This is a genomic window from Methylobacterium sp. Leaf469, assembly GCF_001424745.1.
Classification (GTDB): Bacteria; Pseudomonadota; Alphaproteobacteria; order Rhizobiales; family Beijerinckiaceae; genus Methylobacterium.
Genome location: NZ_LMRE01000003.1, coordinates 1 through 57671, shown reverse-complemented (window position 1 = coordinate 57671; position 57671 = coordinate 1). Strand labels below are relative to the sequence as shown.

General features: G+C 67.3%; 48 protein-coding genes and 3 pseudogenes (1 of these 51 running past the window's edge). 32 read left to right on the top strand and 19 right to left on the bottom strand.

Translation table 11 applies throughout. The features are described from left to right. From ASG60_RS04775 to ASG60_RS04760, 4 genes are all read left to right on the top strand, one after another. On the top strand, window positions 1-941 hold the 3' portion of the coding sequence (locus ASG60_RS04775; protein ID WP_244472916.1) for an MlaE family lipid ABC transporter permease subunit. The gene continues 184 nt to the left of window position 1, outside the view; the window shows 941 of its 1125 coding nt (coding positions 185-1125); the start codon falls outside the window, past its left edge; the stop codon is at window positions 939-941. 121 nt (window positions 942-1062) lie between these two features. Then, window positions 1063-1785 carry an ABC transporter ATP-binding protein gene (locus ASG60_RS04770; protein WP_244474187.1) on the top strand — a complete coding sequence of 241 codons (723 nt, stop codon included), beginning with the start codon at window positions 1063-1065 and terminating at the stop codon, window positions 1783-1785. A 62-nt stretch (window positions 1786-1847) separates the two neighbouring features. Then, complete coding sequence (locus ASG60_RS04765; RefSeq protein ID WP_056167491.1) at window positions 1848-2930, top strand: MlaD family protein; 1083 nt, start codon at window positions 1848-1850, stop codon at window positions 2928-2930. A gap of 103 nt (window positions 2931-3033) precedes the next feature. After that, the gene (locus ASG60_RS04760) at window positions 3034-3618 is read left to right on the top strand and encodes an ABC-type transport auxiliary lipoprotein family protein (protein WP_056167489.1); all 585 of its coding nucleotides are present in this window, start codon (window positions 3034-3036) and stop codon (window positions 3616-3618) included. A gap of 68 nt (window positions 3619-3686) precedes the next feature. Here the strand turns inward: ASG60_RS04760 and ASG60_RS04755 are convergent, their stop codons facing one another. The 3 genes from ASG60_RS04755 to thiE all read right to left on the bottom strand — a co-directional run bounded on the left by ASG60_RS04755 (window position 3687) and on the right by thiE (window position 5954). Then, a complete protein-coding gene (locus ASG60_RS04755; RefSeq protein ID WP_056167485.1) occupies window positions 3687-4316 on the bottom strand; it encodes an XRE family transcriptional regulator in 630 nt (209 codons plus the stop codon). A 93-nt stretch (window positions 4317-4409) separates the two neighbouring features. Then, a complete protein-coding gene (gene thiD / locus ASG60_RS04750) occupies window positions 4410-5216 on the bottom strand; it encodes a bifunctional hydroxymethylpyrimidine kinase/phosphomethylpyrimidine kinase (RefSeq protein WP_056261127.1) in 807 nt (268 codons plus the stop codon). A gap of 27 nt (window positions 5217-5243) precedes the next feature. After that, window positions 5244-5954 (bottom strand): thiamine phosphate synthase, encoded by a 711-nt coding sequence (gene thiE, locus ASG60_RS04745; RefSeq protein WP_056384379.1) that lies wholly within the window; start codon window positions 5952-5954, stop codon window positions 5244-5246. Window positions 5955-6090: 136 nt separating this feature from the next. Between thiE and ASG60_RS04740 the strand changes: the two genes are divergently transcribed. The 6 genes from ASG60_RS04740 to ASG60_RS04715 all read left to right on the top strand — a co-directional run bounded on the left by ASG60_RS04740 (window position 6091) and on the right by ASG60_RS04715 (window position 12207). After that, window positions 6091-6657, top strand: coding sequence for a sugar O-acetyltransferase (locus ASG60_RS04740; RefSeq protein ID WP_056384378.1), 567 nt, complete (start codon window positions 6091-6093; stop codon window positions 6655-6657). A gap of 104 nt (window positions 6658-6761) precedes the next feature. Beyond that, window positions 6762-7760: a hypothetical protein gene (locus tag ASG60_RS04735; RefSeq protein WP_056261270.1), complete on the top strand. Its 999-nt coding sequence runs from the start codon at window positions 6762-6764 to the stop codon at window positions 7758-7760. A 132-nt stretch (window positions 7761-7892) separates the two neighbouring features. Next, the gene (gene nadA, locus ASG60_RS04730; protein WP_056167472.1) at window positions 7893-8915 is read left to right on the top strand and encodes a quinolinate synthase NadA; all 1023 of its coding nucleotides are present in this window, start codon (window positions 7893-7895) and stop codon (window positions 8913-8915) included. After that, window positions 8912-10438 (top strand): L-aspartate oxidase, encoded by a 1527-nt coding sequence (locus ASG60_RS04725; RefSeq protein WP_056384377.1) that lies wholly within the window; start codon window positions 8912-8914, stop codon window positions 10436-10438. The genes nadA and ASG60_RS04725 overlap by 4 nt, the downstream gene beginning before the upstream one ends. A 37-nt stretch (window positions 10439-10475) precedes the next feature. Then, entirely contained in the window at window positions 10476-11339 is an 864-nt protein-coding gene (nadC, locus tag ASG60_RS04720; protein ID WP_056384376.1) for a carboxylating nicotinate-nucleotide diphosphorylase, read from the top strand. Window positions 11340-11538: 199 nt separating this feature from the next. After that, window positions 11539-12207, top strand: coding sequence for a L,D-transpeptidase (locus ASG60_RS04715; protein ID WP_056167464.1), 669 nt, complete (start codon window positions 11539-11541; stop codon window positions 12205-12207). A gap of 68 nt (window positions 12208-12275) precedes the next feature. Here the strand turns inward: ASG60_RS04715 and ASG60_RS04710 are convergent, their stop codons facing one another. Next, on the bottom strand, window positions 12276-12620 hold the full coding sequence (locus tag ASG60_RS04710; RefSeq protein WP_056167460.1) for a DUF6460 domain-containing protein: 345 nt from the start codon (window positions 12618-12620) through the stop codon (window positions 12276-12278). 205 nt (window positions 12621-12825) lie between these two features. Between ASG60_RS04710 and ASG60_RS04705 the strand changes: the two genes are divergently transcribed. From ASG60_RS04705 to pdeM, 3 genes are read left to right on the top strand one after another with little or no spacing between them, the layout of a single operon-like run. Further along, window positions 12826-13788 carry an alpha/beta hydrolase gene (locus tag ASG60_RS04705; RefSeq protein ID WP_056167456.1) on the top strand — a complete coding sequence of 321 codons (963 nt, stop codon included), beginning with the start codon at window positions 12826-12828 and terminating at the stop codon, window positions 13786-13788. 23 nt (window positions 13789-13811) lie between these two features. Next, entirely contained in the window at window positions 13812-16382 is a 2571-nt protein-coding gene (locus ASG60_RS04700) for a ligase-associated DNA damage response DEXH box helicase (RefSeq protein ID WP_056384404.1), read from the top strand. 37 nt (window positions 16383-16419) lie between these two features. Continuing rightward, complete coding sequence (gene pdeM, locus ASG60_RS04695) at window positions 16420-17133, top strand: ligase-associated DNA damage response endonuclease PdeM (RefSeq protein ID WP_056167453.1); 714 nt, start codon at window positions 16420-16422, stop codon at window positions 17131-17133. Between the two features lie 76 nt (window positions 17134-17209). Here the strand turns inward: pdeM and ASG60_RS04690 are convergent, their stop codons facing one another. Both ASG60_RS04690 and ASG60_RS04685 read right to left on the bottom strand, forming a co-directional pair. Next, window positions 17210-17662, bottom strand: a complete 453-nt coding sequence (locus tag ASG60_RS04690; protein WP_056167449.1) for a DUF3429 domain-containing protein — start codon at window positions 17660-17662, stop codon at window positions 17210-17212. Between the two features lie 129 nt (window positions 17663-17791). Continuing rightward, the gene (locus tag ASG60_RS04685) at window positions 17792-21067 is read right to left on the bottom strand and encodes a tetratricopeptide repeat protein (protein WP_056384375.1); all 3276 of its coding nucleotides are present in this window, start codon (window positions 21065-21067) and stop codon (window positions 17792-17794) included. A 291-nt stretch (window positions 21068-21358) separates the two neighbouring features. On the opposite strand from ASG60_RS04685, the gene ASG60_RS04680 reads away from it, so the two are divergent. The 3 genes from ASG60_RS04680 to ASG60_RS04670 all read left to right on the top strand — a co-directional run bounded on the left by ASG60_RS04680 (window position 21359) and on the right by ASG60_RS04670 (window position 25114). Continuing rightward, complete coding sequence (locus ASG60_RS04680) at window positions 21359-23146, top strand: acyl-CoA dehydrogenase C-terminal domain-containing protein (RefSeq protein ID WP_056384374.1); 1788 nt, start codon at window positions 21359-21361, stop codon at window positions 23144-23146. 163 nt (window positions 23147-23309) lie between these two features. After that, window positions 23310-24518, top strand: coding sequence for an acetyl-CoA C-acetyltransferase (locus ASG60_RS04675; protein WP_056384373.1), 1209 nt, complete (start codon window positions 23310-23312; stop codon window positions 24516-24518). A gap of 113 nt (window positions 24519-24631) precedes the next feature. Beyond that, on the top strand, window positions 24632-25114 hold the full coding sequence (locus ASG60_RS04670) for a hypothetical protein (RefSeq protein ID WP_056167438.1): 483 nt from the start codon (window positions 24632-24634) through the stop codon (window positions 25112-25114). A gap of 93 nt (window positions 25115-25207) precedes the next feature. Here ASG60_RS04670 and ASG60_RS04665 read toward each other — a convergent pair whose 3' ends face one another. Then, a complete protein-coding gene (locus ASG60_RS04665; RefSeq protein ID WP_056261153.1) occupies window positions 25208-26032 on the bottom strand; it encodes an EAL domain-containing protein in 825 nt (274 codons plus the stop codon). Window positions 26033-26144: 112 nt separating this feature from the next. Here ASG60_RS04665 and ASG60_RS04660 point away from each other — a divergent pair, with 112 nt between their 5' ends. Beyond that, window positions 26145-28349, top strand: a complete 2205-nt coding sequence (locus ASG60_RS04660) for a 3-hydroxyacyl-CoA dehydrogenase NAD-binding domain-containing protein (RefSeq protein ID WP_056384372.1) — start codon at window positions 26145-26147, stop codon at window positions 28347-28349. A 51-nt stretch (window positions 28350-28400) separates the two neighbouring features. On the opposite strand, the gene moaB is transcribed toward ASG60_RS04660, so the two are convergent. The 3 genes from moaB to ASG60_RS04645 form a co-directional block, all read right to left on the bottom strand. Continuing rightward, window positions 28401-28958, bottom strand: coding sequence for a molybdenum cofactor biosynthesis protein B (moaB, locus tag ASG60_RS04655; RefSeq protein WP_056167739.1), 558 nt, complete (start codon window positions 28956-28958; stop codon window positions 28401-28403). A 24-nt stretch (window positions 28959-28982) separates the two neighbouring features. Then, window positions 28983-29888, bottom strand: a complete 906-nt coding sequence (locus tag ASG60_RS04650; RefSeq protein WP_056167429.1) for a neutral zinc metallopeptidase — start codon at window positions 29886-29888, stop codon at window positions 28983-28985. A gap of 99 nt (window positions 29889-29987) precedes the next feature. After that, window positions 29988-30878, bottom strand: a complete 891-nt coding sequence (locus ASG60_RS04645) for a uracil-DNA glycosylase (RefSeq protein ID WP_056358498.1) — start codon at window positions 30876-30878, stop codon at window positions 29988-29990. 211 nt (window positions 30879-31089) lie between these two features. Here ASG60_RS04645 and ASG60_RS04640 point away from each other — a divergent pair, with 211 nt between their 5' ends. The 4 genes from ASG60_RS04640 (at window position 31090) to ASG60_RS04625 (ending at window position 37439) form a co-directional block, all read left to right on the top strand. Continuing rightward, complete coding sequence (locus ASG60_RS04640) at window positions 31090-32751, top strand: electron transfer flavoprotein-ubiquinone oxidoreductase (protein ID WP_056384371.1); 1662 nt, start codon at window positions 31090-31092, stop codon at window positions 32749-32751. 159 nt (window positions 32752-32910) lie between these two features. Then, complete coding sequence (locus ASG60_RS04635; protein WP_056384370.1) at window positions 32911-34752, top strand: tetratricopeptide repeat protein; 1842 nt, start codon at window positions 32911-32913, stop codon at window positions 34750-34752. Window positions 34753-34840: 88 nt separating this feature from the next. Further along, complete coding sequence (locus ASG60_RS04630) at window positions 34841-35716, top strand: 4-(cytidine 5'-diphospho)-2-C-methyl-D-erythritol kinase (protein ID WP_056384369.1); 876 nt, start codon at window positions 34841-34843, stop codon at window positions 35714-35716. Window positions 35717-35837: 121 nt separating this feature from the next. Next, window positions 35838-37439 carry an EAL domain-containing protein gene (locus ASG60_RS04625; protein WP_056384368.1) on the top strand — a complete coding sequence of 534 codons (1602 nt, stop codon included), beginning with the start codon at window positions 35838-35840 and terminating at the stop codon, window positions 37437-37439. Between the two features lie 22 nt (window positions 37440-37461). On the opposite strand, the gene ASG60_RS04620 is transcribed toward ASG60_RS04625, so the two are convergent. Next, entirely contained in the window at window positions 37462-38481 is a 1020-nt protein-coding gene (locus ASG60_RS04620) for a polyprenyl synthetase family protein (RefSeq protein WP_056167409.1), read from the bottom strand. A 195-nt stretch (window positions 38482-38676) separates the two neighbouring features. Here ASG60_RS04620 and ASG60_RS04615 point away from each other — a divergent pair, with 195 nt between their 5' ends. The 3 genes from ASG60_RS04615 (at window position 38677) to ASG60_RS04605 (ending at window position 40656) form a co-directional block, all read left to right on the top strand. Then, complete coding sequence (locus ASG60_RS04615; protein WP_056261169.1) at window positions 38677-38901, top strand: DUF2007 domain-containing protein; 225 nt, start codon at window positions 38677-38679, stop codon at window positions 38899-38901. Then, window positions 38882-39667, top strand: a complete 786-nt coding sequence (locus ASG60_RS04610; RefSeq protein ID WP_056261171.1) for a methyltransferase — start codon at window positions 38882-38884, stop codon at window positions 39665-39667. Before ASG60_RS04615 ends, ASG60_RS04610 begins: the two co-directional genes overlap by 20 nt. A gap of 113 nt (window positions 39668-39780) precedes the next feature. Then, window positions 39781-40656, top strand: a complete 876-nt coding sequence (locus ASG60_RS04605) for a S49 family peptidase (protein ID WP_056384367.1) — start codon at window positions 39781-39783, stop codon at window positions 40654-40656. Window positions 40657-40674: 18 nt separating this feature from the next. Here ASG60_RS04605 and ASG60_RS04600 read toward each other — a convergent pair whose 3' ends face one another. After that, a complete protein-coding gene (locus ASG60_RS04600; protein WP_056384366.1) occupies window positions 40675-40914 on the bottom strand; it encodes a hypothetical protein in 240 nt (79 codons plus the stop codon). Between the two features lie 201 nt (window positions 40915-41115). Here ASG60_RS04600 and ASG60_RS04595 point away from each other — a divergent pair, with 201 nt between their 5' ends. The 3 genes from ASG60_RS04595 to ASG60_RS04585 all read left to right on the top strand — a co-directional run bounded on the left by ASG60_RS04595 (window position 41116) and on the right by ASG60_RS04585 (window position 44650). Next, window positions 41116-42063 (top strand): glycine--tRNA ligase subunit alpha, encoded by a 948-nt coding sequence (locus tag ASG60_RS04595; protein WP_056358482.1) that lies wholly within the window; start codon window positions 41116-41118, stop codon window positions 42061-42063. A gap of 99 nt (window positions 42064-42162) precedes the next feature. Continuing rightward, complete coding sequence (gene glyS / locus ASG60_RS04590) at window positions 42163-44286, top strand: glycine--tRNA ligase subunit beta (protein WP_056384365.1); 2124 nt, start codon at window positions 42163-42165, stop codon at window positions 44284-44286. Between the two features lie 124 nt (window positions 44287-44410). Continuing rightward, window positions 44411-44650 (top strand): hypothetical protein, encoded by a 240-nt coding sequence (locus ASG60_RS04585; RefSeq protein WP_056384403.1) that lies wholly within the window; start codon window positions 44411-44413, stop codon window positions 44648-44650. Between the two features lie 91 nt (window positions 44651-44741). Here ASG60_RS04585 and ASG60_RS04580 read toward each other — a convergent pair whose 3' ends face one another. Next, complete coding sequence (locus tag ASG60_RS04580) at window positions 44742-45236, bottom strand: N-acetyltransferase (RefSeq protein ID WP_200918695.1); 495 nt, start codon at window positions 45234-45236, stop codon at window positions 44742-44744. Next, window positions 45233-46810 carry a glucan biosynthesis protein G gene (locus ASG60_RS04575; protein ID WP_056384364.1) on the bottom strand — a complete coding sequence of 526 codons (1578 nt, stop codon included), beginning with the start codon at window positions 46808-46810 and terminating at the stop codon, window positions 45233-45235. The genes ASG60_RS04580 and ASG60_RS04575 overlap by 4 nt, the downstream gene beginning before the upstream one ends. Window positions 46811-47478: 668 nt before the next feature. Between ASG60_RS04575 and ASG60_RS04570 the strand changes: the two genes are divergently transcribed. Then, entirely contained in the window at window positions 47479-48645 is a 1167-nt protein-coding gene (locus tag ASG60_RS04570; protein WP_056167385.1) for a type III PLP-dependent enzyme, read from the top strand. A 124-nt stretch (window positions 48646-48769) separates the two neighbouring features. Further along, the gene (locus ASG60_RS04565) at window positions 48770-49333 is read left to right on the top strand and encodes an N-acetyltransferase (protein WP_056303915.1); all 564 of its coding nucleotides are present in this window, start codon (window positions 48770-48772) and stop codon (window positions 49331-49333) included. A gap of 17 nt (window positions 49334-49350) precedes the next feature. Here the strand turns inward: ASG60_RS04565 and ASG60_RS23110 are convergent, their stop codons facing one another. Further along, the gene (locus tag ASG60_RS23110; RefSeq protein ID WP_200947650.1) at window positions 49351-49521 is read right to left on the bottom strand and encodes a hypothetical protein; all 171 of its coding nucleotides are present in this window, start codon (window positions 49519-49521) and stop codon (window positions 49351-49353) included. A 282-nt stretch (window positions 49522-49803) separates the two neighbouring features. Between ASG60_RS23110 and ASG60_RS04560 the strand changes: the two genes are divergently transcribed. After that, window positions 49804-51249, top strand: a complete 1446-nt coding sequence (locus ASG60_RS04560; RefSeq protein WP_056384363.1) for a saccharopine dehydrogenase NADP-binding domain-containing protein — start codon at window positions 49804-49806, stop codon at window positions 51247-51249. 295 nt (window positions 51250-51544) lie between these two features. Here ASG60_RS04560 and ASG60_RS04550 read toward each other — a convergent pair. Continuing rightward, window positions 51545-51796 (bottom strand): annotated as a pseudogene (locus tag ASG60_RS04550) (transposase); the annotation flags it as partial. Window positions 51797-51851: 55 nt separating this feature from the next. Between ASG60_RS04550 and ASG60_RS21790 the strand changes: the two are divergent. After that, window positions 51852-52904 (top strand): annotated as a pseudogene (locus tag ASG60_RS21790) (IS630 family transposase); the annotation flags it as partial. A 144-nt stretch (window positions 52905-53048) separates the two neighbouring features. Here the strand turns inward: ASG60_RS21790 and ASG60_RS22465 are convergent. Next, the gene (locus tag ASG60_RS22465) at window positions 53049-53495 is read right to left on the bottom strand and encodes a hypothetical protein (protein ID WP_156398784.1); all 447 of its coding nucleotides are present in this window, start codon (window positions 53493-53495) and stop codon (window positions 53049-53051) included. 51 nt (window positions 53496-53546) lie between these two features. Between ASG60_RS22465 and ASG60_RS23330 the strand changes: the two are divergent. Further along, window positions 53547-53782: pseudogene (locus tag ASG60_RS23330) on the top strand (IS701 family transposase); the annotation flags it as partial. Between the two features lie 199 nt (window positions 53783-53981). Here the strand turns inward: ASG60_RS23330 and ASG60_RS04540 are convergent. Next, window positions 53982-54341, bottom strand: a complete 360-nt coding sequence (locus ASG60_RS04540) for a hypothetical protein (RefSeq protein WP_244476575.1) — start codon at window positions 54339-54341, stop codon at window positions 53982-53984. Window positions 54342-55228: 887 nt separating this feature from the next. Beyond that, window positions 55229-55732, bottom strand: coding sequence for a hypothetical protein (locus ASG60_RS22455; protein ID WP_156398783.1), 504 nt, complete (start codon window positions 55730-55732; stop codon window positions 55229-55231). Window positions 55733-57671 lie beyond the last annotated feature (1939 nt).

Genomic DNA, 57671 nt, shown 5'->3' with positions numbered 1-57671 from the left:
CCTGGGTCCTGGAGCGGACCCGGTCGGAGATCGAGGCCGCGGGCGGGCGCCTCGCCTACGCGGGTGCCAGCCCCGAACACCGAATTCTCCTGGGCGAGGTCAAGCTGCCCGCGGCCGAGCCCGTGTTGGCACGGCGCGGCCGGATGTTCGGCTTCCTGCACGACCTCGGCAAGCGCGTGGTCGGCGCCCGCTCCGACCTCGTCGCCGGTCTCGCCTTCTTCGGGGAAGTCGTCACCGCCTGCATCCGGGTCGCGGCCCGGCCCGGGACGTTCCGCGGAACCGCCTTCGTCAACCAGCTCGATCAGGTCGCCTTCCGGGGCGTGCCGATCATCGTCCTCATCTCGTTCCTCGTCGGCGGCATCGTCGCCCAGCAGGGCATCTTCCAGCTCCAGCGCTTCGGGGCGCAGAGCTTCGTCGTCAACCTCATCGGGCTCCTCATCCTGCGCGAGCTCGGCGTGCTTCTCACCTCGATCATGGTGGCGGGCCGCTCCGGCTCGGCCTTCACCGCCGAGATCGGCTCGATGCGGATGCGCGAGGAGGTCGACGCCCTCCGGGTCATGGGCCTCGATCCCATCGAGATCCTCATCGTCCCGCGTATCCTCGCCCTCGTGGTCGGGCTGCCGATCCTCGCCTTTCTCGCATCCCTCGCAGCGCTCGCCGGCGGCGGCCTGACGGCGGCGCTCTACGGTGGCATGACCACGGAAGCTTTCCTCGCCCGGCTGCAGGTGGCGGTGTCGTTCCACCACGTTGCCGTGGGGCTGATCAAGGCGCCGTTCATGGCATTGATCATCGGAATCATCGCGACCATCGAGGGCTTTGCCGTGGAAGGCTCGGCCGAATCCCTCGGGCGCCACGTCACGGCCTCAGTCGTGAAGTCAATCTTCATGGTCATCGTCCTCGATGGACTCTTCGCTGTTTTCTTCGCGGCAATCGATTTCTGACCCTGTGCAGACCGAACGCGCCCAGGCCGAGCGGCCGACCCGTGAACACGTAGCCGGCACAGAGCCGGACGCGATCATCCGCGTCCGCGACCTCGTCGTCGGGTTCGGCTCGAAGGTCGTCATGAAGGGCCTCGACCTCGACATTCGCCGGGGCGAGATCCTGGGCTTCGTCGGACCCTCGGGCCAGGGCAAGTCGGTGCTGACCCGGACCATCCTCGGTCTCGTACCCAAGCGGTCGGGCCGGATCACCGTGTTCGGCGAGGACGTGGACGGCCTCACCGTCACCCGGCGCCGGCAGATCGAGCAGCGCTGGGGCGTACTGTTCCAGCAGGGCGCCCTGTTCTCGGCGCTGACCGTCAAGCAGAACATCCAGATGCCCATGCGCGAGCACCTGAACCTGTCCGAGCGCCTGCTCGACGAGTTCGCGCGTCTCAAGATCGAGATGGTTGGTCTCAAGCCCGATGCCGCCGACAAGCTTCCGTCGGAACTCTCCGGCGGCATGATCAAGCGCGCGGCCTTGGCCCGCTCCCTGGCCCTCGACCCGGAGATCCTGTTCCTCGACGAACCGACCTCGGGCCTCGATCCCATCGGCGCCGGCGAGTTCGACGAACTCGTCGCCACCCTGAAGCAGACCCTGGGCCTGACCGTGTTCATGGTCACCCACGACCTCGATAGCCTCTACACCGCCTGCGATCGCATCGCGGCGCTCGGCGACGGCCAGATCATCGCGCAAGGCACCATTTCGGAGATGTTGGAGAGCGACCATCCGTGGTTGCGCTCCTACTTCCACGGCAAGCGCGGCCGCGCCGTCATCCCCAACGGCACGCGTCATGCGGCGGCCTGATCCCCTTCACCGTGTGGTGACGCACCGCGCGTCCACCCCGAACCCGGGCAATCGCTGATCCGATGGAGACTCGCGCGAACTACGCCCTGATCGGCGCCTTCACCCTCGCCGTGCTCGTCGCGGCCTTCGGCTTCGTGTTCTGGCTGCAGGGCGGCTCGCGCAGCCAGGCCCGTCAGGCCGTGCGGATCGTCTTCTCCGGCAGCGTCGGGGGCTTGGCCAAGGGCTCGACGGTGGCGTTCAACGGCATCAAGGTCGGCGAGGTCACGGACGTGCGCCTGCTGCCGCAGGACCCGCGCCGCGTCGTCGCCGTGGTCGAGGTCGAGCGGACCACGCCTCTCCGCGCCGACACCCGCGCGCGCCTCGATTCGGCGATGCTGACCGGCGTCTCCACCATCTCGTTGTCCGGCGGCAACGCCGATGCACCGGCCCTGGGCACCGGTACGGGCGACCAGATGCCGACGATCTTCGCCGATTCGTCCGACATCCAAGACATGATGGCGGCGGCCAAGCAGATCGCCCAACGGGCCGACGACGTACTCCAGCGCCTCGACAAGGTGGTGGCCGGCAACGAGGGCGCCATCAACCGGACGCTGGCCAACGTCGAGGCGTTCTCGAAGACCCTGGCGGATGCCGGACCGGCCGTGAGCGGCTTGGTGAAGGCCATCGATGGACAGAAGCTCAACCGCGTCATCGACAATGCGGATCGCTTCTCGGCGGCGCTGGCGGCCGGCAGTCCCGACATCGAAGGCGCCCTCAGGGACGCGCGCGGGATGATGGCCAAGCTCAATACCTCGGCCGACCGCGTCGACGCCGTACTGAAGGGGGCCGAGGGCTTCCTCGGTTCGGCCTCGGGTTCCGCCGGGACCAGCACGTTCACGGAGGTGCGTGAGGCCGCTATCTCCGTTCGCGACGCGGGTAAGGCGTTCCGCACCCTGTCGGAGAACCTCGACAAACGGACGTCGAACATCGCAACCAGCTTCAACCGCCTCAGCGGCACGGGTCGGCGCGAGGTCGAAGCCCTGTCCACGGACGGGCAGCGCACCCTCAACACCCTCAACCGCACGGTGAAGAACCTCGAGCGCGACCCGAGCCAGGTGATCTTCGGCGGCAAGCCGTCGTTGCCGGAATACAACGGTGGTCGTTGAATGCTGTTTTGCCGGGATGAGGGTGTCCCGGCGCACGGCACGAAACGAGCTTTGCCGTATTTTGTCCCTCGCAGCCTGTCGCGCTGCGAAGTCCGGATCGCGTATGACCCACTTTTCACCGGCCCTCGCCCTCGGCGTGAGCCTGCTCGCCGTGGCCCTCGGTGGCTGCGGCGGCGCCGTGCCGCTCACCTTCGACCTCGCCGCGCTCCCGCCCTCGGGTCGGGTCAGCGCGTCCGCGCGCTCCGTCACCGTGGCCGAGCCCGTCGGTATCCAGCCGTTCGAGGCCGACCGCATCATCGTGCGCGAGCCCGGCGGAGCCCTGTCCTTCCTCGGCGGCGCCCAATGGGCCGACCGGCTGCCGCGGCTGATCCAGACGCGCCTGATCCAGAGCCTCGAAAATTCCGGTCGCTTGAAGTCCGTGAGCCGGCCGGGCGACAAGATCGTCTCGGATTTCCAGCTCATCTCCGAGATCCGCGCCTTCGATATCGCTGCGGGCTCGGGCGAGGCAGTGGTGGACCTCTCCGCCAAGATCATCGCCGAGGGCACCGGAAAGGTCGTTGCCGCTCGGGTGTTCACGGCCCGCATCCCGGTGGCGAAGGTCGATGTCGCCTCGGCCGCCGTGGGGCTCGACGCGGCGCTCGCGCGGGTGCTCGGCGAAATGGTCGTGTGGGTGAATTCCGGCCGCTGAGGCCTTCGGACGGATGATCGTTCGCGGACGTAGCGCTCATTCCCGAGAGCGGTGTGTCCACCAAACGATCATTCCATCACGGCCGCCTTCATGATCACCACCATGATGGCGCGGGCCGGCTCCGGACCGATGCAGCGCACCGTGTGCGGACGGTCGCAGCGATAGCGCAGGGTCTCGCCCGCGCGGGCGCGCTGGACCGTGCCGGCGACTTCGACTTCGAGCTGCCCCGTGGTGACCGTGAGGGATTCGACCGAGCCGCGCTGGTGCGGATCGGAATCAAGGATGCCGCCGGGATCGGCCGACACCTCGTACCATTGCAGCCACTCGACGGTCTTGATCCACCCGACGATGGCGAGCCGCACCTTGCCGTCGTCCGAGACGAGGATCGGCGTGTCGGCGCGCGAGGTCTTCTCGATGAACGGCTCTTCGTCGCTGGTCGCCAACACGCGCTCGATGGACACGTCCAGTGCCTGGCTCAAGCGCCAGATGGTGGCCAGGGTCGGGTTGGTCTCGTTGCGCTCGATCTGGGAGATGATCGACTTCGCGACCCCCGATTGCTCCGCGAGTTCGGACAGCGAGAGGTTGTAGGCCTTGCGCAAGCGCTGGATCGTCTTGCCGAGCTGACCCGAAAGCAGTTGGGCGCCCGTCAGGATATCCCGCTGCCGCCCGCGCTCGGGGGTCGTCACCTGATCGTCCATTGTCCCTGTAACCCGCCGGATCGTTCCGTACATCGAACGAATGTGCGGTACTTCAAACGCAAAATTCGGACACGCGCAAGGCGGGCAGTGGTCTCAGGTCCACAGGGCGTGGAAGTGATGAACCGGTCCGTGTCCTCGCCCGACCTGCATCGTATCGGCCGCCTGGAGGGCGGCGGTCAGGTAGCGTTTGGCGTCCCTGACCGCTTCGACGAGGGGGCGCTTGTGCGCGAGCCCTGCCGCCACCGCCGCCGACAGGGTGCAGCCGGTGCCGTGGGTGTTGCGGGTGGCGACCCGGGGAGCGGCGAACCGGCGCAACGTTCCATCGGCGCACAGCAGATGATCCACGCTTTCGTCGCCCTCCCCATGGCCGCCCTTCACCAGAACCGCCCGGGCTCCGAGCGCCAGGAGTTGCCGTGCTTGCGCCACGGCTTCGTTCTCGCTCCTCGGCGCTGCGGCGCCGATCAGCGTTCCGGTTTCCGGCAGGTTGGGGGTGACGAGATCGGCGAGCGGAAGGAGCAGGTGGCGCAGGGCCTCCACCGCGTCCTCCGAGATGAGCCGGTCGCCGCTCGTCGCTACCATCACGGGATCCAGCACGATGGGAATATCCCGGGCATGCCGGCGCAAACCCGCCGCCACGGCCTCGATGGTCGCGACCTGCGACAGCATTCCGATCTTCACCCCCGTCACCGCAAGGTCGCCGAAGACGCTGTCCATCTGCGCCGCAACGAAGGCCGCCGGTACGTCGTGGATGCCCTGGACGCCCTGTGTGTTCTGGGCTGTCAGCGCGGTGACGACGCTGGCGCCGTAGACGCGCAGGGCCGCGAAGGTCTTCAGGTCCGCCTGGATGCCGGCGCCCCCGCCCGAATCCGAGCCCGCGATGGTGACGGCGATGGGGGTCATGGCGTGCCTTTGCGTCCTGCGACGACCTTACGGAACCGCGCCGCGGGCGGCGAGGGCCGAATCGACCCGGTGGCGCAGGTCGCGCGCCCGCGCCTCGACATCGTCCCCGGCGAACAGGGCGGAGATGATCGCGACTCCGTCCGCTCCGGCCGCGATCACGGCCGCCGCGTTGCTCGAATCGATGCCCGCGATGGCCCCGAGGGCGAAGTTCTGCCCCCGCGCGAGGCGGCCCCGGAACAGGATGCGGCCGAGGCCATCGAGGCCGACGGGCGGGTCGGGGTTGTCCTTGCTCGCGGTGGAGAACACACCGCCGATGCAGGCGTAATCCACCGGCAGCCGGTAGAGTTCGTCGGCCTGCGCACCGGTCTTCAGGGTCAGGCCGACGATGGCCGAGCGCCCGAGGAGGCGGCGCGCATTGGCCGGATGGAGATCGGACTGGCCGAGATGCACGCCCTCGACGCCCGCGGCGAGGGCGAGGTCGACGCGATCGTTCACGAGGAGCGGGACATGGCTCCCCGCGAGGGCTTCGTGGATCGCCCGGATGCGCGCCAGGGCGGCACGGGCATCGTCGATGGTTTTTTCGCGATACTGGAGGAGGGTGCAGCCGCCGCGCGCCGCCGCGCTCGCCAGTGCCGCGAGCCGCCCGACATCGGTGCCGCAGAATCCCGTGTCGAGGATTCCGTAGAGGCGCAGATCCACCGGCACCGTGCGCCCCGGCGCGTCGTCCCGTCCGATCACAGCGTTCTCCCCGGTCAGCCCCGTCCCATTCGTCTTACGGGCTGGTGCCCATGCCGCAAGGGCCCGCGAAGGTGGAAGCTCGGGAGCTTGACCGGTGGGGCGGCGTTGGTGGGGCGAACACAATTGGGGGATCCGCATGGACCGTACGCCGAAACAGAAGATGCTCGCGGGCGAGCTCTATCATCCCGACGACCCCGAGATTCAGGCCGATGCCGGCGCCTGCAAGGCCTGGATGGTGCGCTACAACGCGGCCCTCGGTCTGTCGCCCGGCGACCGGCGCACGCTCCTGCGCGAGCGCTTCGCGGCCGTCGGCGACGAGTCCGTCATCCGGCCGCCCTTCCACTGCGATTACGGCCTTCACATCACTCTGGAGGACCATGTCTTTCTCAACTTCGGCTGTGTGATCCTCGATTGTGCCCCGGTCCATATCGGCGCGCGCACGCAGATCGGGCCCGGGGTCCAGATCCTCACGGCGGATCATCCCCGCGATGCCGCTTCGCGCGAGGCCGGTTTGGAGTTCGCGCGGTCGATCCGGATCGGCCGCAACGTCTGGATCGGCGGCGGCGCCCTCATCCTGCCGGGGGTGACCGTCGGCGATCACGCGATCGTCGGCGCCGGCAGCGTGGTGACCCGGGACGTGGCCGAGGGGGATACGGTGGTGGGAAACCCGGCCCGGCCCTTGCCCCGGCGGGAGGAAGCCTGACCCATAGGCCATGCCGTTTGGCCGTTCATCACGGCGGCGCGATGTGCCATGAGCACGCGGCACGATGTGCAAAAGGCACGCGGTGCGAGATGGAGGCTGACCAGGTGACGACGGTGAAGGACTCGCAGGGGCGCGACAACGCCTCGCTCGTCAACCCGTCCGCCGTGGGGCTCGTCGCCGTCATCATCGCCGCGACGGACGGCGAGCCGCGGGCCCTGACAGTGCAGGTCGAGGGGCAGGCGCCGGGCCGTTCCGACGGACTGCCCGCCGGGCCCCTCGTGCCCGAGCACCCGACCCTGGAACGCGGCCTACGGGCGTGGGTCGAGCGCCAGACCCATCAGCGCCTGGGTTATGTCGAGCAGCTCTACACCTTCGGCGACCGCGACCGTCAGGGCGACGAGAGTCAGGGCCTGCATTCCCTGTCGGTGGCCTATCTCGCGCTGGTTCGCGAGGTTCGACCCGGCGGTCTCGCCGAGGCTTCGTGGCGCAACTGGTACCGCTACCTGCCCTGGGAGGATTTTCGCGAGGGCCGGCCGGCGGCCCTGGCCGAGATCGAGCCGAAACTCCTCGCCTGGGCCGGCGGGACCGGCGACCCGAAGCTGAAGCGCCGGCGCGAGGATCGCCTCAGCCTCACCTTCGGCCTGTGCGACGGCACCTGGAACGAGGAGCGCGTGCTGGAGCGCTACGAACTGCTGTTCGAGGCAGGCCTGATTCCCGAGGCGCAAGGCCAGTCGGGTGCCGCGAGCCCTGCCGACCTCCCGGTGACCGGACAACCCATGGCGTTCGACCATCGCCGGGTGCTTGCCACCGCCATCGGGCGCCTGCGTGGCAAGATCAAGTATCGGCCCGTTGTCTTCGAGCTGATGCCGCCGACCTTCACGCTGTTCCAGCTTCAGCGCACGGTGGAGGCTCTGTCGGGGACCAATCTGCACAAGCAGAACTTCCGCCGGCTCGTCGCTCAGCAGGGTCTGGTCGAAGAGACCGATGGGGTCACCAGCGGTGCCACCGGCAGGCCGGCCCGCCTCGTTCGGTTCCGGCGCGAAGTCCTCCTCGAACGCCCTGCCCCGGGCTTCCGCCTCAGGCCGGCGAAACGCCCCACCTGACAGCCGCGGCGCACCATCGAGGGTGCGCTGCAAAAACGTTATGCTCAAGTCCAGCATATCTAGACAAGTGCGAATGGGGCCCCTACGTTAGTCGGCACAATGCTCATTTTGAGCATAAGTGAGGACGCATCCATGGCGGCCACCAGTCTTCCGATCACTCCGGCGCCCGCGGTTTATGCCGGCCTGCCTCTGCCCGATATCTACGCGCGGGTCGCCCGGCACGTGCCCGCCATCGAATGGCCGGCGCTCGCCGATGACGTTGCGGCGATCTTGGAACTGAAGAAGACGCGCAACGCCGTCATCCTCGCCCACAACTATCAGGCGCCGGAAATCTTCCATACGGTGGCGGACATCGTCGGCGACAGTTTGGCGCTGGCTCGCGAGGCCGTGACGGTGGATGCCGACGTGATCGTGCTGGCCGGCGTGCATTTCATGGCCGAGACCGCCAAGCTCCTCAACCCGGGCAAGACCGTCCTCATTCCGGACATGGCCGCCGGCTGCTCGCTCGCCGATTCGATCACCGCCGCCGATGTGCGGGGGCTGCGCGAAAAGTATCCCGGCGTTCCCATCGTCACCTACGTCAACACGTCGGCGGCCGTTAAGGCCGAATCCGACCTCTGCTGCACATCCGGCAATGCCGTCGACGTGGTTCGGTCCCTCAACGCGCCCCGCGTTCTTATGATTCCCGACGAGTTCCTCGCCCAGAACGTGCAGGCCCTGGTGCCCGAGGTGGAGATCCTCACCTGGGCCGGTCATTGCGAAGTCCATGAACTCTTCACCCCGGCGGATATCCACGCCGTGCGCGAGAGCTATCCGGGCGTCACGGTCATCGCTCATCCCGAATGCCCGCCCGACGTGGTGGCCGAAGCCGATTTCTCCGGCTCGACGGCGATGATGATGAACTTCGTGACCGAGAAGCGCCCCCGGCAGGTGGTGCTCGTGACCGAGTGCTCGATGGGCGACAACATCGCGGCGGCCAACCCGGACATCGAGTTCATCAAGCCGTGCAACCTGTGCCCGCACATGAAGCGCATGAGCCTGAAGAACATCCGCCGCGCCCTCGAGACCCTGACTCACGAGGTCACGGTCGAACCCGAACTCGCCGACCGGGCGCGCTTGGCGGTGGAGCGCATGCTCGCGGTGCGGCCGCGATGAACGCGCACGCACCCTTCTCCTTCGCGACGCCGGACCGCGTCATCGTCATCGGAGCCGGCGTCGCCGGTCTCGCGACGGCGCTTCGCCTCGCACCGCGTCCCGTCACACTGGTCACGGCGAGTCCCCTCGGGCTCGGCACCGCCACGGGCTGGGCGCAGGGCGGCATCGCCGCCGCCATGGGTGAGGACGACGCACCGGCCCTTCACGCCGCCGACACCCTGGCGGCGGGCGCGGGCCTGAGCGAGCCGGAGGTCGCCGAACGCGTCGCGGCGGCCGGCCCTGGCCTCATCGAATGGCTCGTCGGCCTGAATGCCCCGTTCGACCGGGATACCGTCGGGGCCCTCGCGCTCGGGCTCGAGGCTGCCCATTCCCGCCGTCGCATCGTACGAGCCGGCGGCGATTCGACCGGTCGTCTCGTCCTCGAGACCCTGGTACGGGCCGTGTCCGCCACGCCGTCCATCGACGTGGTCGTGGCGCAAGCGCGTCATCTGATGCACGACCGTCAGGGTGCGATCGCGGGCGTTGTGTGCGAGCGCGGCGGTACGCGGCTGCGTCTGGCGGCCCGCGCCGTGGTGCTCACCACCGGCGGGATCGGTGCGCTCTACACATCGACGACCAATCCGCGCGGCGCCACCGGGGCCGGCCTTGCCCTGGCGGCCCGGGCCGGTGCCAGCCTGCGCGACATGGAGTTCGTTCAGTTCCACCCCACCGCCATCGCGGTCGGCGCCGATCCGATGCCGCTTGCCACCGAAGCCCTGCGCGGCGAGGGCGCGCGGCTCGTCGACGGACTGGGTGCCCCGATCATGGCCGGCATCACGGGTGGGGATCTGGCGCCCCGGGACGTCGTCGCCCGGGCGATCTTTCAGGCGCAAGCACGGGGCACGCAGGTGTTCCTCGACTGCCGCGGCGCCTTGGGCGCTCGCATGGCCACGCGGTTTCCCACGGTCGCCGGTTTGTGCGCGACGGCCGGCATCGATCCGCAGCACGAGGCGATCCCCGTGCGGCCGGCGGCGCACTACCACATGGGCGGCGTGAGGGTGGATGGCAGCGGCGCCAGCACCGTACCGGGGTTGTTCGCCTGCGGCGAGGTCGCGTCCACGGGCCTGCACGGCGCCAACCGCCTCGCCAGCAATTCGCTTCTCGAAGCCATGGCGTTCGCGCCCTGGATCGCCGAGGCCATCGAGGCCGTTCCGTTCCCGGGGGCCGCGCAGGCGGTGCCGGAGCAGCCCCGTCCGGCGTCGGATCTGCCGACGATCCGCGCCATCATGGAGCAACGCGTCGGCGTCGTGCGCGATGCGGACGGCCTCGCGGAGGCGGTCCGTCGGCTGATGCCAGCAGCCGAGGCCGGCTGCGACGCCGCCCTCGTCGGGCTCGTGGTCGCCACATCGGCCCTGTCGCGTCGGGAGAGCCGGGGGGCGCACTGGCGCAGCGACTGTCCCGATCAAGCTCCGGTCCGGCACACCGAAACGACCTTGGCCGAAGTCCTGAGCTCTTCGGCAGTCGACGCACCCGCCTTCGCCTGATTCCGGCCCACTGCCCGAAACGCCCGGGAGGGCTTCCATGACCGACGATCTGCACCTCGTCCCCCTGCCCCGCCTCATGGTCGAGCCCATCGTGCGGGCAGCCCTGCTGGAGGATCTCGGCCGGGCCGGCGACATCACCACCGACGCCATCGTGCCGGCATCCTTAACGATGAACGCCGTCATCGCCGCCCGCCAGGACGGCGTGATCTCCGGCATCGATGCCGCCGTCCTCGCCTTCGGCCTCATCGATCCGGCCGTGGTGGTGACGGTGGTTCGCGGCGACGGCGCCACCGTGGCGCCGGGCGACGTGGTGATCCGCCTGTCCGGCCCGGCGCGGGCGATCATCACCGCCGAGCGGGTGGCCCTCAATCTCCTGTGCCGTCTTTCGGGTGTCGCCACGGCCACGGCGGGCCTCGTCACGGCGGCGCGGCCGCACGGCAGGGCCAGCATCGTCTGCACCCGCAAGACCACGCCGGGCCTCCGCGCCCTCGAGAAGCATGCGGTCCGGGCCGGCGGCGGCTCGAACCACCGCTTCGGCCTCGACGACGCCGTGCTCATCAAGGACAACCACGTGGCGGTGGCCGGCGGCATCGTCCCGGCCATCACCCGGGCGCGGGCCCATGTGGGCCACCTCGTCAAGATCGAGTGCGAGGTCGACACCCTGGCCCAACTCGAAGAGGCCCTCTCCGTCGGCGCCGACGCCGTGCTCCTCGACAACATGAACCCAGATCAACTGCGCGAGGCCGTGCGGATGATCGACGGGCGCGCCATTTCGGAGGCCTCGGGCCGGATCACCCGCGAGACCGTCGGGGCGGTGGCTGCGTCTGGCGTCGATCTGATCTCCTGCGGCTGGATCACCCACAGCGCGCCGATCATCGATCTCGGTCTCGACAATGCTTGAAGGTTTGGCCTGAAACCGAAGGACCTTACGGCCAAGGCGCCACACTGTGGCCATGGAGTCACGACGTCGCGGCAAGCGATGCTGCACCGCGGATAGAGCTTGGCTTTGAAACCCCAGCGTTTACGTCTTGGGCATTCTTCGCGCGGTACCGTGCGTCGAGCTGATCGCCGTGATTTCCGACTGCCCTCGAGAGGCCCCGATGCGCCGTTTCGCCCCCGCCCTCACCGGGCTCGCCTGTGCGCTTGGCGCGTGGGCATCGCCCGCTGCCGCCTACGAGATCGACCCTCTAACCCGCCAGCCCCTGGACAACGCCCTGGTCCTGCGGGTGCGCCCGCAGGCCGAGCCGGTGGCCGTCGTCGCCGTGCCGACCTCCAACGCATCGCTGTCGCCGGCCGACCCCATGGCCTCGGCCGTGCCGCAGATGTCGGCGATCCAGCGCGAGCAGGTGGCTTATTCCGGCAATTACGCCCCCGGCACCATCGTGGTCTCCACGGCCGAGCGTCGCCTGTACTACGTGCTCGGTGACGGCCAAGCCCTGCGCTACGGCGTCGGTGTCGGCCGGCCCGGCTTCACCTGGGGCGGCGTTCAGACCATCACGATGAAGCGCGAATGGCCCGATTGGCGTCCCCCGGCCGAGATGCTGCGTCGCCGTCCCGATCTGCCGCGCTTCATGAAGGGCGGCCTTGAGAACCCCCTCGGCGCCCGCGCCATGTATCTCGGCAATTCGATCTACCGCATCCACGGCTCCAACGAGCCGGAAACCATCGGCACCGCCGTCTCGTCGGGCTGCATCCGCATGACCAACGACGACGTGGCCGACCTCTACACCCGCGCCAAGGTCGGCGCGAAGGTCATCGTGGTTCGCTGAACGGCTCGCTCACGAGCGGGCATTCGAGAAAGGCCGGTGGAAACGCCGGCCTTTCTTCGTTCTTGACCTCACTTCGAAACGGCGAAGAATCGCGACAGCAGCCAGAGGGGCACCACAACCACGGCGCCAGCCAGGATCCAGCGTCCGAAATCGTGGAAGGTGTCGAGGCCGAGATCGACGAGGGCTCGAACGGCATCGTAAGCGTGCCAGAACAGAAGGCCCGGCGTCACCCCGAGCATGGCCATGACGGCGCCGACCAGGATCGACAGGAACAGCAGTTTGGCGAACACCGCCGCCGGCGAACCGCCGAGGAAACGGCGAAGGGCCGAGCGACGACCCGGTTCGGGATAGGCGCCGGCATAGGGCTGGCCGGGAAACGGCTGCGGGCGGCGCGGATCGTGATCGAGGCTCATCGGGCGAAGGTTTCCTTGCGGCGCGCGGCGAATGCGGTCTCTCAACCCCCCGAAGCCGGCGGAAGCGTGACCGAATCGACACACTTTGGCGAAACCGGACGGACGCTCGGGCGTTAGGCGGGTTGCTGTCGATAGCCCAGGTGGCAATGCCGGCTGCGCGGTCCAAGTTGGAACGACCTCTTTTTACGATGAAACGAAGCGATTCATGATCGACCACGCCCTGTTCGACCCGGCGACGATCGATCCGGACACCAAACGGCTCAACGCCGAGATCATCGCGGCACATGCGGCCCAGGCCGACCCGTGGTCGATCCCCATCGCGGCGGTCCGCGAACGCCGCCGCCAGGGCACCAAGGCCTCGCCGGCCATGCCCCGCAGCGTACGAGCCGAAACGGTGACCATCGACGGGCCGGGCGGTCCGCTCGCGCTTCGCATGATCCGCCCCGATGCCAGAAAGTGGCCGAAGGCGCGCGGCGCCTATCTGCACATCCATCGCGGCGGCTGGGTTTGGGGCGCTGCCGACGAGCAGGACCCGTGGCTTGAGCGGATTGCCGACACCTGCGGCTTCGTCTGTCTGTCCGTCGAGTATCGGCTCGCGCCCGAGCACCCCTATCCGGCGGCCCTGGAGGATTGCGAGGCCGCCGCCCTGTGGCTCGCCGGTCCGGGTCGGGCGGAACTCGGCATCACGGCCCTCACCATCGGTGGCGAATCGGCCGGCGCCCATCTCGCCGTGATGACCCTCCTCCGCCTGCGTGACCGGCACGGTCTGCCGCGCGCTTTCCGGGGTGCCAACCTCAATGCCGGTTTCTTCGACCTCGGCCTGACCCCGAGCGTGCGCAATTGGGGCGACGAGCGCCTCGTGGTGAACACCAAGGATCTGACCACTTTCGCCAACGACTACGTTCGGGATGGCATCGATCGCCGTCGCCCCGACGTGTCGCCGCTCTACGCCGACCTCGCCGGACTGCCCCCGGCCCTGTTCACCGTCGGCACCCACGACCCCCTCCTCGACGACACCCTCTACATGTCGTCGCGCTGGGCCGCTGCCGGAAATGGCGGCCATACGGCGATCTATCCCGGTGGGTGCCACGTCTTCGTGCGCTATCCCGGTGCCCTGACGGAGCGGGCCCTGGAGCTCATCGATCGTTTCCTCATGGCCCTCGCCTGAGCGCCACCCCCCCGCACCATGCGCTGCCCGAGGTCCTGCCCGACCGGTTCGCGGATTGGTTCACCGCGCGCGGCTGGACACCCCGCCCGCACCAGCTCGACCTGCTCGCCATCGTGCGCGCGGGTCGCTCCGCCTTGCTGGTCGCCCCCACGGGCGCCGGCAAGACCCTTGCGGGCTTCCTGCCGAGCCTCACGGCCCTGGCGGAACGTCCGCCGGCAAAGAAATCACGGGGCCTGCACACCCTCTACATCTCGCCCCTGAAGGCGCTCGCCGTCGACATCGCCCGCAACCTCGAAGCACCGATTGCCGAGATGGGCCTGTCGATCCGAGTCGAGACCCGCACGGGCGACACGCCGTCCCATAAGCGCACCCGGCAGGTCGAGCGACCGCCCGACATCCTGCTGACCACGCCCGAACAGCTTGCGCTCCTCATCGCTCACCGCGAGGCGTCCGAACTCTTCTCCAATCTGTCCTGCGTCGTGCTCGACGAGTTGCACGCCCTGGTGACGTCGAAGCGCGGCGACCTCCTGTCCCTGGCCTTGGCGCGGGTGCACCGGCTCAGCCCGGGCCTGACGGCGATAGGCCTCTCCGCCACCGTACGGGAGCCGGACGATCTGCGGCGGTATCTCGTGCCGCAGCGCCACGCCTCGGCGGACGAGCGCGGGTCCCCAACCCTCTCCCTCCAGGAGCGGGAGCACGGTGGTGCTGACGAAGCCGGCGTGCCCGAGCCTCCCATGGCCGACCTCGTCGTCGTACGGGGCGGCGCGGCGCCCGACCTTCACATGCTCGACACCGGGCTCACGCTCCCGCTCGCCGGTCACACCGCCTGGCAGGCGATGCCGGCGATCTACGATCTCATCGGTCGTCACCGCACGGTACTGGTCTTCGTCAACACCCGGCTCCAGGCCGAGTACACCTTCCAGGAACTCTGGCGGATCAACGAGGAGTCGTATCCGATCGCGCTGCATCACGGCTCCCTCGACGCCACCCAGCGGCGCCGGGTCGAAGCCGCCATGGCGGCGGGCCAGTTGCGCGCCATCGTCTGTACCGCGACCCTCGACCTCGGCATCGATTGGGGCGACGTCGATCTCGTGGTCAACATCGGCGCGCCGAAGGGGGCGAGCCGGATCATGCAGCGCATCGGCCGTGCCAACCACCGCATGGACGAGCCCTCGAAGGCCTATCTCGTGCCGGCCAACCGCTTCGAGATCCTCGAATGCCAGGCGGCCCTGGACGCCGTCGAGGCCGCCGCGCAGGACACGCCGGATGCGCGCCTCGGCGCCCCGGACGTGCTCGCCCAGCACATCCTCGGCATGGCCTGTGCCGACGCGTTCGACCCGCTCCGGCTCTACGACGAGATCGTCTCGGCCGCCCCCTACGCTACCCTGAGTTGGGAGGATTTCGAGGCGGTGGTCGATTACGTCGCCACCGGCGGCTACGCTCTGCGGGCCTACGAACGCTTCGCCAAGATCCTGCGCGGTCCCGACGGGTTGTGGCGGGTGCGCGACGCCCGCACGGCGCAGCAATACCGGATGAACGTCGGCACCATCGTCGAGTCGGCCAAGGTGAAGGTCCGCCTCGCCCGGGCGAACCGGGCACGCCCCGGCGCCGTGCTGCCGCGCGGCGGGCGGGTCCTCGGCGAGATCGAGGAGGATTTCGCCGATACGCTGACCCCCGGCGACACTTTCCTGTTCGCCGGCGAGGTCCTGCGCTTCGAAGGCCTCATGGAGGACGAGGCGCTCGCCACCCGTGCCGGACCCGGCACCGACCCGGCGATCCCGTCCTATGCCGGGGCCAAGTTCCCGATCTCGACCTTCCTCGCCGCGCGGGTGCGGGCGATGATCGCCGATCCGTTCGAGTGGGACCGCCTGCCGAAACAGGTCTCGGACTACCTCGTCCAGCAGCGCACCCGCTCGGTGCTGCCCGGCCCGACGGGCCTGCTGGTCGAGACGTTTCCGCGCTCGGGGCGCTACTACCTCACGGCGTTTCCGTTCGAGGGGCGGCTCGCGCACCAGACCCTCGGCATGCTCCTCACCCGCCGCCTGGAGCGCGCACGGATGCGGCCTCTGGGCTTCGCCGCCAACGATTACGGCATCGCCATCTGGATGACCCGCGATCTCAGCGCGCGCATCGCCACCGAGTCGGACTTCCTCGAAGCCTTGTTCGCCGAGGACATGCTCGGCGACGATCTCGAGGCATGGCTCGACGAATCGGCGATGATGAAGCGCACATTCCGGCAATGCGCCGTCATCGCGGGGCTCATCGAGCGCCGTTATCCGGGGCAGGCCAAGACCGGGCGCCAGGTCACCATGTCCACGGATCTGGTCTACGACGTCCTGCGTAAGCACCAGCCCGACCACCTGCTCCTGCGCGCGGCGCGGCAGGATGCGGCAACCGGACTCCTCGACGTGAAGCGCCTCGGTGTGATGTTGAGGCGCATCCAGGGGCGAATCGTCCACAAGGCCTTGGACCGCGTCTCGCCCCTGTCCGTCTCCGTCATGCTCGAAATCGGGCGGGAGAAGGTCTACGGCGAGGGCGCGGACGAGATCCTGGCCGAGGCCGAGGCGCAGCTTCTCGAAGAGGCGCTCGGCTGACGTGTCGCCCTGCTCACCCGATGACGAGGATGCGGTTTTGGCGCTCGGCGCACGACTCGAGAAGACCACGAAGGCCCCCGGCCTGACGCTTGCCGGCGAACACCTCACCCTCGACCTGTGCGGCGGCCTGTGGCTGGCCGCCCACGGCACCCTCATCGTCTCCGATCTCCACTTGGAGAAGGGCTCGGCGTTCGCGGCGCGCTCGGGCCAGTTCCTGCCGCCCTACGACACCCGCGAGACCCTGGCCTGTCTACACGAGGTGGTGGCCCGCCTCGACCCGGCCCGCGTCGTGGCTCTGGGCGATTCGTTTCACGATGCGCGCGGGCCGGATCGCATGGAGCCGGGCGACCGCGCCATGGTGGCGGCCCTGCAGGAGGGGCGCGACTGGGTCTGGATCGCCGGCAACCACGATCACGCCGTGACCGAGGGGGTGGGCGGGCGCTACGCCGAGATCCTGACGCTCGGCGGCCTCACGCTCCGCCACGAGCCGACCCCCGACGCGGTGGACGGCGAGGTGTCCGGTCACCTGCATCCGTGCGGCAAGGTCGCCATGCGGGGTCGGGCCGTGCGTCGCCGCTGCTTCGTCACCGACGGTCGCCGCCTCATCATGCCGGCCTTCGGCGCCTATGCGGGGGGTCTCAACGTGCGCAATCCGGTGTTCGAGCCGCTGTTTCCGGCGGGCTTCACCGCGCATCTCCTGGGGGATGGGCGGGTCTTCGCCATCGGGAAGTCCATGCTGGCGAAGGACTGATCGTCAGGGTACGCGAGGCACCGTTTCTCGCATCGGCTCTCACGGAAGCCGACGACAAGCTCCCACACCGGGAGTTCTACGCCGCGACGAGGAGGGACGCCCCGGCCACGACCGATAGGACGAGCCGGAGACGGCCCAGCCACACGGGCACGAGGCCGCGGCGTGGAAGATCCTGATCGATGAAGCCCCAGGCCAGGACGAGGCAGCCGAGCGTCCGCAAGTCCCATGGGGCCGGCATGGCCAGGGCCGCCCAGGCCAGGAGGGACGGCACGATGGCGATGGCGTAATCGGCCCCGCCACCGCCGCGTGCCGCAGCGGCGCCCCAGCGGATTCCGCCGAGGAACGAAGCGATCACCGCCCCGTAGGTGGACAACACCATGCGCGGATCGAGGCCGATGGTGCTCAGGCCCGCATTGCCACCGCTGACGGAGAGAAACGCGAAGCCGAGGAACGGGATCAGGCCGGCGATCCCGAGGATCACCGCCGCCGGTGGCACCGTCGTCACCCGCACCCTCGGCCCTCCCGTCATCCGTGAATCCCATTCGGGCCGGCCCCCGCCGTCCGCGAGAAAGCGTCCGCCATCCAAACGCCTCGGGGCGCCCGAGGAAAGGCGGCAGATACCCGCACGCGCGACAGGATGGACGCGTTGTGACAATTCTCAGCTGCGTCGCGGCGGGGTGACCGGAGCCGGGGGCGTCGCCCCGAGCAGGGTCATCGTCCGAGGCGCAGTTAAAGCCGTGGGGGCCTCGTTGGTGGCCGGATCGGGCACCTTGGCCTTGAACGCGGCGACGAGGGCCCGCGCCGTGGCGAGGTCCTTCGGTTCGAGTTTGGCCGCCACGTCGTCACGCTTCTTGGCCGCGTCGGCATCACCCTGCGCACCGGCAGCGGAGAACCACAGGAAGGATTGCTGGAGGTCCTGTTGCACGCCGAGGCCGCGGGCGTAGAGCACCGCGAGGTTGTACTGGCTGTCGCGCAGGCCGTACTCGGCCGCGCGCCGGAACCATTGCCCCGCCGTGGTGTAGTCCGGCTTGCCCGAGGCCGTGGGTGTCTCCGCATGGATCACCGCGAGGTTGTGCATCGCCCTTGCATTGCCCTGCTCCGCCGCGCGTCCGTACCAGAGTTTGGCCTGGGCGAGGTCGCGGGGCACGCCGAGTCCCTTCTCATGGAGCCCGCCGAGCTTGTACTGGGCCGGCGCGTAGCCGGCCTGCGCGAGCTTGTCGTAGAGCTTGTGCGACAGGGCGAGGTCGCGCGTCACGCCGCGCCCGTCGGCAAAGCGCGCGGCGAGGTCGTAGACGGCCGTGCCATCACCCTCGATGGCGGCCTGACGCAGGGAGGCCAAGTTTGCCGGAACGGCGGTGAGATCGGGCGACAGGGCCGCCATCGCAGTCACCTGCGGGACGATCCGGTTCGTGCCCGATCGGACGGTTTCGGCCTTGGCACCATCGACCCGGGCGGGGTCGGTCTTCGCCGAATCCGTCTTCGTGGCGTCGGCTTTGGCCACCTCTTCCTTGAGCGAGGCCGGATCGGCGAGTGACTGGGTGGTGACCGGGTCCGGGAGGCCGGAGGCTGCGCCCGCGGGTGTTTCGGTCCTCGGGGCCTCCGCCGATGCGGCGACGGTCTCGCGGGCCGGGCCTCGGGTTCCGATGGCCTGAAGCGCACCGAGGGCGAGGATGATGGCGGCGAGCCCGAGAAGCAGGGGCTTGCGGCGGCGATCGAGTTCAGCGCGCAGGCGGGCGAACCGGGCGTTCAGCGGAGCCGACGCGACCGCCTCGCTCGAGGAGGACGCATCGGAGCCGTGCCGGGCACGGGGCGCCTGCACGGTACCGGATGCCTCCGCCTGCGCCACCTGAGCGGCGCGACGAGCGGCGGCGATGAAGCTGGACTTGATGTCGCCGTCGAGGGCGGCGGACGCGTTGGGCTCCGCGTCCTCGGTGATCGGGTCGCGTCCGGGCCGCCGGGCCCCGGGCTCCAGGGGAAGGTCGCCCAGAACGGCGTCGGCGATGGGACGTTCCGTCGGGCGGACGCTCGCTCGCGCGATCGGCTTGCCGGCGAATCTGGCCGCAGACTTGGTCGGGGGCATGCCACCGGTGCCGAGGAGACGCTCGGCCGGTGTTTGCGTCTCGGACGACATCGGTCCGGATTCGGTCGATCCGACCCGTCCGGCAAGGCGTTCGAGGATCGAGTGGACTCCGACCAGGGTCGATTGCAGGCGCTGCTCGGACGCGAATTGCTGGTCGCGCAGGTCGGCGAGGCCGGCCTGGAGGCGAACGAGGTCGTTCCCATCCGTCTGGGTCTCGACGGATCCGTGGCGGCCGGTCCGCTCGATCAGCGGCGCTTCCTCGCGCAGGGCGGAGACTTGAGCCAGCAGGTCACCCATGGTGCGTTCCAAACCGGCGAGGGCCGGGTCGCTGTCGCGGGTGTCGATACGGGCGGCGAGCGCCAGAACCTGATGCTCGAGGGAATCGAGCCCCTCCGCCGAGACGGTGTCCGACGTCCCCATGCGGTCGACCTTCACGGAAAGGTCGTGCAGCATACCGTGGATGGCCGCCAGGTCGCCGTCCGGCAACACGGGCCGGCGCAGGGTCGCGCCGAGGCCTTCGAGACGCTCGATGAGGTCGCCGACGGGGTTGACGTGGACGGCGTCGACCTTCGCCGACAACGCATCGATCCGATGGATGATCGCGTCCGAGTTCGGGCCGCCATTCAGGGCGGAGCCGTCGCGCAGGGCGTCGAGCTTCGCCGCCATGGCGTCGATCCGGTCTTCGAGGCCGCCCGGTGCGGGGCGGTTCAACCCCGACCGGATCTCCTCCAGCAGAGGACGCAGTGAGGCCACGCCCGAATCGGCCCCGACGCCGGTCTGGAGGCGGGCGATCTCGGCGCTGATCGCAGCGACGCCGGAGGCCAGGGTCTCGATGCGCTCGGGCGCGGCGAGCCCCGCGATTGCGGTGCGGATGTCGTGGAGTTCACGAAAGAGTTCGTCGAGGGCCTCGCGATCGGCGAAGGCGTCCGGGCCGTTGCTCAGGACGGCATCGACCCGCGCTCCGAGGGTCTCCAGGTCGGCGGCGAGGCGGGTCTGCACCTCACGGGCCGTGTCGCCGCACAAGCGGCCGACCTCGGCACGGATGCGATCGAGGGGGGCGGTCACGGCGGAGAGGTCGGCCTGTGCCGGGGCGCCGTCGACGCCCGTGGCGAGGGCGTGCATCGCCTCCTCCAGGACGCCGACCTCACGGCCCGTCGCCACGCCGTCGAGGGAGGCGCGCAGGCGGCTGGTCTCGCTGCGCAGTTCACCGATGACCGTGGCAATGGGGGCAGGGCCGGTATCGAGTTCGCGCTGGCGCTGGCGGATCTCGCTCACCGCATCCCGAACTTCGAGGGCGGCCGAACGGCCGCGCCGACCGATGGGACGGGGGGCGACGACCTGCTCGCCGAGTTCCGCCACGCGTCGTTGGAGGTCGGCGATGGTGCGGCTGGCCGCCGTCTGCGTGGCCGTCTGCTCCTGAGCGATCCGTCGATCGATGGCATCGAGGCGCTGCATCATCTCCGCAAGCGCCTGCGCCGTCGCGTCGGGCGTCGGCGTTGCGGTCGCGGGCGCCTCGGAGCCCGCTTCGGCGGCCTCGGCGCCGGGCGCCGGCTTTGCGTCGGGGAGTGGCGCAGGCGGCGCGGTCTTCGGTGCCGGCTTCGACGGGTTCTCGCGACTCGCCTTCGCAGTCCCCTGTCGGGGTGCTTTGGCGGGGGACGCGCCGGGCGGTGTGGCGGGGGCTTCCCGGGTCGTTCCGGAAGAAGCGTCGCGTTGCGGCGCGGCCACGTCATCCGGGGTGACGATGGAGGCGATCCAGGTCTCGACGGGGACGCCGGCCCGCCGGGCTACATCGCGCGCGGCGTCGAGGATGTCCGGGTCGAAGCCGTCGAGATCGATGGGGGCGGAGCGTGTCATCGTCTAACCTGATGCGGCGAGGTCCGGTCTCGATGCGCGGCGCCGGCCCCCGGCGGATGATGGCGCGGGTCCACGTCGGATCGTCTGACCCGACCTTTAACTTTCTTGGTAAATAGCGGGTTAACCGAAGCCGCTTCCGAAGCCGCGCCGCGGCCGACTTCGACATTCGGTTTCCCGACCGTTTCCTCTTTCCGCTCGCCTCAGGATGGTTTAGATATGAACCATCCATCGAGCGGTACCGCGATCCGGTCGGATGCGCGTGTCGCCGTGACCAGGGAAGGACGCTGTGCGATGCCGAGCTACAAGGCGCCGGTCGAGGACGTTCTGTTTCTTCTGAACGACGTTCTAGGGTTCCAACGCTACAGCAATCTCCGGGGCTTCTCCGATGCTTCGCCCGACGTGGTCGAGGCCGTCCTCGGCGAAGGGGCGAAGCTCGCCGAGGAGGTGTTCGCCCCCTTGAACGCCGTCGGCGACCGCGAGGGCTGTACCCGCCAGGCCGATTCCGGTGTCACCACGCCGAAGGGGTTCAAGGCCGGCTACGACACCTACGCGGCCGGCGGCTGGATGGGATTGTCCGTACCGGAGGAGTTCGGCGGACAGGGCCTGCCCCATACCCTCAACACGGCGATTTCCGAGTTCGTGTCCGGCGCGAACCTGGCGCTCGGCATGTATCCGGGCCTGACCCAGGGTGCCATGGCTGCGCTGCTCGTCCACGGTTCGGACGCGCAGAAGGCGATGTACCTGCCCAAGATGGTCGAGGGCACTTGGACCGGTACCATGAACCTCACCGAGCCCCATTGCGGCACGGATCTGGGCCTCCTCAAGACCAAGGCGGTGCCGAACGGCGACGGCTCCTTCAATCTCACCGGCACCAAGATCTTCATTTCGGCCGGCGAGCACGACCTGTCCGAGAACATCGTGCACCTCGTCATCGCCCGCATCGAGGGCGCACCGGCGGGCACCAAGGGCATCTCGCTCTTCGTGGTGCCGAAATTCCTCGTGAACGCCGACGGCTCGGTGGGTGAGCGCAACCCGGTCTCGTGCGGCTCCCTCGAGCACAAGATGGGCATCCACGGCAACTCGACCTGCGTGATGAACTACGACGGCGCCAAGGGCTGGCTCGTCGGCCAGGAGAACCGCGGCCTCAACGCCATGTTCGTGATGATGAACGAGGCCCGCCTCGCCGTCGGCGTTCAAGGCCTCGGCCAGTCCGAGGTCGCCTACCAGAACGCCGTGGCCTACGCGAAGGACCGCCTGCAGGGCCGGTCCCTCACCGGTGCCAAGGCCCCCGACAAAGTGGCCGATCCAATCATCGTCCACCCCGACGTCCGCCGCACCCTCATGGGGATCCGGGCCTTCAACGAGGCCGGTCGCGCCCTCGTGCTGTGGACCGCGCTCCAGGCCGATATCGGCCACCGCTCCGAGGACGCGGCCGAGCGGCAGCGCGCAGAGGACCACATGGGCCTGATGACTCCGGTGGTGAAGGGCGTGCTCACCGATCGGGGCTTCGCCAACGCCGTGGAGGCCCAGCAGCTCTTCGGCGGCCACGGCTACATCGAAGAATGGGGCATGTCGCAATTCGTGCGCGATGCCCGCATCGCCATGATCTACGAGGGCGCCAACGGCATCCAGGCCATGGACCTCATCGGGCGCAAGCTTCCCAAGGATGGCGGCCGCGCCATGATGGGCTTCCTGTCCGAGGTCCAGACCTTCCTCAAGGATCACGGCGAGGACGAGGGCATGAAACCCTTCGCGGCGCCGCTCCAGGCCGGGCTCGACGACCTGCAGGGCGCAACGATGTGGTTCATGCAGAACGCGTTCTCGAAGCCCGACAATGCTGGAGCGGGTGCCACCGACTACATGCACCTCCTCGGCCTCGTCGCCATGGGCTACATGTGGGCGCGCATCGCCAAGGCGGCGCTGGCCAAGCAGGCCGAGGCGGCGACCAGCCGCATGGCCGATAAGCTCGTCGTCGGGCGGTTCTACATGGAGCGGATGCTGCCCGAGACGGCCATGCGGCTCGTTCGAATCAAGGCCGGCGCCGAAACCACCATGGCGCTGAGCGCCGAGGCTTTCTAAGAAGGCGCCGTTGCCTCTCCTCTCTGCGGGAGAGGGTGGCCCGGCCGGAAAGGCCGGGTCGCTGGGGGGAGCGCCGTCCCTGGAGATGTCGCGCTCCCCTCGCCCGGCTCACTGACGTTCGCCGCCCTCCCCGCGGAGGGAGGATGGAAATAAGGAAGCGCGCATGCCCGAGGCCTATATCTACGATCACGTCCGCACCCCGCGCGGTCGCGGCAAGCCCGATGGCGCGCTGCACGAGGTGACGGCCCTGCGCCTCGCCGAGATCACACTGCGTGCCCTCAAGGATCGCAACGGCCTCGACACCAGGCGCGTCGACGACGTGATCCTCGGCTGCGTCGATCCCGTCGGCGAGGCCGGCGGCGACATCGCCCGTGCCGCAGCCCTCGTGGCCGATTACGGCACCCACGTTCCCGGTGTGCAGATCAATCGCTTCTGCGCATCGGGCCTCGATGCGGTGAACTTCGCCGCGGCCCAGGTGATGGCCGGCCAGCACGACATGACCATCGGCGGCGGCGTCGAATCCATGAGCCGCGTCGGCCTCGGCGCTTCGGGCGGCGCCTGGCCCGTGGACCCCGCCATCGCCATCAAGTCCTGGTTCATGCCCCAGGGCGTGTCGGCCGACCTCATCGCGACGAAGTACGGGTTCTCCCGCGCCGAATGCGATGCCTACGCCGTCGAGTCGCAGAAGCGCTCGGCCGCATCGTGGGCCGAGGGTCGGTTCGGCGATGCCGTCGTGCCGGTGCGCGACATCAACGGGATCACCCTGCTCGCCACCGACGAGCACATGCGGCCCGCGACCGACATGCAGTCGCTCGGACAGCTCAAGGCGTCCTTCGTCCAGATGGGGCAGATGGGCGGCTTCGACGCGGTCGCCATCGATGCCCACCCGGATGTCGAGGCCGTGGATCACGTCCACCATGCCGGCAACTCGTCGGGCATCGTCGACGGAGCGGCCGCCGTGCTCATCGGTTCGCGCGAGGCCGGCGACGCTGCGGGCCTGAGGCCGCGGGCGCGGATCCGTGCCTTCGCCAATATCGGCTCCGACCCGGCCCTGATGCTCACCGGCCCCGTCGACGTCACCCGCAAGGTGCTGGCGCGGTCGGGCCTGAGCCTGTCGGACATCGACCTGTTCGAGGTCAACGAGGCCTTCGCCGCCGTCGTGCTCCGCTTTCAGCAGGCGTTCGACCTCGATCCGGCGCGGGTCAACGTCTGCGGCGGCGCCATCGCCATGGGGCATCCGCTCGGTGCCACCGGGGCGATGATCCTCGGGACCGTCCTCGACGAGCTGGAGCGCACCGGGAAGGAGCGCGCCCTCGTCACGCTCTGCATCGGCGCGGGCATGGGCACGGCGACCATCATCGAACGGGTGTGATGCCGGGTCCCGGCCACGGGGCGACAAACCCTTCGAAACACTGGTAGACGGCGGCGCCCGTCGCGTTCTTCGCGATGGCGCGCAAGCCTAGAACAATCGGGAGAAACGCCACGATGACGCGCCTGCTCGCCACCCTGTGCCTGACCACCGCCCTGTGCCTGCCGCTCAGTGCCCGCGCGGACGATGCCTCCGACCGCGTCGGGGTGGCCAAGGATCTGGTCCAGAAGACCCTGATCAAGAACCTCGAGACCGGGTTCACCGGCGCCCTCGAGAAGACCGTCGCGTCGATGCCCGAGGACAAGGCCGAGGCCGTGCGCAAGGAAGTGCGCGCCGAGTTCGACAAGCAGCGCGAGGTGATGATCGAGGGTTTGTCGAAGGCCTACGCCGAGAAGTTCACCCTGGATGAACTCAAGCACCTCAGCGGCATCTACGACGACAAGACCTACCAGAAGTTCCAGGCGGTCAACGCCGACCCGGCGTCGAGCGTCACGGCGATTTCGCAGGCCTCGGTGACGAAGCTTCTCAACATGCTCGCCATCGCGCAGGCGGGGGACAGCAAGGCCGGCGCGCCGCCCCTGCCGATGCCGGCACGCTAGGACACGCCGGCACCCGTGTCGGCCTCGCCCATGACCGAGACCCCACGCCACCCGGGCGGACTGGATCGGGTTCGTCCAATCCGGTCGGGCGGCTCAGGCGACCATGTCTCGGGCGAACGCAACGTCTTGGGCGAACGCAAGTTCTTGGGCGAACGCAACGTGGGTCGGGAAACCGGCCACGGCCGGGAGGTGTTCGAGATGCGGCCGCGCGAAGTGGTAGCCCTGGAACAGCGTCGCGCCGAGGCCCCGGAGGGTCGCGAACTCGGCTTCCGTCTCGATACCCTCGGCGATCACGGCCAAGCCGAGGCCCCGGGCGATCCCGATGAGGCCGCCGACGATGATCTGTCGACGGTGATCGGTATCGATGCCGCGCAACAGATCCATGTCGATCTTGATGAGGTCAGGCTGGAAGTTGGCCAGCAGGCTCAGGCCGGCGAAGCCCGCGCCGAAATCGTCGAGCGCCGTGAGGAAGCCCTGCTTGCGGTACTCGGCGACGATGCGGGTGACGTGGGCCGTATCGCGGAACTTCTCGTTCTCCGTGAACTCGAACATGATCCGATCATGGGCGAATCCGGCCCGGCGTGCGGCCTCCAGGGACGAGCGGATGCAGGCTGCCGGTTCATAGACCGCGTTCGGCATGAAGTTGATGGACAGCTTGGTCCGGTCGTCTGCGGGGAACAGACGGCCCGCCAACTCGATCGCCTTGACCCGTGCCGCCTGGTCGAAGCGGTAGACCGTCTCCGGGGTCACGCGGGCCAGAATGGAACCGGCGGATTCACCGCCGGTGCCGCGAACGAGCGCTTCGTAGCCCCAGACGCGCTCCGTCTCGATGTCGAGAATCGGCTGGAACGCCATGGTGAAGGTGAAATCGAGCTCGGCGCCCTCGCGGCAACCCTGGCAGCCGATCCGTCCTGTCATCGTGATCCCTTGAAGGTTCGCATGGGCCCCTACTCCACCCGACTGCACCCCTAAGTTTTGATTTTGGCTTAAGGCAGCCAGCCCGAGGCCACCCCAAACCCGAGGATCAGCCATGGATCTCACCAATTTCCGTTTCGAGACCGATGCCGACGGTGTTGCGCTGGCGACGTGGGACATGCCTGGCCGCTCGATGAACGTCTTTACGAATGCGGTGATGGACGACCTGCACGCTGTCATCGACGCGGTGGTGGCGGATCCCGCCATCAAGGGCTGCGTCATGACTTCGGGGAAGGACAACTTCTCCGGTGGCGCCGATCTCACCATGCTTCAAGGGCTCGGCCGCGCCTTCGAAGCGCTCAAGGCCGAGCGCGGCGAGGAAGAAGCCATGCGGCACTTCTTCGAGGAGTCGCGAAAGCTCACCCTGCTGTTTCGCAAATTGGAGACCTGCGGCAAGCCCTTCGCGGCGGCGGTCAGCGGCATCTGCCTCGGTGGTGCCTTCGAACTCGCGCTGTCCTGCCATCGCCGCGTCCTGTCGGATGATCCGAAGACCCGCGTCGGCTTGCCGGAGATCAAGGTCGGCCTGTTCCCGGGCGCCGGCGGCACCCAGCGCGTGCCCCGCCTGATGCAGACGGGCGATGCCCTGCAGATGCTGTTCAAGGGCGAGCAGATCCGGCCGCTCATGGCTCGCAACATGGGCCTCGTCCACGAGGTCGCGGGCAAGGACGAGATCGTGGCGAAGGCCAAGGCCTGGATCCTCGGCGGCGGCTCGGCGGTGGCTCCGTGGGACGTGCCGAAGTTCAAGGCGCCGTCCGGCAAGGTGTACTCGCCCGCCGGAATGATGACCTGGCCGCCCGCCAATGCCATCTACCGTCGCGAGACCCACGACAATTATCCCGCGGCCAAGGCGATCCTGGGCGCGGTCTACGAGGGATTGCAGCTGCCCATGGACTTGGCCCTGCGGGTCGAGAGCCGATACTTCGCCAAGATCCTGCGGTCCACGGAAGCGGCGGCGATGATCCGCACCCTGTTCCTGTCCATGGGCGAGTTGAACAAGGGGGCTCGTCGGCCGAAGGATGTCGCCCCCACCGCGGTGAAGCGGATCGGCGTCGTCGGCGCCGGCTTCATGGGGGCGGGCGTCGCCTACGTCTCGGCCAATGCCGGCCTCGACGTGGTGCTGGTCGATCAGTCCACGGAGGCGGCCGAGAAGGGCAAGGCCTACGCCCACAAGCTCGTCACCGACCAGATCAACAAGGGCCGGGCCAAGACGGCAGACCGCGATGCGCTCCTCGCGCGCATCACGACGAGTGCGGACTACGCCGCCCTGTCCGAGTGCGACCTCGTCATCGAAGCGGTCTTCGAGGATCCGGCGGTGAAGGCGGAGGTCATCGGCAGGGTCGAAGCTGCGATCCGTCCCGACGCCATCTTCGCCTCCAACACCTCGACGTTGCCGATCACCGGCCTCGCGAAGACGTCCGCGCGGCCGGAGAACTTCGTCGGCATCCACTTCTTCTCGCCGGTGGAAAAGATGATGCTCGTCGAGATCATCAAGGGCGACCAGACCGGCGACACGGCCCTCGCCACGGCCATCGACTTCGTCCGCGCCATCAAGAAGACCCCCATCGTCGTCAACGATGCGCGCGGGTTCTTCGCCAACCGCTGCGTCGGGGCCTACCTCCTCGAAGGCCACACCATGCTCAACGAAGGTATCCCGGCGGCGATGATCGAGAATGCCGGACGGCAGGCCGGGATGCCGGTCGGACCGCTGTCGCTCACGGACGAGGTGGCGGTCGATCTGGCCTTGAAGATCGTCAAGGCGACGGAGGCGCAACTCGGCGCCGGGTCCATCGATCCGGCGCAGAAGGCGCTCCTCACCACCTTGGTCGAGGGCGAGGGCCGCCTCGGGCGCAAGAACAAGCGTGGCTTCTACGATTATCCGGACGGAGCACCGAAGCGCCTGTGGCCCGGCCTCAAGGATCTACAGGCGACCCATGTCGATGCGGAGGCCGTCGACTTCACGGAACTGAAGCAGCGCCTCCTCGTGGTCCAGGCGTTGGAGGCGGCCCGCACCGTCGGCGAAGGCGTCGTCACCGATCCGCGCGAGGCCGATGTCGGCTCGATCCTCGGCTTCGGTTTCGCCCCGTTCACCGGCGGCGCCCTGTCGTACATCGATTTCATGGGCGCCAAGGCCTTCGTGGCCCTGGCGCAGGGGCTGGAGGCCAAGCACGGACCACGCTTCGCCGTGCCGCACAATCTCCTCGCCATGGCCGAGCGGGGCGGGACGTTCTACGGCGACGCGGCCGCCCGCAAAGCAGCCTGAAAACGCGGAAGGGCGTGCATCTCCATGCACGCCCTTCCTGAAGGCCTCGTCTCAGACCGTGATGGATGCTCCGCGCCGGAGATGTTCGTCCAGCCTCGGCATGATCTCGACGAAGTTGCAGGGCCGGTGCCGGTAATCGAGTTGGGCGGCCAGGATGCCGTCCCAGGCATCCCGGCATGCGCCGGGCGAGCCCGGCAGCACGAACACGTAAGTGGCGTTCACGACGCCCGCCGTCGCCCGCGACTGGAGGGTCGAGGTGCCGATCTTGTCGTACGAGATCCGGTGGAACACCGCCGAGAATCCGTCCATCCGTTTCTCGAACAGCGGCTCGATGGCCTCCGGCGTCACGTCGCGCCCGGTGAAGCCCGTCCCGCCCGTGGTGAGGATCACGTCCACCGCCGGATCCCGTGACCAGGCATCGACCTGCCCGCGGATCCGTTCGACCTCGTCCGGCACCACTGCACGGGCCGCGAGGGTGTGACCGGCCGCGGTGAGGCGGTCACGCAGGGTGTCGCCGGAGCGATCCTCGTCCAAGGAACGCGTGTCCGATACGGTGAGCACCGCGATGGCGAGGGGCACGAAGCTGCGGGTCTTGTCGGATGCGACCATGACGTTCGTGACCTCCGAGGGCATTCAGTTCCGGGCGGCCCGGAACGTATCGCAGGATTTTGTCTGGCCGCTCTTGTAGCCGGTCATGAACCAGCGCTGGCGCTGCGCCGACGACCCGTGTGTGAACGAGTCCGGCACAGCGTAGCCCTGCGACTGCTTCTGCAGCCTGTCGTCGCCGATGGCGCTGGCGGCGTTCATCGCCTCCTCGATGTCGCCCGGCTCCAGGGAATTGTACTTGTCGTTGGAATTCTTGGCCCATACGCCGGCGAGACAATCGGCCATGAGCTCGACACGCACGGAGAGTTGGTTCGACTCGACCTTGCTCGATGCGGCCTGCTGGCGGCCCTGGACCTTGCCGAGGATGCCGAGCTCGTCCTGGACGTGGTGCCCGACCTCGTGAGCGATGACGTAGGCGTAGGCGAAGTCGCCCTTCACGCCGAACTTCTGCTCCATTTCCTTGAAGAAGGACGTGTCGAGATAAACCTTCTTGTCGAGCGGGCAGTAGAACGGCCCCATGGCGGCCTGGGCCGAGCCGCAGCCGCTGCGGGTGCCACCGGTGTACAGCACCATGCCGGTCGGCCGGTACTGCTTGCCGGTCTGATTGGGAAGGATCTCACGCCAGACATCCTCGGTGTTGCCGAGGATCGCGGCGGCGAAGCGCCCGCTCTCGTCCGTTGGCTTGGTCTTGCGCTGCGCCTGCGTCTGAGGGTCGACCTGCTCCTGCCGCGGCCGCCCGCCCCCGGTCATCTGCTCGGCCCCGCCGATGAGGACCGCCGGATTGATGCCCGTGACCCAGCCGATGATGCACAGGATGACGATGGTTCCGATGCCGAGTCCGCCGGCGCCGCCGCCCGGGAAGCCGCCCCCGCCGCCACCTTCGCCGCGACGGTCCTCGACGTTGTCCGAACTACGGAAATCTTCCCAGCGCATGTGCTCTCACCACTCGTTCCGGACCGCGGACGGACGCCACCCCTGCGAAGTAATCTCCGCCTGTCACATACAGTTCCGCTTGGGGTCTCCGTACCGAGGTTAGGCCTTGCCGTCGAGGGCGGCACGAAGGGTGCGAAAATCTCGCCAGGCCAGCCGCTTCTGCAGCGGCTGGCGCAGCAGGTAAGCCGGATGGAGGGTTGCCAGAACGCGGATCTCGCGATCCCCGACCCGGTAGGGGAAGAACCGGCCCCGCGCCTTGAGGATCCCGTCCTTGGTGCCGGTGATCGCCTGGGTGGAGGGACTGCCGAGGCAGACGATGAGGTCGGGCGCCGCGAGTTCGATCTGCCGCTCGATGAACGGCCTGCAGATTGCGACCTCCTGGGGCGTCGGGTTGCGGTTGCCGGGCGGGCGCCACGGCACGATGTTGGTCACGTAGGCGCTCGTCCGGTCGAGGCCGATCGCCGCCATCATCCGATCCAACAGCTTGCCCGAGCGGCCCATGAACGGCTTACCGACCCGGTCCTCGTCAGCTCCCGGCGCTTCGCCGATGAACATAAGCTTCGCTGCCGGATTGCCGTCGGCGAAGACGAGGTTCTTTGCCGTGAACTTGAGCGGACAGCCGTCGAAGCCGCCGAGAAGCGCTTCCAGTTCCTCGAGGGACGTGACGTCCTTTGCCCGCGCCCGCGCATCGCCGGCCGCTTCGCCAGGACGGGCGGCGGCGGATTGGCCGTAGGTCCCGGCTTGGGGAGGCGCCTCGCCGCGTGGCGGCGATTCGCGACGGAGCGCCGTCGTGGCGGGCTCCCGCCGCGCAGAATGCTCAAGGGGGGGGCTGTGCTCCGGCTCCAGCGTCGACACCATGGGACGTGCCGGGGCATCCGCTTCCGAGAAGCGGTCGTGGGGGTGCTCGTCGAGCATGAGATCGACCCCCGCCGCGACATGGAAGTCGAGGGCGGCGATGAGATCACGCTGGCGTTCGTCGCTCGCAGTCATGAGGTGAGATGTGGCGTGTTCGTCGCCTGTGGACAACGGGGGCGCGGCGTCCCGGCGACCCGATCCTCCGCTTTCACACGGCGCGACTCTTCATCACGACACCGCGCAGGGAGCGCAGGCCGCTTGCGTTCCCATCTTGGAATCGGTTGAGAGTGATCTGAACCAATTCACGGGACCCGCCGGACGGCGGGCGTGACAGGAGGATGACGGAATGGCGCTGCCCGAACGCGAGGGGATGGATTTCGACGTGGTGATCGTCGGCGCCGGGCCGGCGGGCCTCGCCGCCGCCATCCGCCTCAAGCAGTTGTCCGCCGACGTCAGCATCGTGGTGGTCGAGAAAGGGTCCGAGGTCGGCGCGCACATCCTGTCGGGCGCCGTCGTCGATCCGGCGGGCCTCGACGACCTCCTGCCCGCGTGGCGCACCGATCCAGACCGGCCTTTGAAGACCGCGGTCGAGCGCGACGAGTTCATGTTCCTGACGAAGAACAGCGGCGTGACCATGCCGAACCTGTTCTTCCCGAAATTCATGTCCAACCATGGCAACTTCGTCGGCTCGCTGTCGAACGTGACGAAGTATCTCGGCGCCCAGGCCGAGGCGCTCGGCGTCGAGATCTACCCGGGCTTTCCGGCCTCCGAGGTGCTCTACGACGACCGGGGCGTGGTGGTCGGCATCGCCACGGGCGATCTCGGCATCGGCCGCTCGGGCGAGCCACGGGACGACTACACCCGCGGCATGGAGCTGCGCGGCAAGTACACGATCTTCGGAGAGGGCGCCCGCGGCTCCCTGACGAAGACGCTCATCAACCGATTCAAGCTCAACGCCGACAGCGACCACCAGAAGTACGGTCTCGGCGTCAAGGAGTTGTGGCAGCTGAGCCCAGACAAGTTCCAGGCCGGCCTCGTCCAGCACACCATGGGATGGCCCCTGCCGAACAAGGCCGGCGGCGGCTCGTGGCTCTACCATTTCGACGACCACCTGCTTTCGGTGGGGTTCGTCACGCACCTGAACTACGAGAACCCGACCCTGTCGCCGTTCGACGAGTTCCAGCGCTTCAAGACGCACCCGATGATCGCCGAGACCTTCGAGGGGGCCAAGCGCATCGGCTACGGCGCGCGGGCCATCATGGAGGGTGGCTGGCAGTCGGTGCCGAAGCTCGTGTTCCCCGGTGGCTGCCTCGTCGGCGATTCCGCCGGCTTCGTGAACGTGCCGCGCATCAAGGGATCGCACAACGCCGTGCTCTCGGGCATGCAGGCGGCGCAGGCCATCGCGCAGGCCCTCGAATCCGGCCGCCAGGGGGACGAACTCACCGCCTACGAGAACGGCTGGCGCGACAGCGCCATCGGCCAGGACCTCAAGCGCGTGCGCAACGTCAAGCCGCTCTGGTCGAAGTACGGCACCCTGGTGGGTGTCGGCCTCGGCGGCGCCGACATGTGGGCCAACACCCTGCTCGGGACGTCCCTGTTCGGCACGCTCAAGCACGGCAAGCCGGATCACGCCTGTACCAAGCCGCTCGCCGAGGTGACGCCCATCGTCTACCCGAAGCCGGACGGCAAGCTGACTTTCGACCGCCTCTCGTCGGTGTACCTGTCCAACACCAACCACGAGGAGGATCAGCCGCCCCACCTCAACGTGAAGAACCTCGACCTGCAGAAGGCATCCGAGCACGATGTCTACGGCGGACCGTCGGCGCGCTATTGCCCGGCCGGCGTCTACGAGTGGGTGGCGGATGCGGCCCAGAGCGACGGCGTGCGCTACCAGATCAACGCGCAGAACTGCGTCCACTGCAAGACCTGCGATATCAAGGACCCGAACCAGAACATCAACTGGGTGACGCCGGAGGGCCCGGGCGGTCCGAACTACCCAAATATGTGATCGCCGCGCGGGAGGGATGGGTGAGGCCTTGGGGTCGCCCTCCCCGCGCTCGGGGCGGCATCCTTATGCCTTGCAGGGATGATGGGAAGAGTTCAGTGTCCCGCCCGATCGAGCGCCGGCCCCGATCGAGCCGGTGCGCAGAAGCCCTGAACGGTGCCCATGAACGGAAACGCCGCGACTCGCCGAGCCCTGTCGGCCCTCGCTTTCTGCCTCGCGGCGACTGTGCCGACGCACGCGGCGCAACCACGTGAATCGACGCCGCTGCCGGAGTTCGAGCCCGCGGAATCCCTGGAAGGCAACTTCCTCGCGGCTTACATCGCCGGTGCCTCGAAGGACACGGCGGCGGCGGCGAGCTTCTACCGCGAGGCCGTGAAGGCCGACCCGCGCAACGCCGAACTGCTGGAGCGCGCCTTCGTGTCGCTCCTGGCCGACGGGTCCCTACCGGACGCGTTCCGCGCCGCGGAGCGCCTGACGACCCGCGACGGTGCCAACGGTCTCGCTCAGCTCGCGCTCGGCGTCCGGCAGATCAAGGCCGGTCAGTTCGCCCAGGCCCGTCAGAACTTCGCCCGCAGCGGCCGGGGTGCCGCCGCCGATCTCACCGGCACCCTCCTCACGGCCTGGGCCTTCGCCGGGGCCGGTGACGGCAAGCGCGCCCAGGAGACCATCAACAAGCTCAAGGGCGAGCGAACCTACAACACGTTCCGGGATTACCACGCTGGCCTAATCGCGGCGCTGACCGGTGACCAGGCCGAGGCGGAGCGCCGCCTCAAGGCGGCCTACGACGGCGACCGCAACACCCTCCGGGTGGTCGACGCCTATGCGCGGTTCGAGGCGCAGGCGGGGCGCACGGATCTGGCGATCCAGGCCTACACCGACTTCGACAAGCTGTTGCCACGCCATCCCGTCGTTCGCGATGCGCTTACCAGGCTGAAAGAGGGCAAGCCCCTCACCCGCCTCGTCAATACGGCGCAGGAGGGAGCCGGCGAGGTGCTCTACGGGCTCGGTTCGGCGGGCTCGACGCAGGGCGACGAACTGCCGGCGGTGGTCTATCTGCGCCTCGCCCTCTATCTCGCACCCGAGCACGCCCTGGCTCGCCTGACCCTGGCCGACATCCTCGACCGGATGAAGCAGCCGGAGCGCGCCAACGAGGCCTATGCCCAGATCCCGGCGAACTCGCCGCTGCGCCTCAATGCCGACGTGCAGATCGGGCTCAACCTCGAGCAGATGGGCAAGGGCGACGAGGCGATCCAGCACCTCGATGCGGCCATGAAGGCTCATCCCAACGACATCGACGTCATCACGGCGCTCGGCAACGTTCAGCGCTCGCGCAAGAAGTACGAGGAGGCGGCCGAGACCTACAGCCGCGCCATCGCTCTCATCGGCGACCAGCCGGCGGCGAACTACTGGACGACGTTCTACTTCCGCGGCACCGCCTACGAGCGGGCCAAGCAGTGGAGCAAGGCCGAGGCCGACCTGAAGAAGGCTCTGGAACTCGTGCCGGCCTCGCAGCCGGGTGCCCGCGCTCAGGTCCTGAATTACCTCGCCTATTCGTGGGTCGACCAGAACATCAACATCGACGAAGCCTTCACCATGCTGAAGCAGGCCGTGGACGCCAGCCCGCGCGACGGGATGATCATCGACAGCCTTGGCTGGGCCTATTTCCGCCTCGGGCGTTGGGATGAAGCCATGCGCGAGCTGGAGAAGGCCATCGAGCTCAAGCCCGGCGACCCGACGATCAACGACCACCTCGGCGATGCCTATTGGCGCGCCGGCCGCCGTCTGGAGGGCAAGTTCCAGTGGCAGCACGCCAAGGACCTGAACCCCGAGCCGGAGGAACTCGAGAAGATCAACGCCAAGCTCAAGGACGGCCTGCCGGAACTCGACAAGCCAGCCGCCACGGCCGAGAATCCGCCCGAGGGGAAAGCCAATCCCGAACTGCCCAAGGGCGCTCCGGCTCCGAGCGAGCCTCCGGGCGCGGCCGACAAGAAGAGCGGCGGCTGATCGAGTCCGTCACGGCATCGGACTTGACGTGGGCAGGGGCGCAGGGCCAGACCGGCGCCCCGATCCCCTGAACAGCCGTCGAGAGCCCGTGCCAATCCTCGTCACCCGCGCTCCGGCGAAGATCAATCTCACTCTGCACGTTCTTGGGCGCCGCGCCGGGGACGGTTACCACGAGCTCGAAAGCCTCGTTGCGTTCACCGGCGCCGGCGATACCCTGTCGCTTCATCCGGGCGAAGCGCTCGCCCTCGAAGTGTCGGGGCCGACGGCGGGTCCGGCCGGCCCCCTCGACGACAACCTGGTGATCCGGGCCGCCCGTCATCTCTCTAGGCGCCGGCCCGGTCTTCGACTCGGGACGTTCCATCTCGTCAAGCGCCTCCCCGTGGCGGCGGGCATCGGCGGCGGCTCGTCGGATGCGGCCGCTGCCCTGCGGCTGCTCGGCCGCAGCAACGGCCTCGACCCCACGGATCCCGATCTTATGGACGCCGCGCGCGCGACGGGCGCCGACGTTCCCGTCTGTCTCGATCCCCGGGCCCGGATGATGCGAGGGGCTGGCGAGACCATTGGGGCCGCCCTTGGGATCTCTCCCCTCCCGGCGATCCTCATAAACCCCGGCATCCCCGTCGAGACGGCACCGGTTTTCCGCGCCTTGGGGTTGATGGTGGGTGAGCGGTATCGACCCGGGCCGCATCCGGAGATCGCCGAGGGCGCAGATTCCGAGGCGGTGGTGGCGTCGATCTGCCCGGCCCGCAACGATCTCGAGGCGCCGGCCCTCGGTCTCGCCCCGGTGATCGGTGAGGCGCTTCAGGCCCTGTCGGTCGAGGCCGGTTGTCGACTGGCGCGGATGTCCGGGTCGGGTGCGACGGTGTTCGGCCTCTTTGTCGATCGCTCCGCCGCGGTACGGGCCGCGCGCCGTATCCGTGACCGTCATCCGCAATGGTGGGTGAAGCCGTCCTTGCTACGGTAGGCTAGCAGAGCGGTTCCATCGCCCACGAAATATTGATCAAAGTCCACCGGACAGTCGGTCTTTTACCGAGACGAAAGGGTCTTGTCGGCACTGTCACTCTGCGGGATTGGCAGAGGGTCAGATGAAGCAAGCCTCATGGGGCGAAGGGGAATTGCGTGAGGCCCTGTGCCTCATGATGATCGGCGTCTGCATCTGGATTGCAGGCACCCAGCTCGGGATGTTCGACTACCTCCTGCATTTCACGACCTTTCATCACCTCCACGACCTTCTCATGCTCGCGATCTGCATGAGTTTCGGCCTGGTGGTCGCGTCGATCCGCAAGTCGTTCAAGCTTCGTCAGGCCATGATGGCCAGGGATTTCGCCCGCGATCGCGCGGAATCCGCCGCTCGGCACGATGCGCTGACAGGCCTCGCCAACCGGCGGTTCTTCAAGGAGACCCTGGACGGTCGTCTATCGAAGCCGGGATCGGCGGCCATCGCCGTCCTCCTGATCGATCTCGACCGCTTCAAGCCCGTGAACGACGTCCATGGCCATGCTGCGGGTGATGCCGTTCTCTGCGCCGTCGCCGATCGGATGCGCGCCCTGGTTCCGCAAGGCGGATTGATCGCGCGTCTCGGCGGCGACGAATTCGTCGTCATGATCGACTACGGTGAGGACAGCGAAGCCGTTCCCCGGTTCGCCCAGCAGATCATCTCCGCCCTGTCGAAGCCGGTCGTCTGGGAGCAGAGCCGGGTCGAGGTCGGTGCCACCATCGGCATCGCCCTCGGCTCGGAGAGCGGCTCCGATGCCGTCTCGCTCCTGCATGCCGCCGATGTCGCCATGTATCAGGGCAAGCGCGAAGGCCGCGGCAACTTCCGGTTCTTCCATCTCGACATGGGCCACGCCCTGAAGGTTCGAGCCCGCATGGAGGCAGATCTGCGCCTCGGCATCGAGCGCGGCGAGATCGAGCCGTTCTACCAGCCCGTGGTGCAACTCCCCGGCCGCGAGCTGATTGGATTCGAGGTGCTTGCGCGATGGCGCCATCCCGAGCAGGGCCTTCTGGGACCGGCGGAGTTCATCGCGCTGGCCGAAGAGACCGGCATGATCGCCGACCTGAGCTGGGCACTCATGCGCAAGGCCTGCACCGACGCCCGGTCGTGGCCCGCTCACCTGCAACTCGCCGTCAACATCTCGCCGCTGCAACTTCAGGACAAGCAGCTGCCGGAGCGTATCCTCGCGATCCTGACGGAGACCGGCTTCGCCCCGGGCCGTCTCGAGATCGAGATCACGGAGACCGCCCTGGTCAACGATCTGGAATCCGCGCGGGTGGCCCTGAAATCCCTCCAGAACTTCGGCGTGCGTATCGCCCTCGACGATTTCGGCACGGGTTATTCGAGCCTCTACCACCTGCGCGAGTTGCAGTTCGACAAGCTGAAGATCGACCGCAGCTACGTGGCCTCGATTCCCCTCGGCGAGGATCGGGCCAAGCTCGTGGATGCCATCATCGCCCTCGGATCGAGCCTCGGCCTCTCGACCACGGCCGAGGGCATCGAGACCGCGTCGAGCGTCGGCTGGCTCGCGGATCAGGGCTGCACCTACGGGCAGGGCTACCTGTTCGGCAAACCGATGAACAAAGCGACGACGGACGGCCTGCTGACCCAATGGTCGGACGCTGCCGGCAACATCGTCATCGCGGAGACCGGCAAGGACCAACTCACGCTGCCAAAAGCGGTCGCCGCCTGAAAGCTCCGCACCGCCTGCGCGCTCAGTGCGCGCGGGCGATGCAGAAATCCACGACCTGCAGCAAAGCCTGCTTCATCGGGCTTTTCGGGAAAAGCCCGAGAGCGTCGCGGGCCATGGCGCCGTAATGCCGGGCTCGCTCGATGGTGTCCTCGAGGGCGCGATGCCGGCGCAGGATCGCGAGCGCGGTGGCGAGATCGTCGTCCGAGACGTCGCCGTCTTCCAGCGCACGCTTCCAGAACACCCGCTCCGCGTCCGTACCGCGGCGGAAGGCCAGCACGATCGGCAGGGTGATCTTGCCCTCGCGAAAGTCGTCGCCGACATTCTTGCCGAGGCTGGCGCTGGTGCCGCCGTAATCCAGCACGTCGTCCACGAGCTGGAAGGCGATGCCGAGGTTCATGCCGTAGGCGCGGCACGCAGCCTGCTCGGCCCGGGGACGTTCGGCGATGACTGGCCCGACCTCGCAGGCGGCGGCGAACAGTTCGGCGGTCTTGGCGCGGATGACGGCGAGGTACTCGTCCTCCGTCGTCTCGGTATTCTTGGCGGCGGCGAGCTGCATCACCTCGCCCTCGGCGATCACCGTGGCGGCGGCCGACAGAATGTCGAGGGCTTTCAGCGAGCCGACCTCGACCATCATCCGGAACGCCTGGCCGAGGAGGAAGTCACCGACCAGCACGCTGGCCTCGTTGCCCCACTTGATCCGGGCCGCGACGGTGCCGCGACGCATGTCGCTTTCGTCCACCACATCGTCGTGCAGCAGGGTCGCCGTGTGCATGAACTCGACGCTGGCCGCGAGCTTGACCGCCCCGTCGCCCGCGTAGGCGCACAGGTCCGCCGTCGCGAGGGTCAGAATCGGACGCAGGCGTTTGCCGCCGGACGCGATCAGGTGATTGGCGACTTCCGGGATCATCTGCACGGACGATCCGGTGCGCGACAGGATGGTCGCGTTGACGCGCTCCATCCCCGCGGCGACGAGGGCCACGAGGTCCGTCAGGCTCGCCTCCGGATCGGGACGAGTGTCCTCCAAGGGTATTACGACGCCCAAACCCCGCTGCCTCCCAACCCGACAGGCTCGATGCGGGCGCGCCGCAACCGGCCGACCCGAACACCAAACCCCGTCTTGCGCGACCGACTTCCGTGCGGCACCCCATCGCATGGGCTCGGAGGCGCTGCAACATGCACCATGCCGCAAGGGCCGGAAGGAACGGGGACGAACCGTTCTCCCTCTCCAGGAACCGCGATGACCGAACTCATCCGCAGCAACGACATCGTCCTGATCGGTTTCGCCGAATCCCTTCTCGCGAGCGCCGAGATTCCGGCCTTCGTCGCCGACGGTCACATGAGCGGTCTGGAAGGCTCCATCGGGGCCTTCGCACGCCGGCTGCTCGTGCCGGCGGATCACGCTGCCCAGGCTCGCCGCCTGCTGACGGAGGCGGGTCTGGCCCATGAACTACGCGACGCCTGAGCCGCGCTCCCCCGATGCGTGGCTCGGCGGCCGCCTCCAGTTGTATCAGCCCGACCGCGGCGCTCATCGGGCCGGCACGGATGCGGTGCTGCTGGCAGCGCTCCTCAGACCCGCACCGGGTGCCACGTGTTGCGATGTCGGCGCGGCGACGGGGGCGGTGGGGCTCGCCGTCGCGTTGCGTGCTCCGACCTGCCGCATGCTCCTCGTCGAGCGTGATCCTGCCCTCGCGGACCTCGCTCGCCTGAACGCGACGCTCAACGGTCTCGACGGGCGGGTCGATGTGGTCGCGGCGGACGTTCTGGCCAAAGGTGGCGCGCGCCGCGCCGCCGGCCTCGTCCCGGAATGCTGCGATCTCGTTCTCACCAACCCCCCCTATTTCGAGGCTGGCCGACACCGCATCTCTCCCATCGCCGACAAGGCCGCCGCCCATACTTTCCCGATGGGCTCACTCGACGGATGGCTGCGAACCTGCGTCGAGATCCTTCGTCCCCGGGGGCATCTCGGTCTGATTCACCGGGCCGATGCTCTGCCGGACTGCCTCGACGCCCTGCGGGGACGCTTCGGCGGCATCGGCGTCCGGCCGGTCCAGGCGCGGGCCGGGGAGCCGGCGATCCGGGTCCTGATCACCGCCGTGAAGGGAAGCCGCGCGCCGTTCAGCCTGCTGACGCCCCTCGTGCTGCACGGTGCCGACGGCGCGTTCACGCCGATCCTGGCCGCACTCAACGCCGGTACGGCCTGGATCGGTACGCGGCCGAGCCAGGATTGACGACGGGTCGCCGTTGCTAAGCCGCGTTGGCGAAGCCCGATCGGCGCACCATCTCTGCGGGAACGGCACGGGACTATCCGGCGCCCGGTTCCCCGAAATCCCAGCGAGACACGATGGCGCTCACGATTCCGACCGGTCTGCGGGCCTTCCTTCCGGCGCGCTGGCGCAAGCGCAAGCCACGGGTGGCGGTGGTCCGCCTCAACGGCGCCATCGGGGCCGCCTCGCCGTTCCGGGCGGGGCTCTCCATCGCCGGGCTCGCCGGTCCCCTGGAACAGGCCTTCTCCATGCCGCACGTCGCGGCGGTCGCGCTGGTCATCAACTCGCCGGGTGGGTCGCCTGCGCAGTCACACCTCATCCACCAGCGCATCCGGGCGCTCGCGGCGGAGAAGGGCTTGCCGGTCTACGCCTTTGTCGAGGACGTCGCCGCGTCCGGCGGCTACATGATCGCTTGCGCAGCCGACGAGATCGTCGCCGATCCGACGTCCCTCATTGGCTCAATCGGGGTGGTCTCGGCGGGGTTCGGCTTCGATCGCCTCATCGAACGCCTCGGGGTCGAGCGCCGCGTCCACACCCAGGGCGAGGCCAAGGCGATGCTGGATCCGTTCCGGCCGGAAAATCCCGACGATATCGTCAGACTGAAGCAGATCCAGGCCGATGTGCAGGACCTGTTCACCACCCTGGTGCGAGGCCGGCGCCCGAGCCTCGATTTCAATGGCGAGAACCTGTTCACCGGCGCCGTCTGGACCGGACGTCAGGCCCTGCGCCTCGGCCTCGTCGACGGGTTGGGGGATGCGCGCTCGACTCTTCGGGCGCGCTTCGGCGAGGATGTCCAACTCGTCATGGTGGCCGAGAAGCGCGGCTCACTCATCGCCCGCCTGCTCCGGCGCGCGAACCCCGGAAGCACCGCCGGTCTGGCGGTAGACGGTCTTGCCGCCGAGGCTCTGGCGGTCATCGAGGAGCGCGCCGCATGGGCGCGCTACGGTCTCTGATCGGCCGCTGCAGCGGTTTTAGCGGGCGCAGCCCTCGGAACCGTAGCCCGCATAGACCACCCGAACCTTGCGGGTGCAGGTCTCGGCTTGGACCGGCGCCGGCACGGTGACCACGTCGATGGGCGTGACGAGGGCCGGCATCGCGACGACGTTGGCGGAGTCCTGCGTCGCGAAGGCGTTCGAGGCACCCATCACGAGGGGCGTGGCAGCCAGCGAAGCGGCGGCGATGGCGGCGAAGACTGCGAAAGACGAGCGCATGGCGCGTTGATCCAAATGGTCGCCCGTCGGTCTGCGACGGCGAAGACTGCCTGATTGTTGCCTCAACTTGGCAGTGAGCGTGACAGTTCCGGCTACCAGACGGAATTGGGGCGAAATTGCGTGCGCCCGCACACCGGCATCGCTTGACACCCCCGACCCGCCTCTTAAACGCTGGCCGCCCCTTCACGGACCGGATTGCCCATGTCGAGCGCCAGCCACCTGTCGAGCGCCGTCGATCTCGCGCCCCAGACCTCGTTCCAAGGCTTGATCCTGACGCTGCAGCGGTTTTGGGCCGCCCAGGGCTGCGTGATCCTGCAGCCCTACGACATGGAGGTGGGCGCGGGCACCTTCCATCCGGCCACGACATTGCGGGCCCTGGGGCCGAAGCCCTGGAAGGCGGCCTACGTCCAGCCGTCGCGCCGGCCGAAGGACGGGCGCTATGGCGAGAACCCGAACCGGCTCCAGCACTATTACCAGTTCCAGGTGATCCTGAAGCCGAATCCCCCGAACCTGCAGGAGCTCTATCTCGCCTCCCTCGACACCATCGGCGTCGATCTCAAGCTCCATGACATACGCTTCGTCGAGGACGATTGGGAAAGTCCGACGCTCGGTGCCTGGGGGCTGGGCTGGGAATGTTGGTGCGACGGCATGGAGGTGAGCCAGTTCACCTACTTCCAGCAGGTGGCCGGCGTCGAATGCTCTCCGGTCGCGGGAGAGCTCACCTATGGGCTCGAACGCCTGGCCATGTACGTCCAGGGCGTAGAGAACGTCTACGACCTCAACTTCAACGGCGGCATCGGCGACGACAAGGTCACCTACGGCGACGTCTTCCTGCAATCGGAGCAGGAATATTCGCGCCACAATTTCGAGGCCGCCGACACCGCGATGCTGTTCCGGCAGTTCACCGATGCGGAGAAGGCCTGCCGGACCTACCTCGACGCCGGGGCCCCCGAGGGCGAGGCTGGGCTGCACCGGATGGCGCAGCCGGCCTACGACCAGTGCATCAAGGCGAGCCACGTCTTCAACCTCCTCGACGCCCGCGGCGTGATCTCGGTGACCGAGCGGCAGAGCTACATCCTGCGGGTGCGCGAACTCGCCAAGGCCTGCGGGGCCGCGTATCTGAAGACGGCCGGCGGTGGCGCGGCCTGATCCGAGGGCCGCACCGCGACTTGGCCTCTCGACGTCGATGGCGGCTCCCGCCGCACCAGCGACACCCTCGAAAAATCATCTCGGACGCCGCCTGATCCCATGCCCGACCTCCTCCTCGAACTGCGCTCCGAAGAGATCCCCGCCCGCATGCAGCGGCGTGCGGCCGACGACTTGCGCAAGCTCGTCACCGATGCCCTCGTCGAGCGCGGCTTTCTCTACGATGGCGCCAAGGCTTTCGCGACGCCGCGCCGCCTCACCCTTCACGTCGCCGGCCTGCCGCCCCGCGGCAAGGACGTGCGTGAGGAGCGCAAGGGCCCCCGCGTCGGCGCGCCGGACGGAGCGGTCCAGGGCTTCCTGAAAAGTGCGGGCCTCGCCAGCCTCGACCAGGCGACCATCGTCTCCGATCCGAAGAAGGGCGAATTCTACGTCGCCATCATCGAGAAGCCAGGGCGCGAAACCCTCGACGTGCTGGCCGAGATCCTGCCCCAGATCGTCCGCAGCTTTCCGTGGCCGAAATCCATGCGCTGGGGCAAGGCTTCGGCTCAGCCCGGCAGTTTACGCTGGGTGCGCCCGCTGCAGTCCATCGTCGCCACCTTCGGGCCGGAGACCGAGACGCCCGACGTGGTGCCGTTCGACGTCGACGGGATCGTGGCCGGGACGACCACCTACGGTCATCGCTTCCTCGCACCGGACGCCATCGAGGTGCGCCGCTTCGACGATTACGTCGCCGCCCTGGAGCGCGCCAAGGTCGTGCTCGACGCCGATCGGCGCAAAGACATCATCCTGCACGACGCCCGCGATCTCGCCTTCGCGCGCGGCCTCGAACTCGTGGAGGACGAGGGCCTGCTCGAAGAGGTCGCGGGCCTCGTGGAATGGCCCGTGGTGCTGCTCGGCACCTTCGACCCCGCCTTCCTCGACATTCCGGCCGAGGCCATCCGCGCCACCATCAAGGCCAACCAGAAGTGTTTCGTCTTGCGCGAGCCCGGCGCCGAACGCCTGGCCCCGGCCTTCATCCTGACCTCGAACCTCGTCGCCAGCGACGGGGGGCTTGCCATCACGGCCGGCAACGAGCGGGTGGTGCGGGCGCGGCTGTCGGATGCCAAGTTTTTCTGGGAGACCGACAAGGCGATCGAGTTGGAGGATCGGCTGCCGAAGCTCGATTCGATCGTGTTTCATGAAAAGCTCGGCACGCAGGGCGAGCGGGTCAAGCGGATCGCGGCGCTCGCGCGCGAACTGGCACCCCTGGTCGGCGCCGATCCCGACATCGCCGAGCGCGCCGCCCGCCTCGCCAAGGCCGACCTCGTCACCGAGATGGTCGGTGAGTTTCCTGAGCTTCAAGGCCTCATGGGCCGGAAATACGCGGCTTTGCAGGGCGAGAACCCGAGCGTCGCGGCGGCGGTCGAGGACCATTACAAGCCGGTCGGCCCGTCCGATCGCGTGCCGACCGATCCGGTCGCCGTCGCAGTGGCTCTCGCCGATAAGCTCGATACGCTCGTCGGCTTTTGGGCCATCGACGAAAAGCCGACCGGCAGCAAAGACCCTTATGCTTTGCGTCGTGCCGCGCTGGGTGTCATTCGGCTTATCAATGAACGCCAGGTCAAACTGCCGCTGCTGAAATACTTCGACACCGCCGATTTCGGATTTTCCCAGAAGAGTGTTTCTGCTCCTGAGAAGCTGGAAGATCAGTATCTTCCTGATCTCCTCGCCTTCTTCGCCGACCGCCTGAAAGTCTACCTCCGTGACCAGGGCGCCCGCCACGATCTCATCGACGCCGTCTTCGCCCTGCCGGGACAAGACGACCTCCAGATGGTGGTTCGCCGCGTCGAGGCCCTCGGCAAGTTCCTGGAGACCGACGACGGAAAAAACCTGCTCGCCGGCTACAAGCGCGCGGCCAACATCCTGCGGATCGAGGAGAAGAAGGACGGGCGGCCCTACGAGGCCGTGCCCGATGCGGCGCTCGCCGCACGGGGCGAGCTCGAGGAGCGCGCCCTGTCCGAAGCCCTCGTGGCGGCGCGGGCAGCCGCCTCGGCGGCGGTCGAGCGGGAAGATTTCGCCGGCGCCATGCAGGCATTGTCGACGCTCCGCGCCCCCGTGGATGCGTTCTTCGAGAAGGTGACGGTGAATTCGGACGATCCGGCCTTGCGTGAAAACCGCCTCGCCCTTCTCAACGCCTTGCGGGCGGCGACGCGGGAAGTCGCGGATTTCTCGCGCATCGAAGGTTGAAGCGCGCCAAAAATTCGGGAGACCTGCGTCAGAACGGGAGAATTGCGCAAGAACAGGCGCGGATCGGGGAACGGTCCCGCTTGGTTCGTCGTTGGATGCCGACGTTTTCGACACGGAGGTCCCCATGCGCAACACCCTCTTCGCCGCCACCACCCTAGCGCTCCTCGTCGGTGCTCCGGCCCTGGCCCAGGCCGAGACCACAATCATCCGCCGCGAGGCGCCGGACGTGGTCGTCGAGCGGCCCGCGAGCGAGCGCAAGACCGTCGAGACCCGCGAGAGCGCCGACGGCTGCGCCACCAAGACCGTGACGAAGGAAAACGACGTCGGCGACCGCAAGACGGTCACGAAGGAAGTCTGCGATTGATCCGTCCGCTCCGGCGCGATGCCGGGGCATGACAAGTCCACAACACCCGTCCTGGCTTTCGTCAGGGCGGGTTTTTACGTTTCGCGTCGGCCTACAGCGCCTTGACGTAGCGCCAGGCCTCCATGCCGTCCTCGTAATAGTCTTCGATCACGGCAAAGCGCGTGTAGCCTCTGCGCTCGTAAAGCCGGATGCCGGCGCCGTTGTCTGCGCGGACTTCGAGGCGCAGGTGCGTGCAGCCATGGGCGCGTGCGTCCGCCTCCGCCGCATCGAGGACGAGACCGCCGAGCCCGAGTCCGGCGCGCGCGGGCGAGACGGCGATGGAGGAGAGCCGCGCGTTGCGGCTGCCCCGTCGGCGCTCCAGGGTCGCGGCGCCCACCAGCATCGCGGGCCCCTCCCCGTCATCGGCCAAGGCCACGAGAACCGTCATGCTGGGCGAGCGGATGGCGTGACGGATCGCCCGACGCTCCGCGCGGTCGCTGGAGAAAGCGGCATGTTCGAGGGCGACGAGCGCATCGAGATCCTCGATCCGCGCCGGGCGGATCGCGATGGCGGGCGTGGTATCGAGCAACGGCAAGGCCGCGCTCACGCGGCGATCCAGGGATAGACCCAGGTTTCCGAGAGCGTCCGTCCCCCCGCCCGCAGAAAGGCCCGCAGATCCGTTTCCTGACCCGGGGTGGACACCGTGACGTCGATGGCCGCGCGCAGGCCACCCGTATGCGGATTGGCGACGAGGGAGGTCGCCGTCACCTTGGCGTTCGATGCGCTGGCGATCACCTCGACCCGGCTCGGATCGGCGCCGTAGTAGGCGAGATCGCCGCCGGCGAAATCGACGAGGAAGCGGCGGCTCAGCGCACCCTTGACCTCGTCCGCCTTGGCGGTGCCGCTGGCAGTCGCCGCCGCCCCGAAGGTGTTGACCACGCAGGCCCCGGGATGGAGGGCGTCGCCGCCGACGCTGCGCACGCGGTACGACAAGCGCACCGCCTCGCCGGCCGCGTAGGGCTGGCGTGGGCGCCAGCAGGCGACGATGTTGTCGTTGGTCTCCGTGTCGGTGGGCAGTTCCATGAGCATCACCGCCCCCTCCCCCCAGGCCCCGTCGGGCTCGACGAAGTAACCGGGCCGGCGATGGTAGGCCGCTTCCAGATCCTGATAACTCTCGAAGCGCCGGTCGCGCTGGAGCAGGCCGAAACCCTTCGGGTCTGTGTCGAAGAAGCTCGAAATGCGCCGCTCCTTCGGATTGTCGAGGGGGCGCCACAGCCACTCGCCGCTGCCGGCTGCGATCTGAAGACCGTCGGAATCGTGGAGTTCGGGCCGATAATCGTCGGAATGGCGCCGGTCGTTCTCGCCGATGAAGAACATCGAGGTCAGCGGCGCCAGCCCGAGGGTGGTGAGGTCCGTGCGGGGATAGAGCGTGGTCTGCACCGCCACCGTGGTTTCGTCCCCCGGATGCACGGTGAACCGGAACGCACCGGTAAGGCCGGGGCCGTCGAGGAGCGCATCGACGACGAGGGCATCGGCGTTCGCTTCCGGCATGCTTACCCAGAACTCCCGAAACACCGGAAACTCCTCCGGTCCGCCCTCGCCTTCGACGTTCACCGCGAGCCCGCGCGCCGACAGGCCGTAGCGTTCATCGCGGCCGAGGAAGCGGTAGTAGCTGGCGCCGAGGAAGACGATGAGCTCATCGAGGAGGCTCGGGCTGTTGAGGAAGGAGTGGATGCGTAGGCCGGCGAATCCAAGATCCACCGGCAAGGGCTTGTCGACCTTGGTCCGGCCCATGTCGAACAGGCTCGCCTGATAGGCGATGGGAGTGGCGACGCCGCCCCGCACGAGGTTCACCGTGACGGGCCGATCGTACAGGAAGCCGAGGTGGAACAATTGCAGCCGGAACGGGCTGCCCTCGGCGCCCAGGAACGCCTTGTCGGGTTTGAAGCGGATATCGCGCCAGGCATCGTAGTCGAGCCTGGCGATGGCAGGTGGCAGGTTCGGCGCTTTCGCGGCGTGGGGTACTTTCGACAAGTCGCGGGCCCGCCGCTCCACGTCGGCAAAACCAAAGGGCTGCGGCACGCCCGGTTGTGCCGACGCGGCACCGGAGAGCAGCCCGGTGGCGGCCAGACTCGTGACGCTCAAACCGGTGATGACGGCGCGGCGGTTCGGTTCTGTCATGATCCTGCGCCCTGATACGGCCGTCGAAGGGTGAATGGACCGCTTGATGGCGCGTCAGCCCGGGCTTGGAAAGAGGCCGTGGAGGCCGACGCGGCGTTTGTGCAACATTCGCGGTCCGCGACCCTGTCGCGTCGAAAAGATCCGCGTTTTTTCTTGTCGCCGGAACGCGATGCTCGTATATCGCCCTTGCCCAATTTCGCACGTGCCTGTGGCCGCGTGTCGGTTGGTGGGCATCCGGCCAACTGCCGGACAGCCGCCAGGGGTCTTAAAGGATCGATGGTCGATAGGGTGGATTCCCTACGGCCGGCATCCAGGTGGCGACACCGGACCCCGACAACAACCGGCAGCCGGAGGCGAAACCGGCGAACCCCGCTCTCCACGGGGGACGCAGCTTAAAGCAACGACGAACGGGCTTTTTTGGTCTCGTCGGCCCTCCAAAGGCCGGCACCGAAGAGGCTTGTTTCTCTTTGCCCGGCGTGCGGTGGGGATCTCCCTTCCAATCCAAGGCAGCTTCCGGGAGCGTTTGCGCCCGCGCTCGACAGCGTGTCTCCAAAGCACGCCGCGCGCCGCGTCGCATCGATCCCAGACGCCGGACGACTCACGTCGTCCTGACATTCGACAGCGCGCCCCACGCGAGGGCGCTTGCGAACCTATGGGTTGGAAACAGCATGACCGATCGCATCCGCGACTTCCTTCGCGCGCGCCGTGACATGGGCCAGGACGAAGGTCCCGTGATGGTTCTCGACCTCGATGTCGTGCGCGACAACTACACCGCTTTCGCCCGCGCGCTTCCCGACACCCGGGTGTTCTACGCCGTGAAGGCGAATCCGGCGCCGGAAGTGCTGCGGCTGCTCGCCGAGATGGGCTCGTGCTTCGATACGGCTTCGGTGGTCGAAGTTGAGATGGCGCTCGCCGCCGGCGCGACCGCCGACCGGATTTCCTTCGGCAACACCATCAAGAAGGAACGCTGCATCGGCCGCGCCCTCAAGCTCGGCGTGCGCCTGTTCGCCGTCGATTGCCAGGTCGAGGTCGAGAAGATCGCCCGGGCCGCCGAGGCCGCCGGTGTCGAGGCCGCGGACGTGCAAGTGTTCTGCCGGATCCTCTGCGACGGTGCAGGCGCGGAATGGCCCTTATCGCGAAAGTTCGGATGCGTGCCCGAGATGGCCGTGGACGTGCTGGAGCATGCCTGCCGCCAGGGCCTGCACGCCTACGGCGTGTCGTTCCACGTCGGCTCGCAGCAGGGCAACACCGAAGCCTGGGACGGCGCGCTGGCCTCCGCTTCCACGATCTTCCGCGAGTGCGCCGACCGGGGCATCACCCTGTCGATGGTCAACCTCGGCGGCGGCTTCCCCACCAAGTACCTCAAGGCGGTGCCGGGCGTGGAATCCTACGGCGACGCGATCTTCCGCGCGCTCACCAAGCACTTCGGCAACCACCTGCCCGAAACCATCATCGAGCCGGGCCGCGGCATGGTCGGCAATGCCGGGATGATCGAGGCCGAAGTCGTGCTGGTCTCGAAGAAGTCGCAAGCCGAGGACGAGATTCGCTGGGTCTACCTCGACATCGGCAAGTTCGGTGGGCTGGCCGAGACCATGGACGAGTCGATCCGCTACGCGATCCGCACGGATCACGATGGGGATCGCACGAGCCCGTGCGTGCTGGCCGGACCGACCTGCGATTCGGCGGACGTGCTCTACGAGAAGGTGCCGTATCCCCTGCCCGTCTCGCTTTCCATCGGCGACAAGGTGCTGATCGAGGGCGCCGGCGCCTACACGACCACGTACGCGGCTGTGGCGTTCAACGGCTTCCCGCCCCTTCAGCAATTCGTCATCTGATTCGGACTACCAGCATCGCGGACGGTTGACCTTCGATCGTCCGCGTTCTCATCCCGAACCGAGGGCCCGTGCCCGACGCGAGGATCGTTCGTCCCCCGCCCAGATTTCGGGAAAGGGTGTGGCCTTGTTTCAGATCCGCCATGAACGTTCGGGCGATGTTCTCGCCCGTGAGCATCTCCTCGACCTGTGCTTCGGCGCTGCCCGACGCCTGAAGACCTCCGAGCGGCTGCGCGAAGGCCGGCTTCCGGCCGAGGGACTCGCGTTCACGGCCGAGTATAACGGTCATGTCTGCGGCACCGTCCGTCTCTGGCACGTCGAGGCCGGATTTCGCCGGCCGGCCCTCCTGCTCGGACCCCTGGCGGTCGATCCCGAAATTCAGGGCCATGGCCTCGGTGCGACGCTGATGAGCCATGCGCTCACACGGGCGACGATTCTCGGCCACGGCGCCGTGCTGCTGGTCGGCGACGCGCCGTACTACGCGCGCTTCGGCTTCACGCCGGAACTCGTGGCGGGCTTATCGATGCCGGGTCCGTTCGAGCGCGAGCGCTTCCTCGGGCTCAATCTCCGCCAGGGCGGCCTCGATGGTGCCCAGGGCATCGTGCGCGCGACCGGCGCATGGGGCGATGCGGACGCTCCGCCCCCGGCCTTCGGCGACGCCGGTGCGGCGTCGCGACGACGGGTAGCCTGACGTCGGGGTGGTTCGTCCTAACGATTGGGATTGGTCTGTCCGGCGAGATCGCAGCGGCGGCGGAAGGCGGCATCCCGCTGGTGGCTGAGGGCGCGCAGGAGAGCGGCGGTCAGGGTGATGATGCCGGGATCGCGGTCGATGGGCTCTTCCGCCTGGGCGGGCAGGTTTGCAGTGAGGATTGCGAGCATGGCTGGGGTCCTTGGGTTCGATGGGGCGGCGCGTCCTCCGGCTTTGTTGCAGTGCAATATCGGCTTACGTCCCGAGGCTCGCAATCCCGCCGAGTGGGATGCAAGGCTGCGGTGAGAGCATGGACGGGTTCACGCTCCCTTAGGAACCGAGCTGGACGTGGTTGACCCGCCGGACGCCAGCCGCCACTGAGCCCGTCGCGTGCGCGTCATCTGTGCCGGCTAGGTGCGTCGGCCACCCGCGCGCATCGCGACGCCCGAGCAAGTTGTTAGGAGTGCCTGCCCATGACCGAAGCCGCCACCGCCTGGCCCGTCCACGGCCGCATCACCGGACCCATCGTGATGATCGGCTTCGGCTCCATCGGACGCGGCACCCTGCCGCTGATCGAGCGCCACTTCGCGTACGACAAGAGCCGATTCACCGTCGTCGAGCCGTCCGATGCCCATAAGGCGCTCGCCGACCAGCATGGCCTGCGCTTCGAGCAGGTGGCGCTGACCAAGGAGAACTATCGCGCGATCCTGACGCCGCTCCTCACGGAGGGCGAAGGACAGGGCTTCTGCGTGAACGTCTCGGTGGACACCTCGTCCCGCGCCATCATGGAACTGTGCCGCGAGCTTGGCGCCTTCTACATCGACACCGTCGCCGAGCCCTGGCCGGGATTCTACTTCGACAAGTCGAAGAGCCAGGGTGACCGCACAAATTACGCCCTGCGCCAGGACATCCTCGATGCCCGCACCGCCAGCCCCGGCGGCACCACCGCCGTGTCGTGCTGCGGCGCCAATCCCGGCATGGTGTCGTGGTTCGTCAAGCAGGCGCTTCTGAACATCGCCAACGACATCGGCCTCAAGACCGCGGAGCCGACGGATAAGACCGGCTGGGCGAAGCTCATGCAGGAAGTCGGCGTCAAGGGAATCCACATCGCCGAGCGGGATACCCAGCGCGCCAAGAACCCGAAGCCCCGGGGTGTCTTCGTCAACACCTGGTCGGTCGAAGGCTTCGTCTCCGAGGGCAACCAGCCGGCCGAACTCGGCTGGGGCACCCACGAGACCTGGCGTCCGGACAACGCTCGCGATCAGGAGAAGGGGTCGCGCTGCGCCATCTACCTGCTCCAGCCCGGCGCCGACACCCGCGTGCGCTCGTGGACGCCGACGGCCCAGGCGCAGTTCGGCTTCCTCGTGACCCACAACGAGGCGGTGTCGATCTCGGATTACTATACGGTGCTGGAGGGTGAGCGCGCCGCCTATCGGCCGACCTGCCACTACGCCTACCATCCGGCCGACGACGCCGTGCTGTCCCTGCACGAGATGTTCGGCAAGGCCGCCGTCGTCCAGGAGAAGCACCACATCCTCGACGAGACCGAGATCGTCGACGGCATCGATGAACTCGGCGTGCTGCTCTACGGTCACGAGAAGAACGCCTACTGGTTCGGCTCGCAGCTCTCCATCGAGGAGACCCGCCGCATCGCCCCCTACCAGAACGCCACGGGCCTTCAGGTGACCTCGGCCGTCCTCGCCGGCATGGTCTGGGCCCTCGAGAACCCTGAGTCCGGCATCGTCGAGGCCGACGAGATGGACTTCCGCCGCTGCCTCGAAGTGCAGATGCCGTATCTCGGCCCAGTGGTCGGCGTCTACACGGACTGGACCCCGCTGACCGGTCGCCCGGGCCTGTTCCCGGAGAACATCGACGAGACCGACCCGTGGCAGTTCCGGAACGTGCTGGTCCAGGGCTGACGAACGCTGATCGACGCCGCCCGTGATTGCGGGCGGCGTTCGCGGTGCTTCACGGTCTGTCCGGGATCGAGGTCCGGAGCCGTGAGGGCGACCGATCGACCTCGCAACGTTTCGATCCGACGAAGTCGTCGCTTTGTCCGAACGCGACGGATCCCCGGCAGTCGGAGATGTCGATGACCGCGTGGTCTTCCGACTTCGGCCGGGCGCGCGGTTGAGGCGACGAGCGTCACGATGCGCGACGGGGAGCGTTCCCTTTCCCACTGAAGATTGCGTAGCGCTCTTGAGCGTTTTCGGTTTAATCTGGTTCGTACCCTGCTGCGGCGAAGAAGTTGGCGCACTCGTTGGGTGTGACGGTGTCGACGAGGCGTCCGATGGCCGACCACAGTCCCTCGACGGTGCGTTCGGCCGCCTTGCGGAGCAGCGCTTTGAGCTTCGAGAACGCCATCTCGATGGGGTTGAAGTCGGGCGAGTAGGGCGGCAGGAGCAACAGCCGTGCGCCGGCCGCCTCGATCGCCGCCCGCACGGCCGGACTCTCATGGCTGCCTAGTGCGATGACGCGATCATAGGATTCACGGATCAGGTGATGCATGCGAGTCTGAGCGTTGGCTCAGACCGTCTGCGTGCTCCTCGACGATGCCACCCAGTCAGCGCTTGCCGCGATCGCCGGCGATCGATCTCGGCCCTTCAAGCACATCCTGCGGGCGCGGATCGTCCTGCTCTCAACCGAGCGCGTGAACGTGCAAGAGGTGGCTCGGCGGGCCGGTGTCAGTCGACCCGCCGTCCGGCGCTGGCAGCAGCGCTTTGCTGAAGAAGGCGTCGAAGGCCTGCTGCGCGACAAGACCCGCCCACCTGGTACTCCACCGCGTTCCACCCGGACAGTCGCGGAGGTGCTGGCGCTGACCTGTTCGGAGCCGCAAGACGAGGTCACGCACTGGACCGGACGTGCCGTCGCCAAGCGGATCGGGATTTCACTGCGCTCCATGCAACGGATCTGGCAGGAGCATCGCCTGCAACCGCATCGGATCCGCCCGCACGATCCGGCCTTCGCCGAGAAAGTCAAGGAGGTCGTGGGCCTTTATATGAATCCGCCTGCCCACGCCGTGGTGCTGTCCATCGACGAAAAGAGCCGGATCCAGGCCCTGGAGCGCACCCGCCCCGATCAGCCCCTCGGTCCAGGCCACCCAGCCGCGCAGACCCACGACTATACCCGCCACGGCACCACGACCTTGTTTGCCGCCCTCGACGTCCTGGATGGCACCGTGCTCGGTCGTTGCATGCAGCGTCATCGCCACGGCGAGTTCATCCGTTTCCTCAACGCCGTCGAGGCCGTCGTGCCGGCCGGCAAACTCGTCCACGTCATTCTGGACAACTATGGCAGCCACAAACACCCAAAGGTTCGCGCTTGGCTCGCCCGCCACCCACGATGGACCTTCCACTTCACCCCGACTTCAGCCTCTTGGCTCAACGCTGTCGAGGGCTTCTTCTCCACCCTGACCCGTCGCCGCCTGCAGCGGGATACCTTCACCGGCGTCGTCGACCTCCAAGTCGCCATTGATCGCTACATCGCCGAGCACAACCGCAGCCCAAGGCCCTTCATCTGGACCAAGCCCGCCTCTGCGATCTTCGACGCCCTCAGCCGAGCCCCTGAACCATCCGTCCGAGTCGGTGCACTAGTGGAGCATCTTCGGCGAGGAAGTCACCATTCCAACCATAGAATTTGCCTAACAGCCAAGCGGGCTATTGTAAAAATTCTATATAATATTAACCTCTAGAGATATCTCAGTAAGCTTTACTACAATTTACTCTGAAGAAAATACTATTTCATGAACATAGATATCGTCTTCTTTACTCAATTCATGTATTAAAATGTCACCATAATCAAAATCAAAAATTTTTCGGATGTTGATATTTTGAACGTTTCTGTAGTTAATGCATATTCCCAAATCATGATACGCTCCTATTAAAATTAACTCAACATCGCGAGTTTTTCTGATATTATTTGATTCTGAAATCAAAAGATTATAGTTCCTGATTGACAGGCTTTCGATCCACGCATCGTGTAAAGACTCACGAAATTCTGGGTAAATTAACTTCTTATCAGTGAATATTCCACGGGTCTTTTCAGGTATAGAGGTACAACTCCAGTATTGCAGATAATTCTGAAAATTCCAATCTGCGCGACTTTTGTCCAAGATTTTCATTTCAGCAGCACCTTCTTTGAGGTTGCTTTTACCTGATTTTTCCATCTGTCGCCTTTAATCAATGAATCACCTTTTCCAGGAAAAAGTTCCATTTTCCGATGTAAGGAGGAGCTCGGCCTCGACCACTTCGAGGGCCGATCATGGATCGGGCTGCATCGACATGCGCTGATGACGATGATGGCCTACGCCTTCCTCCAGTCCCGGCGGCTCGCAGCAGCGGGACGGAAAAAAAGAATCGCCCGCCCACCGCCCCCTCCCTTGATGCCAGCGATCCGGCAAGCCATCCTGGATCACCTCAGCCGGCCACCACCACGGCGATGCCCGCACTGTGACGCTGACCTCGACCAGCCACCTTGAGATCAATCTGCCAAAGTAGTGCGAGGGCGCATGCTCTCCACAATCTCAACGAAATGAGCTTCGTATCTCTCGACTGTCATCGTCTGCGAATCTCATTTCGAGTGGTGAGCCCTGTCGCGTCAGGCACACGTCGGGCGACAGGCAACCGAGGACGCAGGTGCCAGGGCCGGGGTGTCACGGTCCGCGCCCGACGAGGCCTCGGAAATCGCGCGCGAGCAACTCGGGTGGGATCGATATTTCCTCCCAGCGGTTGCCGTCGAAGCGATGAACGCCGAGCTTGTAGTCGAAGTAGAACAGCACGTCGTCCACCGCCTGCACCCTGAGTGGCGTCGGTGTTCCCCCCCGGCGCAGCCGCGGCTTCAGGGGTGTGAGGTGGTGGCCGTCGAAGATGTGTAGGGCGTAATCGGACGCGACAATGTACTTGTCCTTGAACCGGATGATCGACAGGAGCGTCTCGGTGTCGCCCGCAAAGCCTACGTTGCTGAAGCCACTCCGTGCATTTCCGACCAGTATGGTGCCGCGACTGCCGACCATCCAAACCTTGTCGGACGTTTCGATGAAAATGTCCTTGATGACATACGGGCTCGATCCTGGAAGCGGAATCTCTGTCCAGGCTTCGCCGTTCCAGTGGTAGGCCCGTCCTTCCGTGGATAGCCCCTTACTCGGCGCGTTCTTCCTGGCCAGTTCGTAAGCGCGGTCCCAGTCATCCCAGCTTCGGCTCTCACGAAGCTCTTCCCGGGTTTTTTATCGATCTTGACTTTCATCGGAAAAGACACTCCGGAAACGTATATGTCATCGATGTTAGTGCTAACGATGCGGCCAAACCGCACGACCTCGAAGCCGAGCTTGGGCGTTTCGGCGAAAGGTATCTTGTCCCAACGGTTGCTGCCGGACCTGCGATAGATCTGAGCGCCATGCCCGACTGCCCATAGTTGGCCTTCGATCAACCCAAGACCCGCGAGCCCACCCGCGCCTGAAGCATCAGGACTTTGCACGCCTGCACCGAGGATCTTCTCCCGTGACGTCTGGTCTCCGACCCAGCAAACATCGCCTTCGTTGCTAAGAGCGGCAAATCGAGATCCGATACATTCTGTAGTTCCCGGGGCTGTGACAGAATAGATTTCTCGTGCTATGTCGGTGCGCGACCATGGTTGTGGTAAAGATTCATCGTAATCGAGCAGCGCGCTGAACGGATCATCATATTCCAATTCGCATAGTGCGATGCAGAACTGTCCACGACCGGTAGCGTGGGCTGCGTTTATCATTGGTGTCCAATCGATCATTTCATTTTCCATAGACATATTTCAATAGTATCCGCGTCGGAGGACGTTCTTCGCAGCCCCGCTCGGGAGCGGTTTTTCCTGAGTCTGACCCGGCTGCTCTGAATCGAAACCTCTTTGTCCTATTTGAAAACTGAATTTCTATTTCGCCAGATCCTTACATCTTTCCGAAAAATATTCAATATTACCAATAGATAACTTGGCTGCTGAAATGATTTCTCCAAGGGGCGCTGTTCCCGACGGCGTATAGTCCGCTCCAAGATCGTTCAGCGATTTCCGAAGATCGGCGTGAATGCCGTCCAGGCCACTTCCGTGTTGCGCCTTGCTTAAACAGATCGCCATACCCTCGTTCAGCGTCGGAGCATTCGGAATGCGATCGGCGGTCGAACTCATCCCGGCGCCTTTCGGTCGCGCGCCCAGGCGGTAGACCATATCCGGAACGATGTGATGCGAGTCGCCGTCACAGACGTTGAGAAGCTTCTTGTATTCATGGACCAGGCATTTCCGATCTCTCCTGTTGATGCGAACGGTCCTAGGAGGCGGCGGTATCGACCTGGGACGCGGCTTCTCCTCGACGATGGTGTCCCGCCCCCGACGCGCGGCACGCTCCTTGTCGAAGCAGTCCTGCACCTCGCCTTGCGGCACCCCTTGCTTCTCGAGATCGCTCGCCTTCCGAAAAAGCTGGCGCTCGAAATCGTCTTGGGGAAGCGCATCCCTCCATGCCGGCGCCAGAGACGTCGGCGACAGGGCCAGCTTGGCTGGCGGTCACCCACGGACCGTACCGCAAGCCCGCGATGATGCGACCCCAATTGCCAAGGCGTTCGAGGGTCGGTCTGGCCGGCGCTGCCGGCGGGGGATTTGCCCAACCGCCTGCCGATCCGCTCGGGAGTGCTGAAGTGCCCCCACTCATGATCTCAAGACGCCCACGTCAGGAATAGCGAAAACCACAGCCGAGCTAGCATCCGATCCTCAGGCCCCACGGCGGAGCGAGCCGGGCAGCGGATCATCGTCTTCAGGGGCCTGGCGCGCCCGCTGGTCCTTGACGTAGACCGCCTCGCCCACCGTGTTGCGCCGGTTCATCCAGAACCGGTCGAGGTGCCGGATCACCGGCGAGCCCTCCGCCCGAACCTGCGGCGCGTGGCCGATCGGCTCGGTGATGTCCCGATGCGTACCCGACTTCACGCTGCCGCCCGTGCCGGCTTCGTCGCCATGCACGTGCGTCGTCCTCGAGCGCAGCACCATCGCCGTCTGCGCGGTGAGCCGCACCGAGGACGCGTAGCCGTCGAAATGGTCGCCGTAGTCGACGATCGGGTCGGGGGCCGGCACCAGGGCCGAGCCCCGCGGCGNCTGCGCGGTGAGCCGCACCGAGGACGCGTAGCCGTCGAAATGGTCGCCGTAGTCGACGATCGGGTCGGGGGCCGGCACCAGGGCCGAGCCCCGCGGCGTCAGGCACGGGTCGAGGGACGACGAGATCGCCCTCGATCGCGAATGCGTGGCGTCAGATCACTCCACTCGCTCGAAGCCGCCCGGATAGCGCTTCCGGTCGAAGTGAAGGATGTCGAACCCCTGTGACTGCGACAGGAGCGCTAGGTGGGCCCGGGCGTTCGTCACGATGAGGTTGCCCTTCTTGGGCTGGCCTCCCAGGGCGAAGATCGGTGCGAACGAGAAGATCTGGTCCTCGTTCAAGGGCCCGTCGCCCTCATGCGCGAGCTGAAGGCCAANGAAGTGAAGGATGTCGAACCCTTGTGACTGCGACAGGAGCGCTAGGTGGGCCCGGGCGTTCGTCACGATGAGGTTGCCCTTCTTGGGCTGGCCTCCCAGGGCGAAGATCGGTGCGAACGAGAAGATCTGGTCCTCGTTCAAGGGCCCGAACTTCCGCACGGCCTCGTCGTAGAGGTCGTAGTCGTCGTACGTGTCCTCCTCGGCCAGGAACGGCACCACGAACTCGGTAGGGCTCGCCTGTTGATCCTTGGCCCGAGGATCGGCGAGGATCGTGATCCGGCCGCGCTGGAAATCGAACTCGATCGCGCCGAGCGAGCGGTTCCAGGCGTAGACACTGCCGAAGGCCGTGATGAGGTAGGGCACGCAATCGGCCGCGTTCAGCAGGCTCTTGCCCTCGAGGGCATCTTCGATGGACGGCCAGACCATGTCGGGNACTGCCGAAGGCCGTGATGAGGTAGGGCACGCAATCGGCCGCGTTCAGCAGGCTCTTGCCCTCGAGGGCATCTTCGATGGACGGCCAGACCATGTCGGGGTCGCAGGTCCTGAACGTGCCTTTGAGCCAGATGGAGATGCCGACCCTCGACCACATGTAGGCCAGAACTTCGGGAACATGCGCTTTGCCCCCACCGTATTCAAATGGGCGCAAGATCTCGGGGTGCTTCCGCTCGATCGCTTCATCGAACAGGGTCTTATATCTCTCAGCCGTCATTGTTTTCTCACTTTCATTTTTTCAATCAAGATACGCGATTGCTGCAGGCATCCCGCCCCTTGATCGTGGCGCAAAGCCGCACGTTCATCTTCTCTCCAGGCTTCAAGCTTTTCGCATGTCGCTCGAACTCGGCCAATCGGCTGGGCCAACCTC

Coding starts and splice junctions, on each gene's coding strand:
- ASG60_RS04770 (WP_244474187.1), top strand. CDS start 1,063: ATGAAGGGCCTCGACCTCGACATTCGCCGGGGCGAGATCCTGGGCTTC.
- ASG60_RS04765 (WP_056167491.1), top strand. CDS start 1,848: ATGGAGACTCGCGCGAACTACGCCCTGATCGGCGCCTTCACCCTCGCC.
- ASG60_RS04760 (WP_056167489.1), top strand. CDS start 3,034: ATGACCCACTTTTCACCGGCCCTCGCCCTCGGCGTGAGCCTGCTCGCC.
- ASG60_RS04755 (WP_056167485.1), bottom strand. CDS start 4,316: ATGGACGATCAGGTGACGACCCCCGAGCGCGGGCGGCAGCGGGATATC.
- thiD (WP_056261127.1), bottom strand. CDS start 5,216: ATGACCCCCATCGCCGTCACCATCGCGGGCTCGGATTCGGGCGGGGGC.
- ASG60_RS04740 (WP_056384378.1), top strand. CDS start 6,091: ATGGACCGTACGCCGAAACAGAAGATGCTCGCGGGCGAGCTCTATCAT.
- nadA (WP_056167472.1), top strand. CDS start 7,893: ATGGCGGCCACCAGTCTTCCGATCACTCCGGCGCCCGCGGTTTATGCC.
- ASG60_RS04725 (WP_056384377.1), top strand. CDS start 8,912: ATGAACGCGCACGCACCCTTCTCCTTCGCGACGCCGGACCGCGTCATC.
- nadC (WP_056384376.1), top strand. CDS start 10,476: ATGACCGACGATCTGCACCTCGTCCCCCTGCCCCGCCTCATGGTCGAG.
- ASG60_RS04715 (WP_056167464.1), top strand. CDS start 11,539: ATGCGCCGTTTCGCCCCCGCCCTCACCGGGCTCGCCTGTGCGCTTGGC.
- ASG60_RS04710 (WP_056167460.1), bottom strand. CDS start 12,620: ATGAGCCTCGATCACGATCCGCGCCGCCCGCAGCCGTTTCCCGGCCAG.
- ASG60_RS04705 (WP_056167456.1), top strand. CDS start 12,826: ATGATCGACCACGCCCTGTTCGACCCGGCGACGATCGATCCGGACACC.
- ASG60_RS04690 (WP_056167449.1), bottom strand. CDS start 17,662: ATGACGGGAGGGCCGAGGGTGCGGGTGACGACGGTGCCACCGGCGGCG.
- ASG60_RS04685 (WP_056384375.1), bottom strand. CDS start 21,067: ATGACACGCTCCGCCCCCATCGATCTCGACGGCTTCGACCCGGACATC.
- ASG60_RS04680 (WP_056384374.1), top strand. CDS start 21,359: ATGCCGAGCTACAAGGCGCCGGTCGAGGACGTTCTGTTTCTTCTGAAC.
- ASG60_RS04675 (WP_056384373.1), top strand. CDS start 23,310: ATGCCCGAGGCCTATATCTACGATCACGTCCGCACCCCGCGCGGTCGC.
- ASG60_RS04670 (WP_056167438.1), top strand. CDS start 24,632: ATGACGCGCCTGCTCGCCACCCTGTGCCTGACCACCGCCCTGTGCCTG.
- ASG60_RS04665 (WP_056261153.1), bottom strand. CDS start 26,032: ATGACAGGACGGATCGGCTGCCAGGGTTGCCGCGAGGGCGCCGAGCTC.
- ASG60_RS04660 (WP_056384372.1), top strand. CDS start 26,145: ATGGATCTCACCAATTTCCGTTTCGAGACCGATGCCGACGGTGTTGCG.
- moaB (WP_056167739.1), bottom strand. CDS start 28,958: ATGGTCGCATCCGACAAGACCCGCAGCTTCGTGCCCCTCGCCATCGCG.
- ASG60_RS04650 (WP_056167429.1), bottom strand. CDS start 29,888: ATGCGCTGGGAAGATTTCCGTAGTTCGGACAACGTCGAGGACCGTCGC.
- ASG60_RS04645 (WP_056358498.1), bottom strand. CDS start 30,878: ATGACTGCGAGCGACGAACGCCAGCGTGATCTCATCGCCGCCCTCGAC.
- ASG60_RS04640 (WP_056384371.1), top strand. CDS start 31,090: ATGGCGCTGCCCGAACGCGAGGGGATGGATTTCGACGTGGTGATCGTC.
- ASG60_RS04635 (WP_056384370.1), top strand. CDS start 32,911: ATGAACGGAAACGCCGCGACTCGCCGAGCCCTGTCGGCCCTCGCTTTC.
- ASG60_RS04625 (WP_056384368.1), top strand. CDS start 35,838: ATGAAGCAAGCCTCATGGGGCGAAGGGGAATTGCGTGAGGCCCTGTGC.
- ASG60_RS04615 (WP_056261169.1), top strand. CDS start 38,677: ATGACCGAACTCATCCGCAGCAACGACATCGTCCTGATCGGTTTCGCC.
- ASG60_RS04610 (WP_056261171.1), top strand. CDS start 38,882: ATGAACTACGCGACGCCTGAGCCGCGCTCCCCCGATGCGTGGCTCGGC.
- ASG60_RS04605 (WP_056384367.1), top strand. CDS start 39,781: ATGGCGCTCACGATTCCGACCGGTCTGCGGGCCTTCCTTCCGGCGCGC.
- ASG60_RS04600 (WP_056384366.1), bottom strand. CDS start 40,914: ATGCGCTCGTCTTTCGCAGTCTTCGCCGCCATCGCCGCCGCTTCGCTG.
- ASG60_RS04595 (WP_056358482.1), top strand. CDS start 41,116: ATGTCGAGCGCCAGCCACCTGTCGAGCGCCGTCGATCTCGCGCCCCAG.
- glyS (WP_056384365.1), top strand. CDS start 42,163: ATGCCCGACCTCCTCCTCGAACTGCGCTCCGAAGAGATCCCCGCCCGC.
- ASG60_RS04585 (WP_056384403.1), top strand. CDS start 44,411: ATGCGCAACACCCTCTTCGCCGCCACCACCCTAGCGCTCCTCGTCGGT.
- ASG60_RS04575 (WP_056384364.1), bottom strand. CDS start 46,810: ATGACAGAACCGAACCGCCGCGCCGTCATCACCGGTTTGAGCGTCACG.
- ASG60_RS04570 (WP_056167385.1), top strand. CDS start 47,479: ATGACCGATCGCATCCGCGACTTCCTTCGCGCGCGCCGTGACATGGGC.
- ASG60_RS23110 (WP_200947650.1), bottom strand. CDS start 49,521: ATGCTCGCAATCCTCACTGCAAACCTGCCCGCCCAGGCGGAAGAGCCC.
- ASG60_RS04560 (WP_056384363.1), top strand. CDS start 49,804: ATGACCGAAGCCGCCACCGCCTGGCCCGTCCACGGCCGCATCACCGGA.
- ASG60_RS22465 (WP_156398784.1), bottom strand. CDS start 53,495: ATGGAAAAATCAGGTAAAAGCAACCTCAAAGAAGGTGCTGCTGAAATG.
- ASG60_RS04540 (WP_244476575.1), bottom strand. CDS start 54,341: ATGGTCGGCAGTCGCGGCACCATACTGGTCGGAAATGCACGGAGTGGC.